The organism is Mycobacterium gordonae, from assembly GCF_001417955.2.
GTDB lineage: Bacteria > Actinomycetota > Actinomycetes > Mycobacteriales > Mycobacteriaceae > Mycobacterium > Mycobacterium gordonae_B.
The window spans coordinates 1-47,867 of record NZ_LKTM01000318.1 but is presented as its reverse complement, the minus strand read 5'-3'; the positions used below and the strand labels follow the sequence as shown (position 1 = coordinate 47,867).

32 protein-coding genes and 2 pseudogenes are annotated in these 47,867 nt (G+C 68.2%); 14 read left to right on the top strand and 20 right to left on the bottom strand.

Features of this window, described 5'->3' with window-relative positions; translation table 11 throughout:
• From AO501_RS21895 to AO501_RS36175, 4 genes are all read right to left on the bottom strand, one after another.
• On the bottom strand, positions 1–763 hold a 763-nt coding region (locus AO501_RS21895), incomplete at its 3' end, for a PE family protein (protein ID WP_156452726.1).
• A 49-nt stretch (positions 764–812) separates the two neighbouring features.
• Positions 813–3,353 (bottom strand): sugar epimerase family protein, encoded by a 2,541-nt coding sequence (locus tag AO501_RS21890; protein WP_055579712.1) that lies wholly within the window; start codon positions 3,351–3,353, stop codon positions 813–815.
• A complete protein-coding gene (locus tag AO501_RS21885) occupies positions 3,350–15,772 on the bottom strand; it encodes a type I polyketide synthase (protein WP_055579711.1) in 12,423 nt (4,140 codons plus the stop codon). The genes AO501_RS21890 and AO501_RS21885 overlap by 4 nt, the downstream gene beginning before the upstream one ends.
• A 295-nt stretch (positions 15,773–16,067) precedes the next feature.
• On the bottom strand, positions 16,068–16,418 hold the full coding sequence (locus AO501_RS36175; protein WP_082658772.1) for a hypothetical protein: 351 nt from the start codon (positions 16,416–16,418) through the stop codon (positions 16,068–16,070).
• 176 nt (positions 16,419–16,594) lie between these two features.
• Between AO501_RS36175 and rbpA the strand changes: the two genes are divergently transcribed.
• Positions 16,595–16,930, top strand: a complete 336-nt coding sequence (rbpA, locus tag AO501_RS21875) for an RNA polymerase-binding protein RbpA (protein WP_055579709.1) — start codon at positions 16,595–16,597, stop codon at positions 16,928–16,930.
• A 32-nt stretch (positions 16,931–16,962) separates the two neighbouring features.
• Here rbpA and AO501_RS40780 read toward each other — a convergent pair.
• The 4 genes and pseudogenes from AO501_RS40780 to AO501_RS21855 all read right to left on the bottom strand — a co-directional run.
• Positions 16,963–17,760, bottom strand: a pseudogene (locus AO501_RS40780) (polyprenol monophosphomannose synthase); the annotation flags it as partial.
• Positions 17,761–17,873: 113 nt separating this feature from the next.
• Positions 17,874–19,553: pseudogene (lnt, locus tag AO501_RS40775) on the bottom strand (apolipoprotein N-acyltransferase); the annotation flags it as partial.
• A gap of 115 nt (positions 19,554–19,668) precedes the next feature.
• The gene (locus tag AO501_RS21860) at positions 19,669–21,201 is read right to left on the bottom strand and encodes an amidohydrolase (RefSeq protein ID WP_055579716.1); all 1,533 of its coding nucleotides are present in this window, start codon (positions 21,199–21,201) and stop codon (positions 19,669–19,671) included.
• Between the two features lie 103 nt (positions 21,202–21,304).
• Positions 21,305–21,799 carry an FxsA family protein gene (locus AO501_RS21855; RefSeq protein WP_055579707.1) on the bottom strand — a complete coding sequence of 165 codons (495 nt, stop codon included), beginning with the start codon at positions 21,797–21,799 and terminating at the stop codon, positions 21,305–21,307.
• 72 nt (positions 21,800–21,871) lie between these two features.
• Between AO501_RS21855 and AO501_RS21850 the strand changes: the two genes are divergently transcribed.
• Together AO501_RS21850 and AO501_RS21845 are read left to right on the top strand one after the other, a co-directional pair.
• On the top strand, positions 21,872–22,564 hold the full coding sequence (locus AO501_RS21850) for a dienelactone hydrolase family protein (RefSeq protein ID WP_055579706.1): 693 nt from the start codon (positions 21,872–21,874) through the stop codon (positions 22,562–22,564).
• Entirely contained in the window at positions 22,561–23,085 is a 525-nt protein-coding gene (locus AO501_RS21845) for a hypothetical protein (protein ID WP_055579705.1), read from the top strand. The genes AO501_RS21850 and AO501_RS21845 overlap by 4 nt, the downstream gene beginning before the upstream one ends.
• Positions 23,086–23,102: 17 nt before the next feature.
• Here the strand turns inward: AO501_RS21845 and AO501_RS21840 are convergent, their stop codons facing one another.
• On the bottom strand, positions 23,103–23,492 hold the full coding sequence (locus tag AO501_RS21840) for a PPOX class F420-dependent oxidoreductase (RefSeq protein ID WP_055579704.1): 390 nt from the start codon (positions 23,490–23,492) through the stop codon (positions 23,103–23,105).
• A 143-nt stretch (positions 23,493–23,635) separates the two neighbouring features.
• Here AO501_RS21840 and AO501_RS21835 point away from each other — a divergent pair, with 143 nt between their 5' ends.
• Positions 23,636–24,439 (top strand): SDR family NAD(P)-dependent oxidoreductase, encoded by an 804-nt coding sequence (locus tag AO501_RS21835; protein ID WP_055579703.1) that lies wholly within the window; start codon positions 23,636–23,638, stop codon positions 24,437–24,439.
• Between the two features lie 178 nt (positions 24,440–24,617).
• Positions 24,618–26,573 (top strand): PE family protein, encoded by a 1,956-nt coding sequence (locus tag AO501_RS21830; protein WP_055579702.1) that lies wholly within the window; start codon positions 24,618–24,620, stop codon positions 26,571–26,573.
• A 79-nt stretch (positions 26,574–26,652) separates the two neighbouring features.
• Here the strand turns inward: AO501_RS21830 and cobN are convergent, their stop codons facing one another.
• Entirely contained in the window at positions 26,653–30,225 is a 3,573-nt protein-coding gene (cobN, locus tag AO501_RS21825) for a cobaltochelatase subunit CobN (protein ID WP_055579701.1), read from the bottom strand.
• 57 nt (positions 30,226–30,282) lie between these two features.
• On the opposite strand from cobN, the gene AO501_RS21820 reads away from it, so the two are divergent.
• Positions 30,283–30,483: a hypothetical protein gene (locus AO501_RS21820; RefSeq protein ID WP_055579700.1), complete on the top strand. Its 201-nt coding sequence runs from the start codon at positions 30,283–30,285 to the stop codon at positions 30,481–30,483.
• 2 nt (positions 30,484–30,485) lie between these two features.
• Here AO501_RS21820 and AO501_RS21815 read toward each other — a convergent pair whose 3' ends face one another.
• Positions 30,486–32,000: a molybdopterin-dependent oxidoreductase gene (locus AO501_RS21815; protein ID WP_055579715.1), complete on the bottom strand. Its 1,515-nt coding sequence runs from the start codon at positions 31,998–32,000 to the stop codon at positions 30,486–30,488.
• Between the two features lie 197 nt (positions 32,001–32,197).
• Here AO501_RS21815 and AO501_RS21810 point away from each other — a divergent pair, with 197 nt between their 5' ends.
• A complete protein-coding gene (locus AO501_RS21810) occupies positions 32,198–33,025 on the top strand; it encodes an SDR family oxidoreductase (RefSeq protein ID WP_055579699.1) in 828 nt (275 codons plus the stop codon).
• Here the strand turns inward: AO501_RS21810 and AO501_RS21805 are convergent.
• Positions 32,998–33,579 carry a TetR/AcrR family transcriptional regulator gene (locus AO501_RS21805; RefSeq protein ID WP_055579698.1) on the bottom strand — a complete coding sequence of 194 codons (582 nt, stop codon included), beginning with the start codon at positions 33,577–33,579 and terminating at the stop codon, positions 32,998–33,000. The genes AO501_RS21810 and AO501_RS21805 overlap by 28 nt on opposite strands.
• 108 nt (positions 33,580–33,687) lie before the next feature.
• On the opposite strand from AO501_RS21805, the gene AO501_RS21800 reads away from it, so the two are divergent.
• Together AO501_RS21800 and AO501_RS21795 are read left to right on the top strand one after the other, a co-directional pair.
• On the top strand, positions 33,688–34,932 hold the full coding sequence (locus tag AO501_RS21800; RefSeq protein WP_055579697.1) for an oxygenase MpaB family protein: 1,245 nt from the start codon (positions 33,688–33,690) through the stop codon (positions 34,930–34,932).
• Positions 34,887–35,816 carry an oxygenase MpaB family protein gene (locus AO501_RS21795; RefSeq protein WP_055579714.1) on the top strand — a complete coding sequence of 310 codons (930 nt, stop codon included), beginning with the start codon at positions 34,887–34,889 and terminating at the stop codon, positions 35,814–35,816. Before AO501_RS21800 ends, AO501_RS21795 begins: the two co-directional genes overlap by 46 nt.
• Positions 35,817–35,822: 6 nt before the next feature.
• On the opposite strand, the gene AO501_RS21790 is transcribed toward AO501_RS21795, so the two are convergent.
• The 3 genes from AO501_RS21790 to AO501_RS21780 all read right to left on the bottom strand — a co-directional run bounded on the left by AO501_RS21790 (position 35,823) and on the right by AO501_RS21780 (position 39,474).
• A complete protein-coding gene (locus AO501_RS21790; protein WP_055579696.1) occupies positions 35,823–37,277 on the bottom strand; it encodes a flavin-containing monooxygenase in 1,455 nt (484 codons plus the stop codon).
• A 33-nt stretch (positions 37,278–37,310) separates the two neighbouring features.
• Positions 37,311–38,726, bottom strand: a complete 1,416-nt coding sequence (locus AO501_RS21785; protein WP_063892907.1) for an FAD-dependent oxidoreductase — start codon at positions 38,724–38,726, stop codon at positions 37,311–37,313.
• Between the two features lie 70 nt (positions 38,727–38,796).
• Positions 38,797–39,474, bottom strand: coding sequence for an alpha/beta hydrolase (locus AO501_RS21780; RefSeq protein WP_055579695.1), 678 nt, complete (start codon positions 39,472–39,474; stop codon positions 38,797–38,799).
• Between the two features lie 153 nt (positions 39,475–39,627).
• On the opposite strand from AO501_RS21780, the gene AO501_RS37365 reads away from it, so the two are divergent.
• From AO501_RS37365 to AO501_RS21765, 4 genes are all read left to right on the top strand, one after another.
• Entirely contained in the window at positions 39,628–39,783 is a 156-nt protein-coding gene (locus AO501_RS37365) for a hypothetical protein (RefSeq protein ID WP_156452725.1), read from the top strand.
• Between the two features lie 74 nt (positions 39,784–39,857).
• Positions 39,858–40,949: a precorrin-3B synthase gene (cobG, locus tag AO501_RS21775; protein ID WP_055579694.1), complete on the top strand. Its 1,092-nt coding sequence runs from the start codon at positions 39,858–39,860 to the stop codon at positions 40,947–40,949.
• 9 nt (positions 40,950–40,958) lie between these two features.
• A complete protein-coding gene (locus AO501_RS21770) occupies positions 40,959–41,585 on the top strand; it encodes a precorrin-8X methylmutase (RefSeq protein WP_055579693.1) in 627 nt (208 codons plus the stop codon).
• On the top strand, positions 41,582–43,048 hold the full coding sequence (locus tag AO501_RS21765) for a precorrin-2 C(20)-methyltransferase (protein ID WP_055579692.1): 1,467 nt from the start codon (positions 41,582–41,584) through the stop codon (positions 43,046–43,048). Before AO501_RS21770 ends, AO501_RS21765 begins: the two co-directional genes overlap by 4 nt.
• On the opposite strand, the gene bla is transcribed toward AO501_RS21765, so the two are convergent.
• The 5 genes from bla to AO501_RS21740 are packed head-to-tail and all read right to left on the bottom strand — an operon-like array spanning position 43,045 to position 47,351.
• A complete protein-coding gene (gene bla / locus AO501_RS21760) occupies positions 43,045–43,953 on the bottom strand; it encodes a class A beta-lactamase (RefSeq protein WP_082658773.1) in 909 nt (302 codons plus the stop codon). The genes AO501_RS21765 and bla overlap by 4 nt on opposite strands.
• Positions 43,950–44,684, bottom strand: coding sequence for a cobalt-precorrin-6A reductase (locus tag AO501_RS21755; RefSeq protein WP_156452724.1), 735 nt, complete (start codon positions 44,682–44,684; stop codon positions 43,950–43,952). Before AO501_RS21755 ends, bla begins: the two co-directional genes overlap by 4 nt.
• Entirely contained in the window at positions 44,681–45,436 is a 756-nt protein-coding gene (gene cobM / locus AO501_RS21750; protein WP_055579689.1) for a precorrin-4 C(11)-methyltransferase, read from the bottom strand. Before cobM ends, AO501_RS21755 begins: the two co-directional genes overlap by 4 nt.
• On the bottom strand, positions 45,433–46,605 hold the full coding sequence (locus AO501_RS21745) for a bifunctional cobalt-precorrin-7 (C(5))-methyltransferase/cobalt-precorrin-6B (C(15))-methyltransferase (protein WP_055579713.1): 1,173 nt from the start codon (positions 46,603–46,605) through the stop codon (positions 45,433–45,435). Before AO501_RS21745 ends, cobM begins: the two co-directional genes overlap by 4 nt.
• Complete coding sequence (locus AO501_RS21740) at positions 46,602–47,351, bottom strand: SDR family NAD(P)-dependent oxidoreductase (RefSeq protein ID WP_055579688.1); 750 nt, start codon at positions 47,349–47,351, stop codon at positions 46,602–46,604. The genes AO501_RS21745 and AO501_RS21740 overlap by 4 nt, the downstream gene beginning before the upstream one ends.
• A 35-nt stretch (positions 47,352–47,386) precedes the next feature.
• Here AO501_RS21740 and AO501_RS21735 point away from each other — a divergent pair, with 35 nt between their 5' ends.
• Complete coding sequence (locus AO501_RS21735; protein ID WP_055579687.1) at positions 47,387–47,794, top strand: F420-dependent biliverdin reductase; 408 nt, start codon at positions 47,387–47,389, stop codon at positions 47,792–47,794.
• Positions 47,795–47,867: the final 73 nt, after the last annotated feature.

The following is a 47,867-nucleotide window of genomic DNA, read 5'->3' as shown; positions in this document are numbered from 1 at the left end:
CGCCGCCGTTGCCGGCCAGCAACCCGCCCCAGCCGCCGGCGCCGCCGTTACCGCCGCCGGTGGCACCGAGCCCGCCGGCGCCACCGCCCCCACCCGCGCCCAGCAGGATGGCCTGACCGCCTGCACCGCCGAGGCCGCCGGTACCAGTCGGCGCGTCACCGCCGGCACCGCCGGCCCCGCCGTTGCCGAAGAGCCAGCCGCCGTTGCCCCCGGTGCCGCCGACCGCGCCCGCGGCACCGGCACCGCCGGCTCCGCCATTGCCCAACAGCCCTGCGGCGCCGCCCCTTCCACCCGCTGGGTGGGCACCACCGCCGGATCCGCCGGACCCGCCGTTACCGAACAACAAGCCACCGGCCCCGCCGTCTGCGCCGGTTCCCGCGGCGCCATCGGCGCCGTTTCCGATCAGCGGGCGGCCCAACAACAGTTGGGTGGGCAGGTTGATCAGGTTGAGCAGATCGTTGAGGGGGCCCAGCGCAGCCGCGTTGACGGCTTCGGCACCGGCATAGGATGCGGTGCTCGCGGCGAGGGCCTGCACGAACCGGGCGTGGAAGGCTTGCGCCTGCTCCCCCAACGCCTGGTAGCCGGATGCGTATCGGCCGAAAAGTGCGGCGATCGCCGCGGACACCTCATCGGCGCCGGCGGCGGGTATCTGTACGGTGGGGATCGCGGCAATTGCGTTGGCGGCGTTGACCGCTGCTTCGATGGTCATCAATTCTGTTGTGGCAGAATCGATTATCTCCGGCGTGACCCACACAGACGACATTGCGCACCTCCCCCGGGCCCGGCCCGATGTGAAGCACAGGGTATCGCGGTCAGGGCTCCAGCAGCCGTATTTCGCCGGTGGCGCCGTCCACTTCGACCAACGCACCTTGCGGCAGCGACCGGGTGGCGCCCTGGACGTCGACCACACACGGGAAGCCGAACTCGCGGGCGACCACCGCGGCATGCGACATCGGCCCGCCGAGTTCGGTGACCACCGCGGCGGCGTAACAGAACGCGGCCGTGTATCCGACGTCGGTGACCTCGGCCACCAGGATTTCGCCGGGTAGCAGATCGTCGATGGTCTCGGGCCGCACGATCCGCACCCGGCCACGCACCCGCCCGCCGCACACGCCGACCCCGCGCAGGGTGTCCCCGCCGCCCAGGACCACCGGCGCCGATGTGGTGGGCTCCCACTGGCCGCTGAACACGGTCGGCGGGACGACGGCCACCAGCCGGCGCTGCTCGGCGCGGCGCCGGGCAATCAGCTCGGAAACGTTGGCGGGCAACGCGTCGAGTTCGTCGACCAACAGGTAGAACACGTCGTCGGCAGCCTGGAACACCCCCGATTCGGTCAACCGGCGGCCATACTCGCGCAGCAGTCCGCGCAGCACCCAGATGGCGCGCACCATCCGGTCGCGCCGCACCTCCCGGTCGCGTAGTTGTCGCGCCGCCAGCAGCGCAACAAGTTTGGCGCGCAACGGAATCGGAGCATGACGAGGCTCCGGGGCCGGCGGGGCGCTCAGCGCCTTGGTGACCATGCGGATCAGCAGCTCGGGATCGTCGGCGTAGCTGGTCGACAGCATCTCCACCTCGGCCGGACCCCGGTGTCCCATCAGTGCCAGTTCGTCGAGCACCGCACGATGAAACTCCGGCGCCTCGACGGCGAGCTTGTCCAGGCGCTCGCCGGGTTCGGCGAGCACCCGGAGCACGGTCGGGTCCCGGCGGGCCGCCAGTGCCAGCCGCTGCATGGCTTCCACCGACCGGGCACTCACCAGTTCCGGTCCGGCCGACGGCGCGGTCTCGCGCCCGCACAACCCGCGCAGCAGGACGTTGAAGGCCGCGCACAGCATGAATGATCCCGACGCCAGCAGCCACCCGTGCACCACGTGGTCGCGCGCCAGCAGGATCAGGCTCAGCAGCCGGCGGTCGTCCAGGCGGGCGACGTCGTCGCCCACGAGTTGCTCGAGTCGTTCGATATCGCCGCGGTAATCGCCGGTGTCGAGCGGAGAACCGGCGCTCAGGCCCACCAGATTCACCCCGAAGACGCCGATGTTGCGGACGGTGCGCAGCCGCCTGCGGACGGGGTTGGTTTCCGAAGGCGGACGTTCGTCACCGAAGATCGGCAGCGAGGCCATGCTGGGACCGAAGAACCCGCTGTTGCTGACGATGGTCGCGGGCTTGGCGAACGGCACCGTCTCGGCCATGAAGTGTGCCGACGTGATGGCGCCGTAGAGCCGGTGGGCGAACACCGCGACCGTGCGCATCGCGATTTCCTTCTGCACCACACCGCCGGGTCGCAGCCGCTCGGCGATGCCCACTCCGCCGGCGCGCAGGCCGCGCACGGTGACCGACGCCGACGACGGCGAAAAGGGGCCCGGTAACGCCTCGGAGAGGTTGGTGGCCAGGAAGGTCGGGAAGCGCGGGTCGATCGGAGTGTCGAACTCGCCGTTCTCGGCTTCCGGCCCAGCCAGTTTCGGCTCGACGCCGTCATCGGCCGGAGTGTCGACGGCCGGCAGATCCTGGATCGGGGCCAGCCGCCAGGGCAGTGCGAGCACCCGGTTGCCCAGCCCGAGCCGCCCGCGCACCGCGAGTGAAAAGTCCTCCAAGGATTCCTGCGCGGTCCAGGCCGGTTCGAAATGCCACTCGTCCCGCAGCCGCGCGGTGTCCATCAGCGGAACCGCACACCTGGGCCCGACCGGCACCATCGGTCGCCGCAGCGCCGCCGCGACCTGCCGCACGGTGGGCGCCCCCGGTGCGGCGAGATTGACTGCGCCACTGATGATTTCGTCCTGCAGGATGGCCTGGTTGAGAAGCCGCAGGGCGTCGTCGGTGTGCACGACCTGGATGCGGTGATCGGCGGACCCGGTGAACAGCACCGGAAGAGCCGCCAGAGTCCGCAATCGGTTGTCGACGCCGCGGCCCACCACGAGCGGCAAGCGGACAGCTACCCATTCGAATCCGGAGTCCGCCAGCATCCGCTCCACCCGGGCCGCGTGCAGCCCGCCGGACGTCGTCGGGTCCAACGGGTCGTCCTCGGTCGCCGGCCGCGGCGCAGCGCCGTAAACCTGCGCGCAGGAGGTGAAAACGATTCGCCCGCCGCTGTTTTCGGCCATCGCCGCGAGCACGTTGGCGGCTCCCTGGATGTGGTCGTCGCCCCGTGCCGCAACGCAGTGCGCCACGGCGTTCGCACCGGTGATCGCACGGCCGACCGCGTCGGCGTCCCGGATGTCCGCGGCGACGAAACGGGCGGCGCTCGGCCAGCTCTCGGGGCGCCGACGGGCGATACCGGTCACCTCGTGACCCTCGCTGAGCAGCCTGGCAACCAGGCCGCGGCCGAGCACGCCGCCCGCGCCGGTGACGGTGATTCTCACTCGTCGTCGTCCATGAAGGCGGCGTTGACCAGGTCGTCGAGGTCCATGTCCGCGAGGTCCTTGCCGGCCGACTGGTCCTGCGGCGCGCCGGCAGCGCCGTTGCGGTCGCCGTCGCTCTCGTTGGCCAGCGCCAGCAGCAGCTCCAGCACGCCGGCCTGCCGCAGCCGCTTGACCGGGATGGACGCCACGACGCGCCGCAGCTCCTCTTCGCCGGGCGCCGCCGCGGGCTGTGCATCCTGGTGCGCCGCACCGAGCAGTTCCTGGTGGAAGTAGCCGGCCAGGGCCGCCGAGTTCGGGTAATCGAAGATCAGCGTCGGCGAAAGCCCGAGCCCGGTTGCGGCTTTGAGCCTGTTGCGCATCTCGACCGCGGTGAGCGAGTCGAAGCCCAGTTCCTGGAACGCCCGGTCGGGGTCGATGGCCTCGGGTGTGGTGTTGCCCAGCACGGTGGCGATGTGCGACCGCACCAGATCCAGCAGAACGGCGTGCTGTTCCTCCTCGTCGAGGCCTTCCAGCCGTTGCAGCAGTGCCGATTTGGACTTGGCGGCAGCCAGCGAGTCGTCCACCTGACGGCGCGCCGGCGCATTGATCAGGTCGACGAACATCGGTGGCAACGTTCCGGCGTCGAACTTGGCGCGCAGCGCCACCAGGTCGATGTGTGCCGGGAGCAGGAACGGCTCGTCGACAACCAGAGCGGTGTCGAACAATTCGAGGGCTTCCTCGGACCCCATCGCCACGATCCCGTCGCGGGCGAACCGGGCGAGATCGGCCGCACCCAGCGCTCCGGTCATGCTGCTGGCCTGATCCCAGAGTCCCCATCCGAGCGAGACGGCAGGCAGCCCGTGCTGTTGGCGGTGCAGGGCCAGCGCGTCCAGGAACGAGTTACCCGCAGCATAGTTGGCCTGGCCGGAGGCCCCGGCCAGTCCCGCGATCGACGAGAACATCACGAACGCCGACAGTTTGAGGTCGCGGGTCAACTCGTGCAGGTTCCACGCCGCATCCACTTTGGCCCGCATCGCCGCATCGACGCGTTCGGGAGTCAACGACGTGACCACCGCATCGTCGAGCGTTCCGGCGGCGTGGATCACCGCCGACAACGGATGCTGCGCCGGGACATCGGCAATCACCTCGGCCAGCGCTGCCCGGTCGGCCGCATCACAGGCGACCACACGAACGTCTGCGCCGGCGGCCTTGAGTTCGGCGGCCAACTCCGCCGCGCCCGGGGCATCCGGGCCGCGACGACTCACCAGCAGCAGCCGGCGCACCTGATGCCGGTGCACCAGATGCCGGGCCAAGGCCGATCCGGCCATCCCGGTGCCGCCGGTGATCAGCACGGTGCCCTCGCCCACACCGGAGGTCATGCTCATCACGACCTTGCCGACGTGGCGCGCCTGGCCGAGGTAGCGCAGCGCCGCGGCCGCCCGGCGCACGTCGAACACCGTGGCCGGCAACGGCTTCAGCACGCCGGCGGCGAAGAGTTCGGACAGTTCGGCGAGCATCCGCTGGATGTGGTCGGGCCCGGCTTCGAACAGGTCGAAAGCGCGGTAGCGCACCCCTTGTTCGGCGACCTCAGCCGCGTCGCGGATGTCGGTCTTGCCCATCTCGAGGAAAACCCCGCCCGGCGCCACCAATCTCAGGGAGGCGTCGACGAAGTCGCCGGCCAGTGAGTCCAGCACCACGTCCACACCACGCCCACCGGTGGCGGCGCGGAAAGAGTCCTCGAAGTCCAGGCTTCGCGAATCGCCGATGTGTGCATCGTCAAAGCCCATGGCACGCAGCGTGTCCCACTTGCCCTTGCTCGCGGTCGCGAAAACCTCGACACCCCAGTGCCGGGCCAGCTGGACGGCCGCCATACCCACACCCCCGGCAGCCGCGTGCACCAGCAGCCGCTGTCCGGGCTGCACATCCGCCAGCACCTTCAACGCGTAGTAGGCGGTGGCGAAGACGACCGGCGCGGTGGCGGCGTCGGTGTCCGACCACCCGGCCGGAACCTTGATCAGCAACCGCTCGTCGGTGGTCGCCACGGCCCCGGTGCCCTCCGGGAACAATCCCGTGACCCGCTCCCCTACCTGGAAAAGAACGGCATCCGAGGCGGTTTCGATCACCGTTCCCGACGCTTCGACACCCATGGCCGCGGCTTCGTCGGGATAGAGGCCGAGCGCGATCATGACGTCGCGGAAGTTGGCGGCCATGGCACTGGTCGCGATTCGCACCTGCCGCGGGCCCAGCGGGGCGTCCGCGTCGGGAATGGGCTCCATCCGCAGGTTCTCGAACGTACCCGGGCTGCTCATGCCCAGTCGCCACGGAACGTCGCCCGGGGGCGCCAGCAGCCCGCGCACCGCGCGGCTGCCGTGTACGCGCGCGATGTGCGGAGTGCCGTTGCGCAACAAAACCTGTGGCTCACCGACCGACAGGACCGCTGCCGCCTCCTCTTCGGTGATGGGCACATCGGTGTCCACCAACACGATTCGGCCGGGATGCTCGGTTTGCGCGGAACGCACCAGACCCCAGACCGCGGCTCCGGCCAGGTCGGTGATGCGCTCACCGGGTAGGGCCACTGCACCGCGCGTCGACACCACCAGAACTCCCGAGTCGTGCTCAGCCAGCCAGGCCTGCACGGCCTCCAGCGCGCGATGGGTGGCGGTGTACACCCCGGCCAGGGTGTCGCCCGCGACGGGTTCGGACGCGAAGACCTGGTAGGGCGGGGTTCCACCGGTGGCCAGGGCAGGTGCGGGCGACCAGTTCACCTCGAACAGTCGGTCACCGGCCGAGCCCGACAGCGCGGCCTTGAGCTGTTGCTCGGTCACCGGACGGGCAACCATCGAGGCCACCGACAGGACGGGCAACCCCAGCGCGTCGGTCAACTCCACCGACACCGACGACGGTCCGGTCGGCGTGATGCGGGCCCGCACCGCCGACGCGCCCGCCGCATGCAGGCACACGCCCTGCCAGGCGAAGGGCACCAACACGCCGTCGGCGCGCTCCAGGCTGTCGTTGGCGCCCGCGATGATCGCGTGCAGTGCCGCGTCCAGTACGACTGGGTGCACGCCGAAGCCCGTGGGCGACAACCCCGCCGTATCTGGCAGATTCACCTCCGCATAGAGGTCGTCGCCGCGACGCCACATGGCGGTCAGTCCCTGGAAGGCCGGGCCGTAGCCGTACCCGCGCTCGGCCAGCCGCTCGTAAGTTCCGGTGACGTCGACCGGGCTGGCGCCCGCCGGCGGCCAGGTCGACAGATCCGTGACCGGTTGTGCGGCAGCGGTACTCACCGAACCTTCGGCGTGCAGCAGCCAGCCGCTCTCGGCCCGCGAAAACACCGATACGCCACGCGAGCCGGATTCGTCGGCGGCATCGACGACGACTTGCACGGCGACCGAACCGGATTCGGGCAAGATGAGCGGGGCAGCCAGGGTGAGTTCGTCGACGGTCGTGCAGCCGACTTCGTCCCCGGCACGGATGGCCAGCTCCACGAATCCCGCGCCCGGGAAGATGGCGACGCCACCCACCGCGTGGTCCCGCAGCCAGCCGTGCGTCGCCGCCGACAGCCGGCCGGTCAACACCACCCCGCCCGAGGACGGCAGGTCGACAACCGCCCCCAACAGGGCGTGCTCACCGGGAGCCAGGCCCAGGCCCTCGGCATCGACGGCGGCGTTGCCGCTGGACAACCAGAATCGGCGTCGTTCAAAGGCATACGTCGGCAATTCGACGAAGTTCGCCTGTCCCAGGACGGCACGCCAGTCCACCGCCGCACCCGCGACGTAAACCTGAGCCACCGCGGTGGTCAGCGTGGCCGGTTCGGGCCGGTCCTTGCGCAGCGCGGAGGCGGTGGTGATCGCGACGTCGGGCAGCGACTCCTCGATCGACGCGGTCAGGCCGCCGTTCGGACCGACCTCGAAAAACCTTGTCGCGCCGGCTGACTGCGCGTAGCGGATGCTGTCGGCGAAACGCACCGCTTCCCGGACGTGACGCTTCCAGTAGGCGGCTGAGGCGAAGTCGTCGCCGGCCAGTTGCCCGGTCAGGTTCGAGATGACCGGAATCGTGGGTTGTCCGATCGGCAGTCCGGCCGCAACCGAGCCGAATTCGTCGACCATGGGATCCATCAGCGGGGAATGGAAGGCGTGGGAAACGGCGAGCTGGTGCACCCGGCGGCCCTCGGCCCGCAGGCGCTCGGAGACTTCGAGCACGGCCTGCTGCTCACCCGAAATGACCAGCGACGCCGGGCCGTTGACCGCGGCGATGCTGACCTCGGCCGTCAGCAGCGGCCGCACCTCATCCTCGGTGGCCTGCACGGCGACCATCGCGCCGCCGGCCTCCAGCCGCTGCATGAACCGGCCCCGGGCGGCGACCAGGACGGCGGCGTTCTCCAGCGACAGCACGCCGGCAACGTGCGCGGCCGACAGTTCGCCGACGGAGTGCCCCATCACGAAGTCGGGCCGCACTCCCCAGGATTCCAGCAGCCGGAACAACGCGACTTCCACCGCGAACAGCGCCGGCTGAGCGAACTCGGTTGTGTTGAGCACGCTTTCGTCGTGGCCCCACATCACCTCGCGCAGCGGCCGAAGCAAGTGGCGGTCCAGTTCGCCGACGACGGTGTTGAACGCCTCGGCGAACACCGGGTAGGTCGCGTGCAGGCCCATGCCCATGCCCAGCAGCTGGGAACCCTGGCCGGGGAACACGAAGACGGTCTTACCGCCCGGTTGTGCCACACCGCGGACGACCGTGCGGAGATCGTCGTCGTCGGCCAGCTCGGACAGCCCTGCCAGCAGCCGGCCCCGGTCGTCGCCGATGACGACGGCGCGGTGCTCGAAGGATGATCGGCCGGCCAGGGACCAGCCGACGTCGGCGGCGTCGAGTTCGTCGTGCCGCCCCAGGTATTCGGCCAGCCGGCCCGCCTGGGCGCGCAACGCCGGGGCGGACTTGGCGGAGATGACCCAGGGCAGCATCGCGGGTTTCGGCCCCGCAGTTTCGACTGCGGGCGCCGCGGGTCCGGATTCGATGATCACGTGCGCGTTGGTGCCGCTGATCCCGAACGACGAGACTCCGGCTCGCCGGGCACGTGCCGCCTCGGCAGGCCACGGCTGCGGCTCGGTCAGCAGCGCAACCGATCCCGTCGACCAGTCCACGTGCGGGCTCGGCGCGTCGACGTGCAACGTGGCCGGCAACACCTGGTGACGCATCGCCTGCACCATCTTGATCACTCCGGCCACACCGGCGGCGGCCTGCGTGTGGCCCATGTTCGACTTGATCGACCCCAGCCACAGCGGTGCGGTGCGGCCCTGCCCGTAGGTGGCCAGCAACGCCTGTGCCTCGATCGGGTCGCCGAGCATGGTGCCGGTGCCGTGGCCCTCGACCACGTCGACCTCGGTGGCCGTCAGGCCCGCGCTGGCCAGCGCGGCGCGCACCACCCGTTGCTGGGAGGGACCGTTGGGAGCGGTCAATCCGTTGGACGCGCCGTCCTGGTTGATGGCCGACCCGCGCACCAGAGCCAGTACCGGGTGCCCCAGCCGTTGTGCATCGGAAAGCCGTTCCACCACCAGCATTCCGCCGCCCTCGGAGAATCCGGTGCCATCGGCGGCGCCGGCGAATGCCTTGCACCGTCCGTCGGCCGACAGGCCCCGCATGCGGCTGAATTCGATGAAGATGTCGGGCGTCGCGTTGATCGTGACACCGCCGGCCAGCGCCAGGTCGCACTCCCCCGACCGCAGCGACTGCACCGCCATGTGCAACGCCACCAGCGAGGACGAGCACGCGGTGTCCACTGACACCGCGGGCCCTTCCAGCCCGAGCACATAGGCGACGCGACCCGAGGCGACACTGGACGACTGCCCGGTCAACCGGAAGCCTTCCGCCGCCTGTGCGGCGCCGATGCCGTAGCCCTGGGTGTACACCCCGGCGAACACTCCCGTGGCGCTGCCCCGCAGCGAGCCCGGCTCGATGCCGGCCCGTTCCAGTGCCTCCCAGGACAATTCGAGGTACAGGCGTTGCTGCGGGTCCATCGCCAGCGCTTCGCTGGGTGCGATTCCGAAGAAGGCGGGATCGAAGTCGGCGACGCCGTCCACGAAACCGCCGGTGCGGGTGTAGCAGGTGCCGGCGACGTCGGGATCGGCGTTGTACAGCCCGGCCAGGTCCCAGCCCCGGTCGGCCGGGAAATCCGACAGCACGTCGCGCCCCTGAATCACCATGTCCCACAGGTCTTCGGGCGAGTGCACGCCACCGGGGTAGCGGCAGGACATGCCCACGATCGCGATCTGGTCCGCACCGGTGACCCGCACGGCCGGGACGTCGGTGGCCTCCTGCGGCAATCCGGCGAGTTCGGTCCGGATGTAGGTGGCCAGGCCGCTCGGGGTCGGGTAGTCGAAGATCAACGTGGGTGAAAGCGAGAGTCCGGTGGCGGATTTCAGCCGGTTACGCATCTCGACGGCGGTCAGCGAGTCAAAGCCCAAGTCCTGGAACGCTTTGTCGGGATCGATCGCTTCGGGCGCGACGTTGCCCAGCACCGTGGCGATGTGGGAGCGCACCAGGTCCAGCAGCAGGGCGTGCTGCTCGGCCTCCGCCAGCCCGTGCAACCGGTGCGCGAGGGCCGATTTCGACTTCGCCGCCGCCAGCGACTCGTCGACCTGTCGCCGTGTCGGTGCGTTGACCAGGTCCCGGAACATCGGCGGCACCGCTACGGCGTGGGCACGCAGCGCGGCGAGGTCGATCCGGGCGGGCGCCAGGAACGGCTCGTCGACGATCAGCGCGGTGTCGAACAGTTCCAGTGCCTCGTGCGAGGACAGGGCCAGGACGCCTTCGCGCCCCAACCGGGCCAGGTCCGCTTCGTCCAGTCCGCCGGTCATGGCGCTGGCCTGGTCCCACAGTCCCCAACCCAGCGAGATTGCGGGCAACCCGTGTGCCCGGCGGTGTGCGGCCAGCCCGTCGAGGAAGGAGTTGGCTGCCGAATAGTTGGCCTGCCCCAACGAGCCGACCAGGCCGGCCATCGACGAAAACATCACGAAGGCAGCGACATTCAGGTCCCGGGTGAGCTCGTGCAGGTTCCACGCGGCGTCCACCTTGGCCCGCAGCACCGAATCGATCCGGTCCGGTGTCAGCGAGGTGACCACCGTGTCGTCCAGCACGCCGGCGGCATGAATCACCGCGGAAAGCGGCCGCTGCACCGGGATGTCGGCGATCACCTTGGCCAGCGCCGGGCGGTCGGCAGCGTCACATGCCGCCACCTGAACCTGCGCACCCGCGGCCTCGAGTTCAGCCACCAGCTCGGCGGCACCGGGTGCGTCAGGGCCGCGCCGGCTGAGCAGCACCAGATGCCGAACGCCGTGCTGGGTGACGACATGGCGCGCCAGCGCCGAACCGGCCATGCCGGTGCCGCCGGTGATCAACACCGTGCCGCGGGCCCACAGGCCCGGCAGGGTCATGACGACCTTGCCGATGTGGCGGGCCTGGCTGAGGTAGCGCAGCGCCGCCGGCGCGCGCCGGATGTCGAACGTCGTCACCGGCAACGGCCGCAACACCCCGGCGTCGAAGAGTTCGGCGAGATCGAGCATGTACTGGTGCATGCGCGGACGCCCCGGCTCGAACAGGTCGAAGGCGCGGTAGCGCACACCCGGGTATTGCTGGGCGATCACCCCGGGGTCGCGGATGTCGGTCTTGCCCATCTCCAGGAACACCCCACCGGGGGCAACGAGACGAAGGGAGGCGTCGACGAATTCGCCCGCCAGCGAGTCCAGGACGACATCCATGCCCGCCCCGCCGGTAACGGTCCGGAATTTTTCCTCGAAGTCGAGGCTGCGCGAGTCGGAGATGTGGTCGTCGTCAAAACCCATGGCGCGCAGCGTGTCCCACTTGCCCTTGCTGGCAGTGCCGAACACCTCCAACCCGAGATGCCGGGCCAGCTGGGTGGCCGCCATCCCCACACCACCGGCGGCGGCGTGGATCAACACCCGCTGCCCCGGCTTGACGGGTGCCAGGTCCATGAACGCGAACCAGGCGGTGGTGAAAACCGCTGAAATGGCCGCCGCTTCGGCGTATGACCAATCCGACGGCATCGGCAGCAGCAACCGGACATCGCCGGGGACCAGGGTGCCGCTGGTGTCGGGGAAGAAGCCGCACACCGAATCGCCGACCGCGAACTCGGTGACGCCGGGTCCGACCTCGACCACCACGCCGGCGCCCTCGCCACCCAGCAACGCTTCGTGGGTGAACATGCCCAGCGTGATCATGATGTCGCGGAAGTTGGCCGCGATGGCGTGCAGGGCGACGCGGACGTAACCGGGCTCCAGCGGCGCGTCGGCGTTTGGCACCGGCTCCAGCCGCAGGTTCTCGAATGTGCCCGCACTGCTCAGGCCCAGCCGCCACGGCCCGTCGCCGGGCGGTTCAAGGATGTGATCAACCGCGCGGCTGCCACGAACCCGCGGGGTGTAGATCTGGCCCGCGCGCACCAGCAGCTGCGGCTCGCCCACGGCCAGTGCCGCTGTCAGCGCCGAATCATCCAGTGGCGCATCGGAATCGATCAACAACAGACGACCGGGGTTTTCGGTTTGCGCCGAGCGCACCAGGCCCCAGACCGCGGCGCCCGCCAGATCGGTGACGTCCTCGCCCGGCAGCGCCATCGCGCCCCTGGTCGCCACCACCAGCACACCCGTCTCGTGCTCGGTCAGCCACGACTGCAGCGCGGCCAGCGCGCGGTGCGTACGTTCGTAAGTTGCGGTGACCGGATCCTCGTCACCGACGACGGATTCGAAGATCTCATACGGCGGCATAGCGGCACCGCCGGTGGCGGTTGCCGGCGTCCAGACCAGTTCGAACAGCCGGTCCGGTCCGGATCCGGAAAGTGCCGCGCGCAAGCGCTTTTCGTTCACCGGGCGGGCCACCATGGCAGCGACCGACAGCACCGGCAGACCCAGGCCGTCGGCCAGCTCGACAGAAACCGCGGACTCGCCGGCGGGGGCGATCCGCACCCGTACCCCGGAAGCGCCCGCGGCGTGCAGCGTCACGCCCTGCCAGGCGAACGGCAGCATGAGTTCGGCTGCCGGATTGGCCAGTACCGCGGCGTGCAGGGCGGCATCGAGCAGCGCCGGATGCACCCCGTAGGCGGCCGAACCGCCTGCCGCCTCCGGCAGCGTCACCTCGGCGAACAACTCCTGACCCCGGGACCACAACGCCGTCAACCCGCGGAACGCCGGACCGTACCCGTAGCCGTGCTCGGCCAGCCGCTCGTAACCGCCGGCCAAATCGATGGCGACAGCGCCCTTCGGCGGCCAGACCGACAGATCCGCGCCGGGCTCGACGGAGCCCGGACGCAATGTGCCCTCGGCGTGACACACCCACACCGAACCGCCGTCGACGTCGGCGTGCGAGTAGATCGACACGCCCCGCTGCCCGGTCTCGTCGGCGGCCGCCCCGACAATCACCTGTACCGCAACCGATCCCGAAGCCGGGATCACCAGCGGTGACCGCAACGTAAGCTCGTCGACCGCCGAACAGCCGACCTCGTCCCCGGCGCGGATCGCCAGTTCGACGAAGCCCGTGCCGGGGAACACGGCCATGCCGGAGACCGCGTGGTCGGCCAACCATCCCTGCGCACTCGCAGAAAGCCGGCCGGTGAGGACGACACCGCCCGAGTCGGGCAACTCCACTACTGCGCGCAGCAACGGGTGTTCGCTGGCGGTCAGCCCCAGACCGGAGGCGTCAGCCCCAGTGCCCTCGCTGGACAGCCAGAACCGGCGCTTGTCGAACGCGTAGGTCGGCAACTCGACAAACCCGGCACCGTCCAGCACTCCACGCCAGTTCACGGCCACGCCTGCGACGAAGGCAGCCGCCGCCGAGGACAGGAACCGTTGCAGTCCGCCGTCTTCGCGACCCAGGGTGGGGACCACGACGGGTTCGGTGTCGCACGCGCTGACGGTGCCCTCGATACCGGCGATCAGGGCCGGATGCGGACTCGATTCGATGAACACCCGGTAGCCGTGTTCACAGGCACTGCGCACCGCCTGGTCGAGTTGCACGGTCTGGCGGATGTTGCGGTACCAGTACTCGGCATCCAAACCCGCAGTGTCCAAACGATTTCCGGTCACGCTGGAGAAAAAGGCGATGCGCGACGAGGATGGCTCCAGTCCGGCCAGCACCTCGGTGAGCTCGCTGCGGATAGCCTCGACCTCCGCCGAGTGCGACGCGTAGTCGACGTCGATACGGCGAACACGTAGCTCCCGCTCGACGCAGACCGCACTGAGTTCGTCGAGCGCGGCCCCTTCGCCGGACACCACGACCGCAGACGGGCCGTTGACGGCGGCGATGTCGAGCCGGCCACCGAAGGGCGCCAACAACTCTCGCGCTTGCTCGGCGCCACAGGCGATCGACAGCATTCCGCCCGGCCCGGCCAGCCCGGTCAGCAGCTTGCTGCGCAGCGTCACCACCTTCGCGGCATCGTGCAGCGTCAGCGCACCGGCGACATAGGCCGCGGCGATCTCACCCTGGGAGTGACCGATGACCGCATCCGGGCGCACCCCGATCGACCGCCACAGCTCGGCCAGCGACACCATCACCGCGAACAGCACCGGTTGCACCACGTCCACGCGATCCAGGCCCGGAGCACCGGGGGCGCCGCGCAGCACGTCGAGCAGCGACCAGTCGACGAACTCAGCGAAGGCCTCCGCGCATGCGTCGATCTGCCGCGCGAATACCGGTGCGGTGTCCAGCAATTCGACCGCCATGCCGGGCCACTGAGAGCCCTGGCCGGGGAAGACGAAGACAGTCTTGCCGGTCGGGTGGGCCACGCCGCTGACGAAGTCGCCCGGTTCATCGTCGGCCAGGGCGGCCAATCCGGCCAGCAGTCTGTCGCGGTCTCCCCCGACGATGACCGCCCGGTGTTCAAACGCGGTGCGGCCGGCCAGCGACCAGGCGACATCGGCGATGTCCAGATCGTCACGCCCACCGATGTATTCGGCCAACCGGGCAGCCTGCGCCGTCAAAGCCGGGGCCGACTTGGCCGAGATCGTCCACGGCACCGCCGGGCGCTGCGGGCCGGCTTCGCGCAGTTGCGCGGCCGGCGCCGACTCGATGATCACGTGCGCGTTGGTGCCGCTGATCCCGAACGAGGACACCGCCGCACGGCGGGCACGGGCCGACTCGGTGATCCAGGGCTGCGGCTGGGCCAACAATTCCACTGCCCCCGCCGACCAATCCACGTGCGGGGACGGCACATCCACGTGCAGCGTCGCCGGCAACACCTCGTGGCGCATGGCCTGGACCATCTTGATCACGCCGGCGACGCCGGCGGCGGCCTGGGTGTGACCCATGTTGGACTTGATCGACCCCAGCCACAGCGGCTGCCGTCCGGACTCCGCGCGTCCCTGCCCGTAGGTGGCCAACAACGCCTGCGCCTCGATCGGGTCGCCGAGCGTGGTGCCGGTGCCGTGGCCCTCGACCACATCGACGTCGGTCGCCGACAGCCCGGCGTTGGCCAGAGCGGCGCGCACCACCCGTTGCTGGGAGGGACCGTTGGGCGCGGTCAACCCGTTGGATGCGCCGTCCTGGTTCACCGCGGTTCCCCGCACCACTGCCAGCACCGGGTGTCCCAACCGCTGGGCGTCCGAAAGCCGTTCCACCACAACGACCGCGCCGCCCTCAGACCATCCCACTCCGTCGGCGGCGCCCGCGTAGGCCTTGCACCGGCCATCCGGAGCCAGGCCCCGGTGCCGGCTGAACTCGACGAAGACCGTCGGGGTGGCGTTGACGGTCGCGCCGCCGGCCAGCGCCAGGTCGCACTCCCCCGACCGCAGCGACTGCACCGCCATGTGCAACGCGACCAGTGACGAGGAGCACGCGGTGTCCACCGACACCGCAGGCCCTTCCAGGCCCAGCACATAGGACACCCGGCCGGAGGCGACACTGGACGTCATACCGGTGAGCCGGTAGCCCTCGATCTCCTCAGCAAACATTCCGTAGCCCTGGGCGATGATTCCGGCAAACACACCCGTGGCGCTGCCCCGCAGCCCGCCGGGATCAATCCCGGCCCGTTCCAGGGCCTCCCAGGACAGCTCCAGCAGCATCCGGTGCTGGGGGTCCATCGCCAGCGCTTCGCTGGGCGCGATGCCGAAGAAGGCGGCGTCGAAGTCGGCCACACCGTCCACGAAGCCACCGGTGTTGGCGTAGGTCTTGTGCTGCGCGTCCGGGTCGGGATCGAACAGCTGGCCGACATCCCATCCCCGGTCGGTGGGGAACTCCGCGATGACGTCGCGGCCCTCGGCGACCATCTGCCACAGGCTGTCCGGGGAGTCGACGCCGCCCGGGAACCGGCACGACATTCCGACAATGGCGATCGGCTCGCTGGTCCGCTCCAGCAGCGCGCGGTTGGTCTTCTTCAGGCGTTCAACCTGGACCAGCGCTTTCCGCAATGCTTCAGTCGCATGCTGGAGCTGATCACTCATTACTAACCCCTCGCCTAATTTGGTCGTCTCTGACCCGCCGGATGCGGCTCTCGCCGAGTCACAGAAACTGCTGCGCGAAGCGATGCCTTGGCGCAGCATTCCGACCCAAGAATCTCGCTCGTGAGTATCGCCAACTCCGGCAGGATTTCAAAAACGTCGGATACTCCCAGCAGCGAGCCGAAGGCCGGCCGGGCACCCCGCGTACCGTGAGCCTTCTGCACTCCCTTGTACACGCGGCCCGCCGTTCATGGCGCGACTTTACCGGTCCGGGCGGCACCGGCGTTCCGCGAGCGCGTCAGACTCCCACGCGACGCCAGCCGTCCGCGGCCCTGGCCGCGCGCAACAACTCATCACACAATTCGCGCAGTTCAGTCGCCGCCGCGCCTTCATCCAGGGCAGTGACGACGTCCTCCGCGGCACATCTGACCTGATAGACGCGATCCGAAAGGTCGGCGGCCTCGTCGGCGGACAACACCACGGCGTCGACGGGCAGGGCAGCCGTTTCACCGCGGGAAATCATCGCCCGCTGCTCATAAGCCCGCTGCCGGCACGACTGTCGGCAGTACTGTCGGCGGCGGCCCATTCCGACGTCGGTCACATCACGACCACACCAGCGACAGGGCTGGGGCCGAAGGCGACGACTCACGCCTGACGACTTTAGTCCGATACCGGCCGTGATCCCGGTATCATGGACAGTCGCGTCGCGCACCGCGCAGCAACGTGGAAAACCGGGAACTTGTGCAGACGGTCTTAACGTTTGCTTAGACAGATCCAGAATTACGGGAGCAGCAGCAGCTCGCCGGACCCAAAGGAGCAGCACCAATGGCTGATCGTGTCCTACGAGGTAGTCGCCTCGGAGCCGTGAGCTATGAGACCGACCGCAATCACGACCTCGCGCCGCGCCAAATTGCTCGGTACCGCACCGAGAACGGCGAGGAGTTCGAGGTCCCGTTCGCCGATGACGCGGAAATTCCCGGCACGTGGCTGTGCCGCAACGGCATGGAAGGCACCTTGATCGAAGGTGACCTGCCCGAGCCGAAGAAGGTCAAGCCGCCCCGGACGCACTGGGACATGCTGCTGGAGCGCCGCTCGGTCGAGGAGCTCGAAGAGCTGCTCAAGGAGCGCCTGGAACTGATCCGGTCCAAGCGCCGCGGCTAGCGAGCCGGGCGAAGCGGGTCGCTGCCGTCAAATCACGTGTGGGCGCGGCTGGACCGGGTGCGGTTGCGCCGGCCCTCGATGCCCCACTGCGCAACCTTGACCAGCGCCTCGCGGATGTTCGAGCCGCTCATCTTCGACACACCGATCTCACGCTCGGTGAAGGTGATCGGCACCTCGACGACGACGAAGCCGGTGTTCACGGTTCGCCAGGTCATCTCGATCTGGAAGCAGTAGCCCTTGGAGTCGACGCTGGCCAGGTCGATCGTCTCGAGCACCTCGCGGCGATAGGCCCGGTAACCGGCGGTGATGTCGTGGACCCCGACGCCCAGGGCGAGGCGCGAATACGTGTTGGCCGTCCAGGACAGGGCCCACCGGCGCCACGGCCAGTTCCGTACGGCACCGCCGTGTACGTAGCGTGAGCCGATTGCCAGATCGGCGCCGGCCTCGACCGCCTCCAGCAGCCGGTAGAGCTGCTCGGGCGCGTGGCTGCCGTCGGCGTCCATTTCGACCAGGACCTGGTAACCGCGGCTCAGACCCCACGCGAAACCTTCCAGATATGCCGCGCCCAGACCGTTCTTCACGGTGCGGTGCAGCACATGGATGCGATGGGGATCGGCCGCGGCCAGCTCGTCCGCGAGCCGGCCGGTGCCGTCGGGACTGTTGTCGTCGACGATGAGGACGTGCACGTCGGGGCAGGCGTCGGTGACGCGCCGATGGATCAGTGGGAGGTTCTCAAGCTCGTTGTAGGTGGGGATGATCACCAGGACGCGCTGGCTGGGACTGTTGCCCGCAACCTCGGGCCCAGACTGGCCGGTGGTCATGTAGCTCCTTCATTTCGCCCGATAGACGTTCGGTCGCCCTCGTCGGACTGGCCTTCGTTCGCAGTCTCAACGTGTGCCGTCGCTGATTCGTTCGCAACTTCCTCGTTGTCCGTTTCAGCTGACGGCGTATCGGAATTGTCAGGTTCGCCCGCCGGCCCCGACCGCCTTCGCAACCGAGGGCGCCTCGGACGTGGGAACCAGCCGGAGGAAGAACTATTGTGCCGTATCGCGAAGACTATTACCGCGCCAGCTGCCCCGACCAGCACCCATTGCAGTATCGGAGCCCACCGGGTGGCGGGTGTGAGCCTGGTCTTGAGGCGCACCTGGATATCGATGTAGTCGGGCGTGAAGAAGTCGGTGCGCTTGAGTTCGGCTCCGTCCGGGGCTATCACGGCGCTGATTCCGGTGGTGCCGGCCACCAGGACGTACCGGTCATGCTCGACGGCGCGGACCTTGGCGAACGCCAGCTGCTGCTCACTCATCGCCTTGGTGAAGGTGGCGTTGTTGCTGGGCACGGTCAGCAACTGCGCGCCGTTGAGGACGGAGTTGCGCGCCGCGCGGTCGAAGACCACTTCCCAGCAGGTGGCGACCCCGACCGGAATGCCCGAGATGTGCACGGTCCCGGTACCGGGCACCGGGACGAAGTAGCCGGCGCGGTCGGCGTAACCGGAGAGATGCCGGAACAGCCACCGCATCGGCAGGTACTCGCCGAACGGCTGCACGATCGCCTTGTCGTGCCGGTCAGCGGGCCCGGTGCCGGGGTTCCAGACGATCATCGTGTTGGTGTACTCGGGGTTGTCGTTCGTGCTGCCTGGCTTCACGAGCAGCGTGCCGATCAGGATCGGCGCCCCGATGGCGTCGGCGGCTTTGGAGATCTCCTGGCCGGCGTCGGGGTTGACGAACGGATCGATGTCCGAGGAGTTCTCCGGCCAGATGACGAACCGGGGTTGCGGCGCCAGGCCGGCCCGCACGTCTTCGGCCAGCCGCAGCGTTTGGCTGACGTGGTTGTCCAGCACTGCGCGGCGCTGCGCGTTGAATTCGAGGCCGAGTCGGGGCACGTTGCCCTGCACGACGGCGACGGTGACTGTCGGTTCACCGCCGGACCCGACGCCCGCGTGCCGTACCTGCGGCCAGACCAGGATGGCGCCCAATAACACCAGGCAGATCGTGACGCCGGGCAACATGACGGCCGGCGGTTGGGATTGGTCTCGTGGCGTGGCGGTACCGCTGCCGGCTCCAAACCACTTCCCGATCTCGATTGCGATCGCCGTGAGGCTCGCACCGATCAGAACCACCGCAACCGACAACAGCGGGACGCCGCCGAGCTGAGCCAGTGGCAGTAGCGGGCCTTCGGCCTGACTGAAGGCAACCGCTCCCCACGGGAATCCGCCGAACGGAAACGTGCATTTGAGCCACTCCTGGGCGCCCCAGAGCACCGCGAACCAGATCGGCCATCCGGGCAGCCGCCGCACCACCACGGCACACAGGCCGAATAGAGCTGGGTAGGTTGCGCACACCGCCGCCAGTACCAGCCACGGCATGTCGCCCACCAGCGTGCTGATCCACGGCAACAGCGGCAGGTAGAACGCGACACCGAACAGGAAGCCGTAGCCCAGCCCACCCGCCGGCGTGGTGGCGGGATGCTTGAGCACCCAGCTCAGCAGGGCGATGGCGACAGCGGCGGCCCACCACCAACTCAGCGGCGGGAAACTCGCATACATGAGCAGCCCGCCGGCGAGCGTGGCGGTCAGTCGTGTCAGCCTCGGGCGCAGCCGGACCCAGGCGGCCGGGGTCCGCGCCATCCCGCGGCGGGCCAGCCCGCCGAGCCGGGCCGGGACGCTGGGCCGAGCCGCTGGCAACTGCTCCGGTCCGGCATCCAGCGAATCACTCGTTGTTTGCTCCGGGTCCGGCGTGCCGTCAGCCATAGATGACCGAACCCCGGTGCACGGTTTGACGGCACTGCGGCAGGGTGTCGTTGTCGTCCAGCCGGGGTAGTGCGGGGACCCGGGAACGCGGGTCGGTGGACCAGCGTTGGACGGCGTCGCGCGGCGCGCTGACGTCGAGGACGCCGGCGTCCCACACCGCGTAGGAGGCGGGCGCGCCGGGGACCAGGGTGCCGGACACTCCGTCGCGGACGCCACTGGCCCGCCAGCCGCCGCGGGTTGCCGCGGCGAATGCCGCCCGTGCCGACACCGCGCTGCCGGGAGTGCGGTGGTGGATCGCGGCGCGCACACCGGCCCACGGCTGGAAACCGGTGACGGGCGCGTCAGAGCCGAAGGCGAGGGGCACGCCTTGGGATGCTAACAGCGCCAGCGGGTTAAGCCGGCTACCTCGCTCGGGGCCGAGTCGCTGCGCATACATGCCTTCCCGGCCGCCCCACAGCGCGTCGAAATTGGGCTGGACACTGGCGATGACGCCCCAGGCTCCCAACTTGGCGGCCTGTTCTGCGGTGACCATTTCCAGGTGCTCCAACCGGTGTCCGCACCGAGCGACGGCCGCCACCCCGAGGTCGTCCACGACCCGCGTGAAGGCGTCGACCACCGCGGTGACCGCCGCATCGCCGATGACGTGGAATCCGGCAGTCACACCCGCCTCGGTGCACGCGCGGACGTGAGCCTCGATCGCCTGCGGGTCGAGATGACGGGTGCCGGTGCAACCGGGCTCGTCGGCATAGGGTTCGTGCAGCCACGCGGTGCGCGACCCCAGCGCACCGTCGATGAACAGATCGCCCGCCAACCCCCGGGCGCCGGTCTCGGCGATCAGGTCGCGGGCCTCGGCGGCGGTGGTCACCGGCTCACCCCAGTACCCGACGACCTCGACGCCCTGGCTGAGTCGACGCAGGGCGTGCCAGTCGTCGAGCCCGCCGATCTGCGGCCCGGCGCATTCGTGGACTGCGACGACGCCCGATGCGGCCAGCGCTTCCAGTGCGGCCACGCGGGCCTCGGCTAGTTGATCGTCGGTCAGCAGGCCGCGGGCGACCGCCCGCACCTGGTGATGCGCATCGCCGGTCAGTGGCTGCTCAGCGGCGAAACCGGCCACCGCCGTCAGGTCGGGCACGAGCCGCCTCAGCGCGGTAGAGGCCAGCGCGGAGTGCACGTCGACGCGGGCCAGGTAGGCGGGACGGTCGCCGAGCACCCGGTCGAGGTCCTCGGTGCTGGGCGCGGTGTTCTCCGGCCACGCCGACTCGTCCCAGCCATGGCCCCACACCGGCCGACCCGGGTGAGCCGCCGCATGGTCGGCGACCATCTGCAGAAATTGCGCCCGGGAACCGGCCGCCCGCAGATCCAGCCCGCTGATGGCCAAACCTGTTGCGCTCACATGGATGTGGCTGTCCACGAAGCCTGGGGCCACGAACGCTCCGGCGAGGTCCTGGATGTCGGCGTCGGGGAATTGTCGACGACCCACCTCGTCGCTGCCCAGCCACGCGATGACATCACCCCGCACGGCCATCGCGGTGGCGTCGGGATGACTCGGGCTGTGCACCCGGCCGTTCACGAGCAGCGTGGTAGACGTCACGGCAAAACCCTAGATGGCGGGCGGAAAGCCTGAATAGCTACCAGGGCGGCCGGTCCGCGCGCGGAGCGCGGGTCAGGGTCGGTGGCTCGCCGTCGATGACGTCGATCACCTCACCGTCGATGTAGTCCCGACGCGGCGCGTCGGCCGGGGTGGCGCCCACCAGCGGGACGCGCCGGAGGAATCCGCGCAGGGCGACGGCGGTGAGGGCCGGACGTGCGGCCGCCCGGATCGGCGGCACCAGCAGCAACAGCCCCAGCAGCGTGGTGGCCAATCCGGGGACGACGACCAGCCCGGTCGCCAGCGCGGTCAGCGCACCGTCGCTGAGCGCGGTACGCGGTTCCTGCGCACCGGACCGCAGCTGCATGAACTGCCGGGTGAGCTGCAGCCCGCCCATCGGAGCCCCCAGGCCCAGTCCCAGAACCAGGGTGCCCAGCAGCACCACAACGGTCCAGCCGACGCCGATCGCCGCCGCCAGCCCGACAGTCACCATGAGCTCGACGACGGCATAGATGAGAAACAGCCGTCCAACCATGTGACGCCAACGTCCGCGGTGCACGCCGGAGTTCCTCGAACGGTCGCGCCCCGGCTGCAGTTAGATGACGCTATGACGACGATTGAGCTCAACACACCCGCGGGACCGATCGATGCGATGCTGAATGTTCCCTCCGGTGAGGGGCCGTGGCCGGGAGTGGTGATAGTCCACGACGCGATCGGCTACGCACCGGATAACGAGGCGGTGTCGCAGCGGGTGGCTCGCGCGGGCTACGTGGCGCTCACGCCGAACCTTTATGCGCGGGGCGGCCGGGCGCGGTGCATCACCCGGGTGATGCGGGACGTGCTCACCAAACACGGTCCGGCCATCGACGACGTGATGGCGGCGCGCGAGCATTTGCTGGGCATGCCCGAATGCTCCGGCCGGGTCGGCATCGCCGGCTTCTGCATGGGTGGCCAATTTGCTCTTGTACTGTCGCCCAAAGGTTTTGGTGCTTCCGCGCCGTTCTATGGGACGCCGCTGCCGCGCAAGCTCAGTGAGACACTGGACGGCGCCTGCCCGATAGTGGCCAGCTTCGGCAGCCGCGACCCGCTGGGAGTCGGCGCGGCGGAGCGACTGCGCAAAGTGACCACGGCCAAGAACATCACCGCCGACATCAAGTCCTATCGCGGCGCCGGGCACAGCTTCGCCAACCAGCTGCCCGCCCAGCCGCTGTTGCGTGTCACCGGGTTCGGCTACGACGACGCCGCCACTGAAGACGCCTGGCGCCGGGTGTTCGCATTCTTCGGCGAGCATCTGGGATGACCCGGATGCGCTGGGCCGGTGGCTGCTCGGCTGCCCTGGCCCTGGCCCTGGTCGCGGTCGCACCCGGCCGGGCCGACGCCGAGCAGTTCACCGCCGCTGAGCAGCAGGTCATCGCAATGCTGCCGCCCGGGTACAGCGCCGCCTCGTGCAGCCGGGCCGACAATGCCTTTGCGGCGGGGATCGCGAGCCTGGACTGCACCGATGACCTGCACACCGATACGCCGGACTATGCGCGCTTCACGCTGTATGACTCTTTGGATGCGCTGACGGCCGACTTCTACGCCAGCGTGGCGAGCATGTCGGTGTCGTCCTGCCCGGGTGCGAATGCCTCGCCGGGCACCTGGAATTACGGACCGCACCTGACCAGTCCCGGCGGCAAGGTCGTATGCGGAATCGTCGAGGATCAGCCGGTTGTCGCCTGGACCCGCGACTCCCAGCTGCTGCTGGCGACGGTCAACGGCTGGCCGGACCTCGGCGAGCTGTACCAGTGGTGGCAGCGCTACGGCGCCGCAACGGGTTGAGTCGCCGGCACTTCTCGCTATGCCACTCGCAGCTCGAGGCCCACGTTGTTGTCCATGCCACCGCGCAGCTTGCTGAAAAGATTGAAGACCTTGCCGATGATGCCGTAGCGCTTCCCGATCGCGTCATAGACGAGCTTCGTCTGCGATTTGTCGAGAATGGCCGCCGTGCCGTCGACGGGTTCGCTCTTGGGGCGACCGCGCATGTCGCAGATCGCCAGTTGCACGTGCGGCGTGTTGCGAATTCGCTTGACCTTCCACGACTTTCCCTCGGTGATGACCAGCAGGCGGTCGCCGCTCTCCTTGTCCAAAGCGGCCCAGACGGGGACCGGCTTGGGCCGGCCGTCCTTGGTGAAGGTGGTGAGCAGGATGTATTGCGCTTTGGCCAGGTCGGCGAAGGTGGGTGTCACGGGTGCCAATTTACCTGGCCGTGGCCTGCCGAGCAGACGCGAAATCGCACCCGGAAGGGCTTCAGCGTGCGATTTCGCGTCTGCTCGCGGGGCTAGGTGGTGGACCAAGGCACAATCGCACACTGAGCGACGGAGGAGCTTGCATGGATCTGGGCTTTGCGGGATCGACCGCGGTCGTCACGGGCGGCAGCAAGGGGATGGGCCTGGCCATCGCCGAGACACTGGCGGCCGAAGGAGCCAGCGTGGCCGTGATGGCGCGGGGTCAAGAGGCACTCGATGCGGCGGTGGCATCACTGCGCTCGGCGGGGGCTCCGGACGCGGTGGGGATCAGCGTGGACATGGCCGACGCTGACTCGATTGCCGCGGGCTTCGCGGCCGTGGCCGAACGGTGGGGGCGACTGAACTGCGTGGTGCACACCATCGGACCCGCTGACGGTTATTTCGAGCAGATAGACGACGCCGACTGGGATGCCGCGTTTGCCTTGGGCACCATGTCGGCGGTGCGATCGATCCGCGCCGCGCTGCCTCTGCTGCGGTCCGCCGACTGGGCACGGATCGTCACCCTGGCCGCGCACTCGATCCAACGGCAGAGCCCACGTCTGGTCGCCTACACCGCGTCCAAGGCGGCGCTGGCCAGCGTCACCAAGAACTTGTCCAAAAGCCTTGCTGCGGAGGGCATTCTGGTCAATTGCGTGTGCCCGGGGACCATTGTGACGGCCAGCTTCACCGAGAACCTCAAGGACATCCTCGCCGCCGACGGGCTCGATGCCACCAATCCGTGGGACGTAATGAGCTGGATCGACACGAACTTCCACCACCCCTGTGACCTTGGACGCGCCGGGCTGCCCGAGGAGATCGCCTCCATCACCGCGTATCTGGCATCTCGCCGCAACGGATATGTCACCGGGGCGACTGTGAACGTGGACGGCGGGTCGGATTTCATCTAGGAGACCGCCCGGCCAGTGAACCGGGGTCACATTCCCCGGAACTTTTGGGTGGTTCGAGCCGACTTCTTCCATGTGAGGGATTGCCCGCGGTCATCTGTGCGCGCGATCTGCCTCCGCCGCAAGCTTTCCAGTTCCCGCACGAACGAGCTACGCACTACTGATTCATGGAGGAGATCACGTGTCCTATGTGCTCGCAGCACCCGAGTTGATGTCTCTGGCGGCAGCAGATCTCACCCAGCTGGGTTCGAAGGTCAGCGCAGCCGGCGCAGCGGCACACCAGGCCACGACAGGGGTGCTGGCGGCGGCGGCCGATGAGGTGTCGTCGGCTGTGGCCGCGCTGTTCTCCGGGCACGGCATCGAGTTCCAATCGGCCAGCATCCAAGCCGCCACGTTCCGGGACCGATTCGTTCAGCTGTTGAACAGCGCCGGCGCGAACTATGCCTCCGCCGAGGCGGCCGGCGCTTCGCTTCTGGGGTTGTCCCCCAGCGTCGGCCTGCTGGGTCTGGGCAATGTGGGTGACCTCAACCTCGGTAGCGGCAACACCGGCAGTTACAACTTCGGCAATGGCAACCTGGGCAGCGGAAACTTCGGCAGCGGCAACCTGGGCAGCAACAACCTGGGCTTGGGCAACCTCGGTCTGTTCAACTTCGGTCTGGGCAATGCCGGCTATCTCAACGTGGGCTTCGGCAACGGAAGCCTGGCTCAGGCGGCTCTGGAAAACAAGATCTCGTCGATCAATTTCGGCAGTGCGAACCTCGGCACCTACAACTTCGGTGACGCGAACGTCGGCAACAACAACCTCGGTCTCGGCAACCTCGGCAACGGCAACGTCGGCGTCGGCAACAACGGCCTCAACAACGTCGGCTTCGGCAACATCGGCACCGGCAACATCGGCATCGGTTTGTCCGGCAACAACCAGATCGGCATCGGTGGGCTGAACTGGAGTGGCAGCGGTGGGTGGAACATCGGGCTGGCCAACAGCGGTAGCTTCAATTTCGGTTTCGCCAATACCGGAGACAGCAACTGGGGTCTGGCCAATACCGGAAGCCACAACATCGGTATCGGTTTGACCGGTGACAATCAGGTCGGCTTCGGCGGATTCAATTCCGGGACGGGCACTTCCGGCCTGTTCAACTCCGGAACCAACAACACCGGGTTCTTCAACTCCGGCGGCGGCACCTTTGGCGGCGGTCAGAACTGGGGTCTCTTCAACTCGGGCACAGCCAATTCCGGTGCGTTCAACGGGGGCAGCTTCGACACAGGCCTGTTCAACGGCGGCGACCACAACACCGGCCTGTTCAACGCGGGCAGCTACAACACGGGAGTGCTGAACACCGGCTCGTTCAGCTTCGGTGCTCTGAACGCGGGCCAGGGCAATATGGGCCTGCTCAACCCGGGCACCGGCAATGTCGGCATCGAGAACTCCGGCACATTCAACTCCGGCTTCGCCAACGCGGGCTACACGAACTTCGGCCTCTATAACGCCGGCTACTCGAACATGGGGATCTTCGATTCGGGCTTCGGCAACGCCGGCGCCTTCAACTCCGGCGGTGTCGACTTGAACACGCTCACGGTCGGCGGCGGCAATGTCGGTTTCTTCAACTCGGGCGCCCTGAACACCGGATTCTCGAACTCGGGGAACCTCAACACCGGGTTCTGGAACGGCGGCAGCGTCAACACCGGCTTCGGCAGCGCGCTCACGCAGGCCGGCACCGTCTCGGGCTTCGGCAATTCGGGCGACCACATCTCCGGCTTCTACAACATCGGCAGTTACAACGCCGGCTACGGCAATGCGGGCCAGTACAACTATGGCTTCGAGAATAAGGGGAACGGGCAGGGCGGCTCGATGATGCTGACCCCGGACCTGTCCCCGAACGTGGGATTCTTCAACACGGGTACCAACGGGGTGGGCTTCTTCAACACCGGCCAGTACAACGTGGGCATCTCCAACTCAGGCTTCAACGACGTCGGATACGGCAACTCGGGAATGGTCAACACGGGGTTCCAGAACACCGGCAGCTACAACATCGGCTACGCCAATTCCGGCACCTGGAACTCGGGCTTCCGCAACTCGGGCAATTACAACTCGGGCGGCTACAACACCAGCGACAACACCTCGGGCTTCTTCCGGTAGCCGCCCTTGCGCGAGCAGACGCAAAAGCCCCCAAAACCGTTGGCTTTTGGGGGCTTTTGCGTCTGCTCGCCAGGCGAAATCAGCCCTCGAGGTCGCCTTCGGTTTCCAGCAGCACCTGGCGCAATCCGTCGAGCGTGTCTGCTTGGGGCTCGGCCCACATGCCCCGACCGGCGGCCTCGAGCAGTCGCTCGGCCATGCCATGCAGCGCCCAGGGATTCGACTCATTCATGAATTTGCGGTTCTCCGCATCCAACACGTAGCGCTCGCTGAGTTGCTCGTACATCCAGTCGGCCATCACACCGGCAGTGGCGTCGTAGCCGAACAGATAGTCCACCGTCGCGGCCATTTCGAACGCACCCTTGTAGCCGTGCCGGCGCATCGCCGACATCCAGCGTGGGTTGACCACCCGGGCCCGGAACACCCGAGTGGTCTCCTCCGACAGGGTGCGGGTGCGGATGGCGTCGGGCCGGGTGTTGTCGCCGATGTAGGCAGCAGGAGCCTGGCCGGTGAGCGCGCGCACGGTGGCCACCATGCCGCCGTGGTACTGGAAGTAGTCGTCGGAGTCGGCGATGTCGTGTTCGCGCGTGTCGGTGTTCTTGGCGGCCACCGCGATTCGCCGGTATTGCCGGTTCATGTCGTCGACGGCTTCGCGGCCGTCCAGGTTGCGGCCGTAGGCGAATCCGCCCCAGGCCGTGTACACCTGCGCGAGATCGGCGTCGTCGCGCCAATTACGGCTGTCGATCAGTTGCAGCAGTCCGGCGCCGTAGGTGCCCGGCTTCGATCCGAAAATCCTTGTGGTGGAGCGTCGCTGGTCACCGTGCTGAGCCAGGTCGGCTTGCGCGTGGGCGCGGACGTAATTGTCCTCGTCCGGCTCGTCAAGGGCGGCGACCAACTGGACCGCGTCGTCGAGCATGGTGACGACGTGCGGGAATGCGTCCCGGAAGAAACCGGAAATCCGCACGGTGACGTCGATGCGGGGCCGGCCCAATTCAGGCAGCGAGATTGCGGCGAGGTCAACCACGCGCCGGGACGCGTCGTCCCACACCGGTCGAACGCCCAGCAACGCCAGCACTTCGGCGATGTCGTCACCCGCGGTGCGCATCGCCGAGGTGCCCCATACCGACAGCCCGACCGATTGCGGCCACTGTCCGTGATCGGCGCGATAACGCTGCAGGAGCGAGTCCGCCAGCGCCACACCGGCTTCCCAGGCCAGCCGGGATGGCACCGCCTTGGGATCGACCGAGTAGAAGTTACGCCCGGTCGGCAGCACATTGACCAGCCCCCGCAACGGTGACCCTGAGGGACCGGACGGGATGAACCGGCCGTCCAGCGCCCGCAGCACCTGCTCGATCTCCGATGCGGTGCCGGCCAGGCGCGGCACCACCTCGGTGGCGGCGAAGCGCAGCACGGCCGCGACGTCGGCGTTGTCGGTGAGTCGATCCGCCGCGTGCGGGTCCCAGCCGGATTCCTGCATCGCCGCTATCAACCCGCGTGCGGCGGCCTCGGTCTGGTCGACCGAGATGCGTTCGTCGGTGCCGTCTTCGGCCAGGCCCAGCGCCTGGCGCAGGCCCGGCAACGCGTGCGTGCCGCCGAACAGCTGACGGGCCCGCAGGATGGCCAGCACCAGATCGAGTTCACCGTCCCCCGTGGGCTTTTGACCCAGGATGTGGAGGCCGTCGCGGATCTGGACGTCTTTGATCTCGCACAGCCAGCCGTCGACGTGGAGCAGCATGTCGTCGAAGGTGTCTTCTTCGGGACGTTCGGTGAGCCCGAGATCGTGGTCCATCTTGGCTGCCCGGATCAGGGTCCAGATCTGCTGGCGGATGGCGGGCAACTTGGCGGGATCGAGTGCGGCGACGTTGGCGTGCTCGTCGAGCAGCTGCTCCAGACGCGCGATGTCGCCGTAAGTTTCGGCGCGGGCCATCGGCGGGATGAGGTGGTCGACGAGCACCGCGTGCGCGCGGCGCTTGGCCTGGGTGCCCTCGCCGGGGTCGTTGACCAGGAACGGATAGATCAGCGGCAGATTGCCCAGTGCGGCGTCGGATCCGCAGGCAGCCGACATGCCGAGCGTCTTGCCGGGCAGCCATTCCAGGTTTCCGTGCTTGCCCAGGTGCACGATCGCGTGCGATCCGAACCCGGCATCCAACCAGTGGTAGGCGGCCAGATAGTGGTGGCTGGGCGGGAGGTCGGGATCGTGGTAGATGGCGACGGGGTTTTCGCCGAAGCCGCGCGGCGGCTGGACCATCAGCACCAGGTTGTCGGATTGGATTGCGGCGATGACGATTTCACCGTCGGGGTCGTTGGTGCGGTCGACGAACAGGTCCCCGGGCGGGGGACCCCAGTGCCGGGTCACCGCATCGGTCAGTTCGGCGGGCAGGGTGGCGAACCACTCGCGGTAGTCGGCGGCCGACACCCGAATCGGGTTGCCGGCCAACTGCTCCGAGGTAAGCCAGTCGGGATCCTGTCCCCCGCGTTCGATCAGGGCGTGGACCAGTGCGTCGCCGTCGCCGGCTTCAACGCCGGGCAGATTTCCCACCTGGTAACCGGCGTCACCCATGGCCCGCAGCAGTGCGACCGCACTGGCCGGGGTATCGAGGCCGACGGCGTTGCCGATGCGGGCATGTTTGGTGGGATAGGCCGAGAACACCAGCGCGACGCGCTTGTCGGCGGGGGCGATGCGGCGCAACATCGCATGCCGCACCGCCAGACCCGCCACCCGGTCGCAGCGCTCCGGGTCGGCAACGTAGGAGATCAAGCCGTCGTCGTCGATCTCCTTGAATGAGAACGGGACGGTGATGATGCGGCCGTCGAACTCGGGCACCGCGACCTGAGTGGCGACGTCGAGTGGGCTCAGGCCGTCGTCGTTGTCGCTCCACTGTGCCCGGGAACTGGTCAGGCACAGCCCCTGCAGAATCGGAATATCAAGCGCTGCAAGGTGTTCGACGTTCCAGCTGTCGTCGTCCCCACCGGCCGACGCCGCGGCGGGCTTGACACCGCCCGCAGCCAGCACGGTAACCACCATCGCGTCGGCTGCACCGAGGGTCGCCAGCAATTCGGGTTCGGCGGTGCGCAGCGACGCACAGTAGACGGGCAACGCTTTGCCGCCCGCGCGTTCGATCGCCTGGCACAGTGCCTCGACGTACGCGGTGTTGCCGGCCAGCTGCTGGGCGCGGTAGTACAGCACCGCGATCGTCGGACCCGGCGCCGGCGCGGCCGTACGCTCCAGCACACCCCAGGTCGGGGTCGCCACCGGCGGCGAGAAACCGAACCCGGTCATCAGCACCGTGTCGGACAGGAATGCGTGCAACTGGCGGATGTTGTCCACTCCCCCGTGCGCCAGGTAGATGTGCGTCTGCACCGCGATGCCCGCCGCGACGGTGGAGCGGCCGGTCAGGTCCGCGTCAGGGGCCTGTTCGCCGCTGACGAGCACCGTCGGCACCCCGCTGGCCAGCACCGTCTCGATGCCGTCTTCCCAGGCGCGGTACCCGCCGAGGATCCGCACCACCACGATCGACGCGTCGGCCAGCAGGTCCGGCAACTCGACCTCAGACAGCCGTGCCGGGTTCGCCCACCGGTAGTTCTTTCCGCTGGAGCGGGCACTGATCAGGTCAGTGTCGGACGTCGACAGCAACAGAACGGTCGGCTCAGCCACCCCTCATTCGTACCGCAGCGCGGTCGCGCTACCGAATCGGCACGTAGGGTTCGGAGTATGAGCAGGGGTTTCGTCGTCACCTTCGCGGTCGGGTTGATCATCGCGCTGTTCGGTCTGATCTGGGCCCTGCAGGGATTCGGAGTGCTCGGCGGTAGCCCGATGAGCAACACCACCACGTGGTCCGTCATCGGTCCGATCACGGCGCTGGTCGGCGTGGCGATCGCGGTATTCAGTTGGCGGAAGCTGTCTTCGAAGTAGCCTCATTTTTCCGTCACGGAGAAACTCACGCTGTGCCAGCCGGTAGCGCCGTCGGGGACCGGGTCGGCTCGCTGCTCGGTCTGGACGGCGCCCGTGTTGTCGATGGCGCGCACGGTAATGGTCTGCTTGCCAGGGCTTTTCGCCTGCCACGGAAAGCTCCACAGCCGCCACGTCTCGTTGGAGTAGGCGGCGCCGAGTTCGGCGGGCTGCCACGCCCCGTCGCCGATTCGGACCTCCACGGCACGCACGCCACGGTTCTGCGCCCAGGCGACCCCGCCGAACACCACCGGCCCGAGTGGCACCTGCTGACCTCTCCTCGGCACGTCGATTCGGGACTCGGTCTTGACGGGCGCCTGCGCGGCCCACCCCTGCCGCGTCCAATAGGCCTGCGCCTTGTCGAAGCGGGTCAGCTCGAGCTCGACGACCCACTTGGTGGCCGACACGTAGCCGTAGAGTCCAGGCACCACCAGACGGGCCGGGTAGCCATGCTCGACCGGCAGCGGCTGACCGTTGAGGCTGACGGCCAGCAACGCTTCGCGGCCATCGGTGAGGGCCTGCACCGGCGTGCCGGCGGTGAAGCCGTCGATCGAGGTCGAGAGCACCATATCGGCGTCCGTGTGCACACCGGCCGCCGCCAGCAGGTCCGCCACCCGGTACCCCGTCCAGATGCCCGTTGAAATCAGTTTTCCACCAACTGGATTCGACACACAGGTCAGCGTTGCCGCCGTTTCGACGATGTTGAAACGGGCGAGGTCGTCGATGCTGTATGTGGTTTCGCGGTCGACCATGCCGTGGATGCGCAGGCGCCAGTCGCGGTGACTGATCTGGGGAACACTGAGCGCGGTGTCGATCCGGTAGAAATCGGTGCTGGGTGTGATGAAGCTCGGGAGCGCAACGCCTTTCGGTTGCACCTCCGCCGGTATCGGCGGTGCCGACGACCGAGGTGGCGGGAGGACGAAAGTTCTGCGGTCGGCGGCCACCGACTGCGCCAACCGGGCGATGACGGCACCCGCGACACCGCTGACGATTCCGAATCCGAGCACGCCCAGGACGAGCAACCCGCGCCTGCCCGCATCCGTCTGGTCGCTGCTCTCGTCGGGGTGCCCGGGATCAGGCGTGATTCGACGAGTGAGCAGGCGCAGGGCCGCCACACCGCAGGCGGTGCCGACAATGGTGGGGATCGTGTCGAGTGCTGTCGCACCGGGCCGCGACAGCACGGCGACGCATCCGAGCACACCGCCCGCGACGATCACTACGCTGCCGACCGGACGGCGCCGGGTCTCGAGGGTCCCGGCGATCGCCGCCAGCGTCGCGATCACGATGAGCACCACGACGGCTAGGAACGGCTTGTCCAGTGTTCCGAGGGTCTGAATCGCCCATTCTTTGACTGGTCCGGGTGTCAGGTCGACGACTGCAGTGCCGACGGCAGTCCGGGCATCGGCCCGCCCACCGAACGGGATGCTGACCAGCTGGGCGACGCCGAGGGCGACGGCTGCCGCCGCGACCCCGGCAAGCATCCGTTCTTTCGATGAGGCGGCGACCACCGGCGCTACTCTACCGCTTTGCCGTGACTGCGATGTAAAAGTCTGTAGCACAGTTGAATTCAACAAATCTTTGCGTCACCGCCGGTCATCGGCGCGACGATGCGCTGCCTACCGCAAATCAGCAAGGGATTGGGGGGACGGCGAGGGTCGCGACGTCGTACCGTGTAGCGATGACATCCTCGGTTGCCGGAAAAGTCGTCGCCATCACCGGAGGCGCTCGCGGAATCGGCCTGGCCATTGCCAGCGCGCTGCACAGTTCGGGCGCCAAAGTCGCCATCGGGGACATCGACGAAGCCGGCGCGCAGGCAGCGGGCGAGCGCCTCGGGTTGCCACTCGCTACACGATTGGACGTCACTGATCGCGCGTCGTTCACCGAGTTCCTGGACGCCGCGGAGAATCAGCTCGGTCCCCTCGACGTGGTGGTGAACAACGCCGGCCTGATCACGGTGGGCAGCGCGGTCGAGGAAAGCGACGAGGCCACTCAACGCCTGTTCGACGTCAACGTCCATGGGGTCATCCTGGGCACTAAATTGGCCGCGCAACGAATGCTGCCCCGCCGCCGCGGCCACGTCGTCAACATCGGGTCGCTGGGCAGCGTGTTGCCCACCGAGGGCATCGCAACCTATTGCGCGACAAAGCATGCCGTGCTCGGCTACACCGACGCGGTCCGCATGGAGACCCGCGGCAGGGGTGTCCATTTCACCGTGATCATGCCGACGCTCACCAACACAGACATGGTCGCCGGCGTCGGGCATGCGAAGGGCTTCAAGAACGCCGAACCGGAAGACGTCGCACGGGCGGTCGTCGGCGTAATTGCAAAGCCGGAACCACGGGTGGCCATCCCTCGTTCGCTGGGGCTCACGGTGTGGGCTCAGCGTCTGATGCCGCTGGGTGTCGCCGAGGCCCTCGGCCGCGCCCTGGGCACCGGGCGCGTCTTCACCAGCGACTTGCAACGCGAGCAGCACGACGTTTACACCCGGCGGACCGGCCTCTCCTGAACCCGGAGATAGTTCAGGGCCAAAGTCGTTATCTCTGAGAGGAACTCGTCTCGGGAGATGTCCGGACGGTCGAGGATGTAGCGGATGGTGAGATGCTCGACCATCCGCACCAACATCCATGATGCGGTATCGAAGCGGACATCCGGGCGCACCTGACGGCGGTTCAGCATCAGGTACGCCATGGTCAATTCGCTGATGCGTTGCTCGAAGGCGACCAGTTTGCCGCTGGAACCCAGGCGTGGAGTCTGTTCGATCACCGCACGCAGGAACTCCGGGTGCACGTCGAGCGCATCCAGCAGCGCAGCCACCGAACTTCGCACGTGATCGGGCGCAGGTTGATCCAGCGACTGCGCCAGCGTGGATGCGACCGCCGCTGCCAGCTCGTCGCTGTAGCGGTCGATGACCGCGGCGACGATGGCGTCCTTGTTCGGGAAGTACTGATAGAGCGAACCGGGGCTGACCCCCGCGGCGGCGGCGATGCGGTTGGTGGACGCCCCGTCGTATCCGTGGGCGATCAGAACCTCCTGGGCCGCGTTCAGGATCCGTTCCACCATGGTCCGGGAACGGTCTTGGCTGGGCGTTCTTCGGGCGCCGCCCTTGTTGGCTCTGGCCATCAGAACGCGAATTGAACGTGAATAAAAGCTCGTGTCAGCATTGTCGTCATGGTGGCACACCCCGAGGTTCTGCTCAAGACGGAGCTCAACCCCACCGAGGACGCCGGATATCCACGACGCTTCCTCGGCGCCGAGGGCCGTAACCGCCGACTGGGGCGACCTCTGAAACTTCTCACCCGAACCACACAGCCCGACACCGAGCTCATCGAGCGCATCGGCCGCCGGCTGATGCAGCGCGACGAGTGCGGCGCCGCCCTGGTGCAGGCGATGCGAGCCGGCGAGGTGTCGATGGGCCAGTTCAACCTCGCGCTGGAGTCCGGTGTCGGTGCGGTGCCGGACTGCCCTGCGGCGCTGCGCGCGTTCTTCACCGTCGTCGAGCGCACGCCGGACTGGGTCGACTTCGACCTGCTCAACCGTGGCGCCGCGGCCTACCGGCGGCTGGGCAGCAACGCCGCTGACGTCATGCTGCAGTTGGCGCTGATCGGCGGATACCGGTTCGGCGGGCCGACCGACCTGCTCGTCGAGACCGGCGGCCTGACCGGGTCTACCACCGTGCGCCGACTTGCCGAAACCCAACAGTGGGCCGTCGCGATCTCGGCACCGGACGGCATGCGCCGCGACCAACCGGGATTCAAGCTCACCGTGCATGTCAGGCTGATGCACGCGCTGGTCAATCAGCGTTTCGAGACCAACGGACGATGGGACGCCGGGCAATGGGGGTTGCCGATCAACCAGGCCGACCAGGCCGCAACCCTGGGGCTTTTCAACGGGGCACTGCTGCTGGGCGTTCGACTGCTCGGGGTCCGGGTGACCCGCGACGATTCCCTCGCCATCATGCATCTGTGGAAGTACGTCGGATGGCTGATGGGGGTCGACGAAGACTGGCTCTGTGACACCGAGCGTCAACAGCACCGGCTCAACTACCACCTACTGCTGACGCAGTCCGATGTGAGTTCGGCGGGTCCGCCCTTGGCCAATGCGATCGTCGAGGCGCAGCGCGGGCTGCACTTTCCCAACCTGCGCCGGGTGCGCGGCGCCTACGCGCGCGCCCGGCTGCTCAGTATGCTGCGCTACTTTCTGCGTGCCGAAGGAATGCGCGATCTAGAGCTGCCCTCGGCACTGCCGGTGGCGGTACTGCCGGTCTTGGCTGCCAATGTCGTTCGCTATCAATTACTTACCCGTACCCGGTGGGGTACCGCCTACGTCCAGCGGTGGGGCGACAAGTCACGGCGAAAAGTGCTGCGCCAATATTTCGGCGACCAGGCCCACGACGTGGGAAAGTTACCGCTGTGAGCACTCGCATCGACCTAGGCCCGCGGTCATTGCTGTGGCGCTGGGCGGGCGACATGCGGATCGCGTTCGAAGGGGGTACGGCCGGCCTGATGCAGACGATGCATCCCGCCATCGGCCAGGGGCTCATCGACCACTCGAATTTCTTCGACGATCCCGTGGATCGGGTATTCCGTTCCCTACCAGGCATTCTCGGTACCATCTACGACGGACCCGAGGCTGACGAGACCGGGCTCAGGGTGCGGGATTTTCACCGCGACATCAAGGGAGAGATGCCCGGCGGAGAGCGTTATCACGCCCTCAAACCGGAGACGTACTGGTGGGCGCACGCCACGTTCCAGGTGATGGTGCACCGCCTCGCGGAATACTGGGATGTGCACCGCCTCACCGACCGCGAGCGTGAGCAGCTCTACCAGGAGGGCTGCGAGTGGTACCGGCGCTACGGCATGTCGGAATCGGTACTGCCACCGACGTTGCGCGAGTTCAACCGCGAATATGAGCGCTACTGCGCAGAAGTGCTGCAGCCCAACGCTGCTTCGGACTTTCTGATCGAGTTCATCCAGCGCACCGCGATCCCCGACATGAGCGCGTCACCGGATTATCCGAGCACTCCCCTGCTCAAACCGATCATGGATATTCTGCTGCCGACCATGCCCGTCCGCACCGCGCTGGCGCCGCCGATGCGCCTGGTGATTTTCGGCGGCCTGCCCCCTATTGTGCGCGAGCGCTTCGGGATTGGCTGGTCCGGCGTCGACGAGACCAGTTACCGCGCAGTGCGCGCGACCATCAGACAGGGATGGCGCGCCGTACCCGCGGCATTGAAATGGCACGATGCCGCCCGCAAGGGCTGGCTGCGCGAACTGGGCAGCGTTCCCCGTCGCGTGTAGCCGGGTTCAGGCCCTTCGCACGTCGAAGTCGGCGAGCTCGGGCTGCCGCAGCAGCTCATGGTGGGTCTCCGGCGTCCACGGGAACAGTTCCGGCAAGCCGTCTTTGCCGAGATACCAGCTGTTGCAGCCGCTCACCCAAATGGTCTGCGGCATAGCTGCTTTCATGTCTTCGTTGTATTGCTTGGTAGCGGCCTCCGTGGGCGCGGCCGCGACCACCCGCCCGGCGCGCAACTGCTCGATCCACCACATCACGTAGTTCGCCTGGTCCTCGGCGATGGGAATCAGGGATTGGTTGCCGATCGGCGAGTGCGGTCCCATCATCATGAACAGGTTGGGGAAGCCCGGTACAGCGATGGACCGGTACGCCATCGGGCCGTCGGCCCAGGCTTCGTCCAGGGTCAACCCGCCTTCCCCGATGATCTCCATCGGCCGCACATAGGCCCGGGCGTCGAACCCGGTGGCGAACACCAGCAGATCAAGTTCGTGCAGGACGCCGTCCGCGGTGACGATGCCGCGCGCCTCGATGTGATCGATCGGGTCGGTGATGATTTCCACGCCAGGCTTCTGCACGGATTTGTAGAAGCGCCCAGCCATCACTTGCCGTTTGCACATCGGCTGGTAGTTCGGGGTGAGTTTGGCGCGCAATTGCGGGTCGCGCACCGAAAGCCGTAGGTTCCAACGACATTCGGCGGTGGCAAGGCGCCGTTGCCAACCCGGCTGGATCGGGGCGCGGCCAAAGATCAACCGGAAGAACCAACCCCAGAACAAGTAGGGCAACCGATTCAGCCCCGCGAAGCGCGACAGCAGCGCCTGCGTCAGCTTCGAGTAACGGGGATTGGGCAGCGGGTAGACCCACTGGGCAGTGCGCTGGAAGACCTTGAGCTGCCGCACCGTGCCGCCCAGCTCCGCGGTGATCTGCACTCCGGTGGATCCGGTGCCGATCAGACCGATCCTCTTGTCCGGCAACGACACCGAGTGGTCCCAGCGTGACGAGTGGAACGCGGGCCCGGCGAATGAGTCGCGGCCGGGGATGTCCGGGTAGCGCGGCACCCGCAGCACTCCGGTCGCGGTGACCAGGACGTCGAACGTCTCCTGCCCTGCCTCGGTGGTGAGCCTCCACTTTCCATCGTCGTATTCGGCCCGGGTGACGGTGGTGCCGAACCGGATGTGCGGACGAATACCACGCTCGTCGGCCACCTGCTGAAAGTAGCGCTGGATCTCCCCTCCCGGCGGCAACCAGTGCGACCAGTTCGGGTTCGGCCGGAAGGAGTACGAGTAGTAACGCGACGGCACATCACAGGTGAGTCCGGGATAGGTGTTGTCGCGCCAGGTGCCTCCGACGTCGTCAGCCTTCTCGAAGATGGTGAACGATTCGATGTCGGCATCCTGCAGTTTGGCCGCCATGCAGATGCCGGACATGCCGGCGCCGATGATCGCGACCTTCAGTGCACATTGCTGCATGACAGCCTCCCGGTGTTGGCGATGACGTGCACGTTACGCCGATCGGGCCGGCGTCCCCAGAGATTCGCGGGTGCCCACAACTCCGCCGGACCCCTCGTGGACGGACCGCACGTCCGTCCGGCGGTGTTGTGCCCGCGCGACCCGCAGCAACATGGCGGGCCGCAGCAATTGAGTCGGCGGGTCGATCATCGCGGTGACCCGCATGAACTGCGCGGCGACGACGGGGTCGGACTCCGCCGCAGTCATCACCGGTTCGAGGCAGGAATTGTTGAAGCGAATCCACAGCGGTCGCGGACCCGGCACCTCTGGCAGCGCGAGATCCGACGCCACGGCGGTCTGCCAGGCGACCCGCACCTTTTTCGCAGCAGTGTGAGTGAAGCGGCGGACCAGGTGATGACCGCCGCGTCGCAGACAGTCCCGCAACACCGTCGCTTCGACGGCGGCAACCGTCATGCCCTGCCCGTAGATCGGGTTGAAGCTGCACACGGCGTCTCCCAGGACCAGCAGACCATCGGGGATCCGCCGCATCTTGTCGTAGCGCCGCCACCGGTTGGAGGGCACTCGATGGTGCACGATGTCGCCGACCGGCTCAGCGTGGCGCATCGCCGCCGCGACGTCGGGCGCAAATTCTGCTGCGTAAGAGAGGATTTCGGCGTAATCACGCGGCGGTTCGAGCCCGGCCATGGTGCCGGCAGCGATCATCCAGGAGTTGTTCTCGTATCCGATCATTGCGAACATCCGCGGCCGGCCCGGTCGCGGGAAGTGGGCGATCATGTGTTCTTTGATGATGCCGGGCGGTATGTGAACGACTTGACTGGCGTAAGCGAGTTGTACCTTGACCTCGTCCTCCGGTGGGCGTCCGTAGCCGAGTTGCTCGAGGAAGACCGGCGTGCGGGACCCGCGTCCGGTGGCGTCGATGACGAGGTCAGCTGCGAGGGTCTTCTCATGGTCGGCCGGGCGGTCGATCACCCGCACCCCGTTGACACGCCGGCGATCTGGTGTCGCGGTCAGACCGACGACATCGTGTTGCTCACAGAAGGTCACCTTCGGAATCATCCGAACTCGTTGTCGCACATTCCATTCCAGCATCGGACGACTCGGTGACACGATCTGGGGCGCGGCCGCAGACCGGCCCGAGCGCACCAGCGCATGCCCGTTGAACGACCAGTCCAGCTTGGCGAAATCCCCGTCGTCCCAGGTGGTGGCCCCCTGAGCGATCAGATCGTCCCGGATGCCGGGGAAGAGCTCTTCGAGCACCCGGGTCAGCCTCGCCAGGCAGGCGTGGATCAACCGCCCCTGCGGAACCCCACGGCGGTTGACCGGCTCGTCGGGCAGGACGTCACGTTCGACGACCGTCACCCGGTCGTAGTAGTCGGACAACACCCGGGCCGCCAGCAGGCCGCCCATGCTGGCACCCAGCACCACCGCATGACCACCGTGTCGCACCATTGCACACTCCTTTGTCCATGGACTGCCACGAAGTGTGCTGCGGCGCCGCGCGGGCGCTTAGAGTAGTCGACTACTTAAATTCGGCGCGGGCGAGCACTGCAATCCGCTCCGCGACGTCCCGGGCCACCTGCTGCGCGCCGTCGCTTTCGCCCGGCACGTAACGATCGGCGGCCGCGTCGTAGTCGGCGCCGGCGATCGAACCGTGATCGGCCGCCAGTGTCACCACCTGCACCGGCCAACCGGCATGCTGCAGCGCCGACGCGAATTCTTCACTCGCAGTGGGCGGTACGACGTCATCGGCCAGACCGTGCAGCAGGGTGAAGTGAGTATGCGCCTGGCCGCCGGACAGCAGCTCGGTGACGGTACGTCCAGAGATCGGGTCGGTGGCCATGAAGGCGCCGGCCAGGCAGACGGTGTGCGCGATCGCGACGTTGAGGCGCTGCGCATCCAGCGTCAGGCCCGCGGCCGCGGCACCACCCATGGACCATCCCACCAGCACGATGCCGCCGGGTGCCCGCTCGCGGGCGAAGTCGACCGAGCGCATCAGGTCTGCGCGCCCGCCATCGTCGGCGTGAGAATTCCAGTCCGGCGCGATGACGGTGGCACCGTGTTCGGCCAGCCGCCGCGCAAGGGGCCGGACCGCAGCGCGCGCGTCACTCTGCATCCCATGCCACAGCAGGATGGTCGGCTGCGCCTGGTCGCCGAAGACATCGACCGACCGCCCCCGGGCGTATTCGAGCGTCTGCACAGACACCGGTTGCCCGCGGATCGCGTCGACAAACCAGGCCCGGCGGGGTCGTACAAAACATGTGCACATTCTTTGAGTCAGCGTCACCCACTTGTTAATGACAATCATTTTCAATAACCATTGGCCGTCACTGAAACGAGAGGAGCAAACCAGATGCGCACGGCGTCCAGGAAATTCAGGCTGACGGCGAGAGTGGTGGTCGTCGCGGCGGCGGCGATTTTCGCCGCTTCGACCCTGTCCGGTTGCGACGCGTTGTATTCGCAGCTGCACCAGACGGTCCCGCACGACCACGAGGGCCACATCCACTGAGCGTCGATCCCGAAGTCCGGGCGACGTCTGCTCGGACTTCGGGACCGGTGCCGGGTTGTCAGTAATCTGGGCAGGTGGCCCGACTCCGCGACTCCGACGCCTGCCCGGGCGCGCTGCAGGTGCACCAGGCCGCAGATGGCCCGCTAATACGGGTTCGGTTGCCAGGCGGCACGCTCACCTCCGCGCAATTGGCGACGCTGGCTCGCCTGGCTGCCGATTTCGGGTCGGCGACCTTGGAGCTCACCGGACGGGGCAACGTTCAGCTACGCGCGGTCACCGACGTCGTCAAGGTCGCCGAGGCCATCGCCGAAACCGGGCTGCTGCCCTCACCCACCCATGAACGCGTCCGCAACATCGTGGCGTCCCCGCTGTCCGGCCGGCTCGGCGGAAACGCCGATCTGCGGGGTTGGGTTGCCGACCTGGACGCGGCGCTTTGCGCGGAACCCGGCCTGGCCGGGCTGGGTGGCAGGTTCTGGTTCAGCCTGGACGACGGCCGCGGTGACGTGTCGGGTCTGCACGCCGATGTCGGGGTGCACGTGTTTCCGGACGGCCCCAGACTGCTGCTGGCCGGTCGCGATACCGGCATCCCCGTCACCGATGTCTGCCAGAGCTTGATCGACGTGGCGTTCGAGTTTGTCAAGATCCGTGGAAAGGCCTGGCGGGTAACCGAACTCGATGATCTCGGTGATCTGTTGCCGGGCGCCGAGCTGGGTCCCGCCCTGCCCCCACTCGGCAAGGCGCCGGTGGGCTGGATCCCGCAGGACGACGGTCGGGTCGCGCTGGGAGCCGCCGTGCCTCTCGGAGTGCTGGCCGCCCGCGTCGCCGAATTCCTGGCCGCCATCGAGGCACCGATCCTGATCACACCGTGGCGGTCTGTGCTGGTGTGCGACCTCCCCGAAGAACGCGCGGACGTCGCACTCCGCGTGCTGGCGCCGCTGGGTCTGATATTCGACGAGAACTCCCCCTGGCTGGCCGTCAGCGCGTGCACCGGCAGCCCCGGCTGCGCCCACTCCGCGGCAGACGTGCGGGCAGACGCCGCGCAAGCACTGGACGCCGATTACCCCGGGCACCGGCACTTCGTCGGCTGCGAACGGGCGTGCGGCAGCCCGGTGGATGGTGAGGTGCTGGTTGCCACCGGCACGGGGTACCGGCTGCTGAGGTCTTAAGGTGAGCGAGTGCTCGACTACATCCGCGACGCCGCGGAGATCTACCGGCAGTCGTTCGCGACCATCCGCGCCGAGGCCGACCTCACCCGATTTCCCGCCGACGTCGAACGCGTGGTGGTCCGCCTGATCCACACCTGTGGCCAGGTCGACGTCGCTGAGCACGTGGCCTACACCGACGATGTGGTCAGCCGGGCCCGGGCCGCCTTGTGCGGCGGCGCGCCGGTGCTGTGCGACTCGTCGATGGTGGCTGCCGGGATCACCAAGGCGCGGCTGCCGGTGGGCAACGAGGTGGTGTCGTTGATCGCCGATCCACGTGCGGCCACGTTGGCCGCCGAGCAGGGAACCACCCGCTCGGCGGCCGCCGTCGACCTGTGGGCCGATGAGTTGGACGGCGCCGTGGTCGCGATCGGCAACGCCCCGACCGCGCTGTTCCGCCTGCTGGAGTTGGTCGACGAAGGGGTTGCCCCGCCCGCGGCAATACTGGGTGGGCCCGTCGGTTTCGTCGGCTCCGCCCAGTCCAAGCAGGAGCTCATCGAGCGCCCGCGCGGCATGTCCTATCTGCTGGTGCTGGGCCGCCGCGGCGGCAGTGCCATGGCCGCCGCGGCCGTCAACGCGATAGCGAACGAGCGCGAATGACGGGCACGCTATGGGGGGTTGGGCTGGGTCCCGGCGATCCAGAACTGGTGACGGTCAAGGCGGCGCGGCTCATCGGCGAGGCAGACGTGGTGGCGTATCACAGCGCCCGCCACGGTCGCAGCATCGCGCGCGGCATCGCCGAACCGTACCTGCGGCCCGGTCAGATCGAAGAGCACCTGGTGTATCCGGTGACCACCGAGACGACCGACCATCCCGGGGGGTATGCGGGCGCGCTGGAGGACTTCTACGTCGCGGCCACCGAGCGGATCGCCGCACACCTGACCGCCGGGCGCAACGTGGCACTGCTGGCAGAAGGCGACCCGCTGTTCTACAGCTCCTACATGCATCTGCACACCCGTCTGACGGAGCGGTTCAACGCGGTGATCGTGCCGGGCGTCACGTCGGTGAGCGCCGCGTCGGCCGCCGTCGCCACTCCCCTGGTGGCCGGCGACGAGGTGCTCTCGGTGTTGCCGGGCACGCTGCCGATAGCCGAGTTGACCCGCCGGCTCGCCGATGCCGACGCGGCGGTGATACTCAAACTCGGTCGCTCCTATCACAATGTGCGCGAGGCACTTTCGGCTTCCGGACAGCTCGGCGACACGTTCTACGTGGAGCGGGCGAGCACCAAGGGCCAGCGGGTGCTGCCCGCCGCTGACGTCGACGAGACCGGCGTGCCGTACTTTTCACTGGCCATGCTCCCGGGCGGCAGGCGCCGCCGTAGTGCGACCGGCTCCGTCGCCGTGGTGGGACTGGGGCCGGGTGGCACCGACTGGATGACACCGCAGAGCCGGCGCGAATTGGCCGGCGCCACCGACCTGATCGGCTACGCCGGATATCTCAACCGCGTCCCGCCGCGCGAAGGGCAGCGGCGCCACGCCAGCGACAACACCGACGAACCGGCCCGCGCCCGCCTGGCCTGCTCGCTGGCCGAGCAGGGGCACGCGGTGGCGGTGGTGTCATCGGGTGACCCGGGTGTGTTCGCGATGGCCACTGCGGTTCTCGAGGAGGCCAAGCAGTGGCCGGACGTGCAGGTCCGGGTGATCCCCGCGATGACCGCCGCCCAGGCGGTGGCCAGCCGGGTGGGCGCGCCCCTGGGCCATGACTATGCCGTGATCTCACTGTCGGACCGGCTCAAGCCGTGGGACGTCATCGCAGCACGCGTGGCTGCCGCGGCGGCCGCCGATCTGGTGCTGGCGATCTACAACCCGGCGTCGAAGTCGCGGACCTGGCAGGTCGGCGCCATGCGGGATCTGCTGCTGGCCCATCGTGAACCGGGCACGCCGGTGGTGATCGGCCGCAACGTGTCCGGGCCGGACGAGGAGGTACGCGTGGTGCGGCTGGCGGACCTGAACCCCGCCGACGTCGACATGCGCTGCCTGCTGATCATCGGTTCGTCCCAAACACAGTGGCATACAACAGATTCCGGTGACCGAGTGTTCACGCCCCGCACCTATCCGGGCTAGTCCCTCAAAGCGGAGGCCACGATGCGCGCGGCGTCGGCGACGAATGCCTCGTCGGGCTGAGCGTCGTATCCGCCGGCGGCCATATCGGTGTAGATCGCGATGACGTGGGGAACGCCGGCCGGCGACCATACGACGGCGACATCGTTGGCTCGCCCGTAGTCGCCCGACCCGGTCTTGTCGCTCACCTTCCAGTCAGCCGCGAACGCGGCACGGATCCGCTTTCCGCCGGTGGTGTTGCGGGCCATCCAGTCAATGAGCAGCGTCCGCTTGTCCTGCGGCAGTGCGTCGCCCAGCACCAGCTGCTGGAAGACACCGGCGATCGCGCGCGGCGTCGTCGTGTCCCGCTCATCGTTTGGCGGGTTGCCGTTGAGCTCCGGCTCCGCCTGGTCCAGTCGACTCGTGCTGTCCCCCAGGCTGCGCAGGTAGGCGGTCAAGCCCGCGGGTCCGCCGATCCGGTTGAGCAACAGGTTAGCGGCGGTGTTGTCGCTGTAGCGGATGGCGGCATCGCACAACTCGCCGACGGTCATCCCGGTGTCGACGTGTTGCTCGGCGATCGGCGACGGCGAGGTGATGTCGGCCTTGGTGAAAGTCACGCGCTGGTCCAGGTAGGCGAGCGGATACTGGTGCAACACCGCCGCCACCAGAGGCGCTTTGAACGTGGAGCAGATCGCGAACCGTTCGTCGGCGCGGTAGGCAATCGCCGCGGCCGTGCCGCTGGCGGGCACGTAGACCCCCACCCTGCCCCGGTAGCGTCGCTCGATTTCGGCGAACCGATTGGACTGGTCCGGCGCTGGGCTCGAGGTGGCAGTCGGCTGCGTGCGACGGGCACCGTTGGCACACGCCGCCAGCGGCAGCACGGCGGCCGCCGTCAACAATTCGCGTCGGCGGAATCGGGGCGAGCTCACGGTGTACATACCTCCATTACCCAGCGCGCGGCTGCCGCGACGCTGCCGACCGTCCTGACTCCCTCGGGTAACGGCGGTCGCTCCACCATCACCACCGGAATCCTGAGTGCCGCGGCGGCATCCACCTTGCCGCGGGTCATCTCGCCACCGCTGTTCTTGGTCACCAGCGCGTCGATGCGGTGTTGGGCGAGAATCTTCACTTCGTCGTCGTACCGGTACGGGCCGCGCGAGAGCAGCAGCCGGTGGTGTCGCGGCATCGCGGTGTGATCGGGAGCGGTGACGGCGCGGATCAGGAACCAGGCGTCGCTGTCGGCGAAAGCGGCGGCGCCGGATCGTCCGGTCGTCAGAAAGACTCTCGAATAGCGTCGCGCGGCAACTTCTTTCGCTGCTGCGGTGTCTGACGCGACGACGGTGGCCGAACCCGGATCCCAGGGCGGGCGGGCCAGCACCAGGTGCGGAACCCGCAACTCGGCGCACGCCCGCGCGGCGTGCGCGGTCATGGTGGCCGCGAACGGATGGGTGGCGTCGACGACGGCGTCGATGCGTTCGTCGCGCAGCCACTGGCGCAGTCCCTCGACACCGCCGAAGCCGCCGATACGCACCGGGCCCACCGGCAGCGCTGGGTCGGGAACCCGGCCGGCCAGCGAGCTGACGATATCGACATCTGGGTGCAGGGCTTTCGCCAATGCGCGCCCCTCGGCGGTACCGCCGAGCAGCAAAACCCGCATCAGTGTGGCCCTTTGTCACGCCGCGCTACCGAATACAGATAACTGTCGGTGAAACCTTCGGCCCCCAGCACGTCGCCGACCACGATGACGGCGGTCTTGGTGACGTTGGCCTGATGCATCTGCCCGGCGATGTCGGCCAACGTGCCACGCAGCACAATCTGCTTGGGCCAGCTAGCGAAAGCGACTACAGCCGTGGGGGTTTGAGCGCTATAGCCACCAGCGAGGAGCTGCGGGACGATGCTGTCGATTTGCGCTGCGGCCAGATGCAGAACCAGCGTGGCACCGGATCGGGCAAGGGCCGTGAGGTCTTCGCCGGGCGGCATGGCGGTCGACAGGGTCGAGACTCGGGTCAAAGTGACGGTTTGCGCGACTCCGGGGACGGTCAATTCCCGCTTCAGCGCGGCCGCTGCGGCGGCGAAAGCCGGTACGCCCGGCACGATTTCGTAACCGACGCCGATGGCGTCGAGTCGCCGGCACTGCTCGGCGAGCGCGCTGTAGAGCGACGGGTCACCGGAGTGCAACCGTGCGACGTCGCGGCCGGCGGCGTCGGCCTCGGCAAGCTCGGCGATGATCTGATCCAGCGTCAGCGGGCCGGTATCGACGATCTTGGCGTCGCGCGGGCATTGCGCGAGAAGGTCGGTGGGCATGATGGAGCCGGCATACAGGCACACCGGGCAGCGTTGCAGGAGCCGCTGGCCGCGCACGGTGATCAGATCCGCGGCGCCGGGCCCGGCGCCGATGAAGTAGACCGTCACTGCTTGGTCACCGACCATTGCGTGACGGGATACTGGGGCCGCCAGCCGGTGAAACCACCCAGCGGTTCGCCCTGGTAATGCTGGAACCGCCGGAGGTCACCGCCAAGTCTCGAATAGAGTTGCGCCAGAATGGCTTCAGACTCCACGGTGACGGCGTTGGCCACCAGGTGCCCGCCCGCGGCCAGGTGTTCCAGACAGGCGTCGAGCAGGCCCGGGCGGGTCAGACCGCCGCCGACGAAGATCGCCGACGGGTGCGGCGTCCCGGCGAAGTCGTCAGGCGCGGCCCCGCGCACCTCGACGCTCACCCCATTGGCCGCGGCGTTGAATCCGATGTTGAGCCGGCGTCGTTCGTCGAGTTCGAACGCCGCCGCGGTGCAACCCGGCGCGCTGCGGCACCACTCGACGGCGATGCTGCCCGAGCCCGCGCCGACATCCCACAATCGCCCGCCCGGCCGCGGGTCCAGGGCCGCCAGTGTCGCCGCCCGGATTGCGTGCTTGGTGATCTGTCCGTCGTGCATGAAGGCGTCGTCAGGTAAGGATGCCCTGCGACTGTCGGGCAGGTAACGGATCGCGATCACGTTGAGATCGTCGACGTCGTGGCCGGCGTCGTGCGCCCACGTGCGGGCGGTGCCGTCGCGGCGGCGTTCGTCGGGCCCGCCGAGCAGTTCCAGGACCGTGAATTCGGAGTCGCCACGACCGTAGGCGTCCAGCGCCGCGGCCAGGGTCTTCGGTGTGGTGTGGTTGCGCGACAACACGATCGCCTGGCCGCCGCGCCGGATGGCGGTGTGTGGTTCGGCCGTAACCAGACTGATCACCTCGGTGTCGTGGACGTTCCAGCCCATCCGCGCACACGCCAGGGTGACCGACGATACGTGCGGCATGACCCGCACCTTTTCCGCACCGAAGAGACGGATCAGCGTGCCGCCGACGCCGTGCAGCAGCGGGTCACCGCTGGCGACGATGTGGATGTCCGGCCCGTCGGCCGGCAGGGCCTGCAACGCGGGCAGCATCGGGGACGGCCACTCCCGGCGCGGCGCCGCGATGGTGTCGTCGATCAGTTCGAGCTGCCGCTTTGATCCGTAAATGGTTGCGGCCCGCTGCAATTCGGATCTGGAGGCCGCGGACAGGCCGGCGGTTCCGTCGGCGCCGATGCCGACCACGATGATCATCGCGGCATCCTGCGCCATACCGGCTGCGGTAACAGTCGCAGCGCGAAGAACATCGGTCGCAGCGCCCACGGAATCCAGACCGTGCGCCGACCCTTGGCCAACGCTCGGGCTGTGGCGGCAGCGACCTGTTCGGGAGTGCTGGACAAGGGTGCGGGCGTCATGCCGTCGGTCATGCGTCCGATGACAAACCCGGGCCGGGCGATCAACAATTGGACCCCGCTGCCGTGCAGCGCGTCGGCCAGTCCGTTCGCGAAGCCATCCAGGCCGGCCTTCGCCGAGCCATAGACGTAATTGGCGCGCCGCACGCGCACCCCGGCCACCGAGGAGAACACCACCAGCGATCCCTGTTGAGCAGTGCGCATGGCTGACGCGAGATGGGTGAGCAGGCTGACCTGGGCGACGTAGTCGGTATGCACGATGGCGACGGCGTGCGCGGCATCGTGTTCGGCGCGGCCCTGGTCACCGAGGATTCCGAACGCCAGGACCGCGGTGCCGATGGGGCCGTGTTCGGCGATCAGTGCCTTCACCAACGGGCCGTGCGAGGCCACGTCGTCGGCGTCGAATTCCTGGGTGTGCACGGCGCTGGCGCCGGCGGCGAGCAGCGTGGATTTCTGATGCTCGAGCCGGTCGGCATTACGGGCCGCCAGCACCACGGTCGCTGCCGGCGCCAGGCGGCGGGCGAGTTCAATGCCGATCTCGCTGCGACCGCCGAAAATTACCACCGGACCAACGCGGGTGTCGTCCACGGCTGTGATTATTGCCTGCGCTAGCGTGAAGGGCGATGGCCAAGACCACGACCCGTCTCACCGACGATGCGCTGGCGTTCCTCTCCGAACGCCATCTGGCCATGTTGACCACGCTACGCACCGACAACTCTCCGCACGTGGTGGCGGTGGGATTCACCTTCGACCCCAAGACTCACATCGCCCGGGTGATCACCACCGGTGGATCTCAGAAGGCACTCAATGCCGAGCGCGCTGGCGTGGCGGTGCTCAGCCAGGTGGACGGGGCGCGGTGGCTGTCCCTGGAGGGCCGCGCCTTGGTGAACAAGGAACTCGACGCGGTCCGCGACGCCGAGCTTCGTTATGCCCAGCGATATCGGACGCCGCGCGCCAATCCCCGGCGGGTAGTGATCGAGGTCCAGATCGAGCGGGTGCTGGGCTCGTCGGATCTGCTGGACCGCGGCTAGACGGTATGGAGGCGACTTGAGGCCGAAGGCCTCGGGCTGCAATCGGACGTGGGTTGCCGATGGCGGGTGAACA

Coding starts and splice junctions, on each gene's coding strand:
- AO501_RS21855 (WP_055579707.1), bottom strand. CDS start 21,799: ATGGTTGGACGGCTGTTTCTCATCTATGCCGTCGTCGAGCTCATGGTG.
- AO501_RS21785 (WP_063892907.1), bottom strand. CDS start 38,726: ATGGTGCGACACGGTGGTCATGCGGTGGTGCTGGGTGCCAGCATGGGC.
- AO501_RS37365 (WP_156452725.1), top strand. CDS start 39,628: ATGCGCACGGCGTCCAGGAAATTCAGGCTGACGGCGAGAGTGGTGGTC.
- AO501_RS21820 (WP_055579700.1), top strand. CDS start 30,283: ATGAGCAGGGGTTTCGTCGTCACCTTCGCGGTCGGGTTGATCATCGCG.
- AO501_RS21835 (WP_055579703.1), top strand. CDS start 23,636: ATGGATCTGGGCTTTGCGGGATCGACCGCGGTCGTCACGGGCGGCAGC.
- AO501_RS21885 (WP_055579711.1), bottom strand. CDS start 15,772: ATGAGTGATCAGCTCCAGCATGCGACTGAAGCATTGCGGAAAGCGCTG.
- AO501_RS21845 (WP_055579705.1), top strand. CDS start 22,561: ATGACCCGGATGCGCTGGGCCGGTGGCTGCTCGGCTGCCCTGGCCCTG.
- AO501_RS21815 (WP_055579715.1), bottom strand. CDS start 32,000: ATGCTTGCCGGGGTCGCGGCGGCAGCCGTCGCCCTCGGCGTCGCCCAG.
- AO501_RS21790 (WP_055579696.1), bottom strand. CDS start 37,277: ATGCAGCAATGTGCACTGAAGGTCGCGATCATCGGCGCCGGCATGTCC.
- AO501_RS21860 (WP_055579716.1), bottom strand. CDS start 21,201: ATGGCCGTGCGGGGTGATGTCATCGCGTGGCTGGGCAGCGACGAGGTG.
- AO501_RS21735 (WP_055579687.1), top strand. CDS start 47,387: ATGGCCAAGACCACGACCCGTCTCACCGACGATGCGCTGGCGTTCCTC.
- AO501_RS21745 (WP_055579713.1), bottom strand. CDS start 46,605: ATGATCATCGTGGTCGGCATCGGCGCCGACGGAACCGCCGGCCTGTCC.
- AO501_RS21850 (WP_055579706.1), top strand. CDS start 21,872: ATGACGACGATTGAGCTCAACACACCCGCGGGACCGATCGATGCGATG.
- rbpA (WP_055579709.1), top strand. CDS start 16,595: ATGGCTGATCGTGTCCTACGAGGTAGTCGCCTCGGAGCCGTGAGCTAT.
- AO501_RS21805 (WP_055579698.1), bottom strand. CDS start 33,579: ATGGTGGAACGGATCCTGAACGCGGCCCAGGAGGTTCTGATCGCCCAC.
- AO501_RS21800 (WP_055579697.1), top strand. CDS start 33,688: ATGGTGGCACACCCCGAGGTTCTGCTCAAGACGGAGCTCAACCCCACC.
- AO501_RS21810 (WP_055579699.1), top strand. CDS start 32,198: ATGACATCCTCGGTTGCCGGAAAAGTCGTCGCCATCACCGGAGGCGCT.
- AO501_RS21765 (WP_055579692.1), top strand. CDS start 41,582: ATGACGGGCACGCTATGGGGGGTTGGGCTGGGTCCCGGCGATCCAGAA.